This window comes from Acidobacteriota bacterium, from assembly GCA_028875725.1.
GTDB lineage: Bacteria > Acidobacteriota > Thermoanaerobaculia > Multivoradales > Multivoraceae > Multivorans.
On record JAPPCR010000023.1, the window covers coordinates 169256 to 226926 of the forward strand.

43 protein-coding genes and 1 pseudogene (2 of these 44 running past the window's edge) are annotated in these 57671 nt (G+C 68.2%); 28 read left to right on the plus strand and 16 right to left on the minus strand.

What is annotated here, in order from left to right:
• The 3 genes and pseudogenes from OXI49_16370 to OXI49_16380 all read left to right on the plus strand — a co-directional run.
• A pseudogene (locus tag OXI49_16370) lies at positions 1–783 on the plus strand (ABC transporter permease); it begins 1047 nt to the left of the window's first position.
• A 48-nt stretch (positions 784–831) separates the two neighbouring features.
• Positions 832–1371 carry an FtsX-like permease family protein gene (locus OXI49_16375; GenBank protein MDE2692079.1) on the plus strand — a complete coding sequence of 180 codons (540 nt, stop codon included), beginning with the start codon at positions 832–834 and terminating at the stop codon, positions 1369–1371.
• 14 nt (positions 1372–1385) lie between these two features.
• Positions 1386–4118 carry an ABC transporter permease gene (locus OXI49_16380; protein ID MDE2692080.1) on the plus strand — a complete coding sequence of 911 codons (2733 nt, stop codon included), beginning with the start codon at positions 1386–1388 and terminating at the stop codon, positions 4116–4118.
• A gap of 28 nt (positions 4119–4146) precedes the next feature.
• Here the strand turns inward: OXI49_16380 and OXI49_16385 are convergent, their stop codons facing one another.
• Positions 4147–5103, minus strand: a complete 957-nt coding sequence (locus tag OXI49_16385; protein MDE2692081.1) for a hypothetical protein — start codon at positions 5101–5103, stop codon at positions 4147–4149.
• A gap of 92 nt (positions 5104–5195) precedes the next feature.
• Positions 5196–6122 (minus strand): CHAD domain-containing protein, encoded by a 927-nt coding sequence (locus tag OXI49_16390; GenBank protein ID MDE2692082.1) that lies wholly within the window; start codon positions 6120–6122, stop codon positions 5196–5198.
• A gap of 22 nt (positions 6123–6144) precedes the next feature.
• Here OXI49_16390 and OXI49_16395 point away from each other — a divergent pair, with 22 nt between their 5' ends.
• Positions 6145–7494 carry a tryptophanase gene (locus tag OXI49_16395; protein MDE2692083.1) on the plus strand — a complete coding sequence of 450 codons (1350 nt, stop codon included), beginning with the start codon at positions 6145–6147 and terminating at the stop codon, positions 7492–7494.
• A 78-nt stretch (positions 7495–7572) separates the two neighbouring features.
• Here the strand turns inward: OXI49_16395 and OXI49_16400 are convergent, their stop codons facing one another.
• From OXI49_16400 to OXI49_16410, 3 genes are all read right to left on the minus strand, one after another.
• Positions 7573–9333: a Na+:solute symporter gene (locus OXI49_16400; protein MDE2692084.1), complete on the minus strand. Its 1761-nt coding sequence runs from the start codon at positions 9331–9333 to the stop codon at positions 7573–7575.
• Positions 9334–9562: 229 nt separating this feature from the next.
• Positions 9563–10513, minus strand: a complete 951-nt coding sequence (locus tag OXI49_16405; protein MDE2692085.1) for an NTP transferase domain-containing protein — start codon at positions 10511–10513, stop codon at positions 9563–9565.
• Positions 10510–11757: a mandelate racemase/muconate lactonizing enzyme family protein gene (locus OXI49_16410; GenBank protein ID MDE2692086.1), complete on the minus strand. Its 1248-nt coding sequence runs from the start codon at positions 11755–11757 to the stop codon at positions 10510–10512. The genes OXI49_16405 and OXI49_16410 overlap by 4 nt, the downstream gene beginning before the upstream one ends.
• A gap of 119 nt (positions 11758–11876) precedes the next feature.
• Between OXI49_16410 and OXI49_16415 the strand changes: the two genes are divergently transcribed.
• Together OXI49_16415 and OXI49_16420 are read left to right on the plus strand one after the other, a co-directional pair.
• Positions 11877–12134, plus strand: coding sequence for a hypothetical protein (locus tag OXI49_16415; protein MDE2692087.1), 258 nt, complete (start codon positions 11877–11879; stop codon positions 12132–12134).
• Positions 12131–12580, plus strand: coding sequence for a type II toxin-antitoxin system VapC family toxin (locus OXI49_16420; GenBank protein ID MDE2692088.1), 450 nt, complete (start codon positions 12131–12133; stop codon positions 12578–12580). Before OXI49_16415 ends, OXI49_16420 begins: the two co-directional genes overlap by 4 nt.
• Positions 12581–12595: 15 nt before the next feature.
• On the opposite strand, the gene OXI49_16425 is transcribed toward OXI49_16420, so the two are convergent.
• From OXI49_16425 to OXI49_16440, 4 genes are all read right to left on the minus strand, one after another.
• Entirely contained in the window at positions 12596–13975 is a 1380-nt protein-coding gene (locus OXI49_16425; protein ID MDE2692089.1) for a hypothetical protein, read from the minus strand.
• Between the two features lie 24 nt (positions 13976–13999).
• Entirely contained in the window at positions 14000–14389 is a 390-nt protein-coding gene (locus tag OXI49_16430; GenBank protein MDE2692090.1) for a hypothetical protein, read from the minus strand.
• Between the two features lie 151 nt (positions 14390–14540).
• Positions 14541–15071, minus strand: coding sequence for a cysteine dioxygenase family protein (locus OXI49_16435; protein ID MDE2692091.1), 531 nt, complete (start codon positions 15069–15071; stop codon positions 14541–14543).
• Positions 15072–15083: 12 nt separating this feature from the next.
• Complete coding sequence (locus OXI49_16440; protein ID MDE2692092.1) at positions 15084–17918, minus strand: TonB-dependent receptor; 2835 nt, start codon at positions 17916–17918, stop codon at positions 15084–15086.
• A 224-nt stretch (positions 17919–18142) separates the two neighbouring features.
• Here OXI49_16440 and OXI49_16445 point away from each other — a divergent pair, with 224 nt between their 5' ends.
• The 6 genes from OXI49_16445 (at position 18143) to OXI49_16470 (ending at position 24698) form a co-directional block, all read left to right on the plus strand.
• Positions 18143–19810, plus strand: coding sequence for a winged helix-turn-helix domain-containing protein (locus tag OXI49_16445; protein ID MDE2692093.1), 1668 nt, complete (start codon positions 18143–18145; stop codon positions 19808–19810).
• 149 nt (positions 19811–19959) lie between these two features.
• Complete coding sequence (locus OXI49_16450) at positions 19960–20736, plus strand: SDR family oxidoreductase (GenBank protein ID MDE2692094.1); 777 nt, start codon at positions 19960–19962, stop codon at positions 20734–20736.
• A gap of 31 nt (positions 20737–20767) precedes the next feature.
• Positions 20768–21814: a C-terminal binding protein gene (locus OXI49_16455; GenBank protein MDE2692095.1), complete on the plus strand. Its 1047-nt coding sequence runs from the start codon at positions 20768–20770 to the stop codon at positions 21812–21814.
• Positions 21815–21829: 15 nt separating this feature from the next.
• Complete coding sequence (locus OXI49_16460) at positions 21830–23020, plus strand: thioredoxin domain-containing protein (GenBank protein ID MDE2692096.1); 1191 nt, start codon at positions 21830–21832, stop codon at positions 23018–23020.
• A 16-nt stretch (positions 23021–23036) separates the two neighbouring features.
• The gene (locus tag OXI49_16465; GenBank protein ID MDE2692097.1) at positions 23037–23873 is read left to right on the plus strand and encodes a cyclase family protein; all 837 of its coding nucleotides are present in this window, start codon (positions 23037–23039) and stop codon (positions 23871–23873) included.
• A gap of 93 nt (positions 23874–23966) precedes the next feature.
• Positions 23967–24698 carry an alpha/beta hydrolase gene (locus OXI49_16470; GenBank protein ID MDE2692098.1) on the plus strand — a complete coding sequence of 244 codons (732 nt, stop codon included), beginning with the start codon at positions 23967–23969 and terminating at the stop codon, positions 24696–24698.
• Positions 24699–24702: 4 nt separating this feature from the next.
• On the opposite strand, the gene OXI49_16475 is transcribed toward OXI49_16470, so the two are convergent.
• A complete protein-coding gene (locus OXI49_16475) occupies positions 24703–25818 on the minus strand; it encodes a mandelate racemase (GenBank protein ID MDE2692099.1) in 1116 nt (371 codons plus the stop codon).
• 96 nt (positions 25819–25914) lie between these two features.
• Here OXI49_16475 and OXI49_16480 point away from each other — a divergent pair, with 96 nt between their 5' ends.
• Positions 25915–26115, plus strand: a complete 201-nt coding sequence (locus OXI49_16480; protein ID MDE2692100.1) for a hypothetical protein — start codon at positions 25915–25917, stop codon at positions 26113–26115.
• Here the strand turns inward: OXI49_16480 and OXI49_16485 are convergent.
• Entirely contained in the window at positions 26112–28043 is a 1932-nt protein-coding gene (locus OXI49_16485) for a DUF3604 domain-containing protein (GenBank protein ID MDE2692101.1), read from the minus strand. The genes OXI49_16480 and OXI49_16485 overlap by 4 nt on opposite strands.
• Positions 28044–28154: 111 nt before the next feature.
• Here OXI49_16485 and OXI49_16490 point away from each other — a divergent pair, with 111 nt between their 5' ends.
• The 14 genes from OXI49_16490 to OXI49_16555 all read left to right on the plus strand — a co-directional run bounded on the left by OXI49_16490 (position 28155) and on the right by OXI49_16555 (position 49573).
• Positions 28155–30998 carry a hypothetical protein gene (locus OXI49_16490; protein MDE2692102.1) on the plus strand — a complete coding sequence of 948 codons (2844 nt, stop codon included), beginning with the start codon at positions 28155–28157 and terminating at the stop codon, positions 30996–30998.
• 2 nt (positions 30999–31000) lie between these two features.
• Positions 31001–31756 (plus strand): hypothetical protein, encoded by a 756-nt coding sequence (locus tag OXI49_16495; GenBank protein MDE2692103.1) that lies wholly within the window; start codon positions 31001–31003, stop codon positions 31754–31756.
• Positions 31756–34827 (plus strand): FtsH protease activity modulator HflK, encoded by a 3072-nt coding sequence (gene hflK / locus OXI49_16500; GenBank protein MDE2692104.1) that lies wholly within the window; start codon positions 31756–31758, stop codon positions 34825–34827. The genes OXI49_16495 and hflK (OXI49_16500) overlap by 1 nt, the downstream gene beginning before the upstream one ends.
• A complete protein-coding gene (locus tag OXI49_16505; protein ID MDE2692105.1) occupies positions 34824–35804 on the plus strand; it encodes a protease modulator HflC in 981 nt (326 codons plus the stop codon). Before hflK (OXI49_16500) ends, OXI49_16505 begins: the two co-directional genes overlap by 4 nt.
• Positions 35801–36733 carry an FtsH protease activity modulator HflK gene (gene hflK, locus OXI49_16510; GenBank protein MDE2692106.1) on the plus strand — a complete coding sequence of 311 codons (933 nt, stop codon included), beginning with the start codon at positions 35801–35803 and terminating at the stop codon, positions 36731–36733. Before OXI49_16505 ends, hflK (OXI49_16510) begins: the two co-directional genes overlap by 4 nt.
• Before the next feature lie 2 nt (positions 36734–36735).
• Positions 36736–37209 carry a hypothetical protein gene (locus OXI49_16515; protein ID MDE2692107.1) on the plus strand — a complete coding sequence of 158 codons (474 nt, stop codon included), beginning with the start codon at positions 36736–36738 and terminating at the stop codon, positions 37207–37209.
• A gap of 18 nt (positions 37210–37227) precedes the next feature.
• Positions 37228–38421 carry a DUF1214 domain-containing protein gene (locus OXI49_16520; protein MDE2692108.1) on the plus strand — a complete coding sequence of 398 codons (1194 nt, stop codon included), beginning with the start codon at positions 37228–37230 and terminating at the stop codon, positions 38419–38421.
• A 2-nt stretch (positions 38422–38423) separates the two neighbouring features.
• Entirely contained in the window at positions 38424–39698 is a 1275-nt protein-coding gene (locus OXI49_16525) for a sulfotransferase (protein MDE2692109.1), read from the plus strand.
• 15 nt (positions 39699–39713) lie between these two features.
• The gene (locus OXI49_16530; protein ID MDE2692110.1) at positions 39714–40691 is read left to right on the plus strand and encodes an SDR family NAD(P)-dependent oxidoreductase; all 978 of its coding nucleotides are present in this window, start codon (positions 39714–39716) and stop codon (positions 40689–40691) included.
• Between the two features lie 5 nt (positions 40692–40696).
• Positions 40697–41695: an SDR family NAD(P)-dependent oxidoreductase gene (locus OXI49_16535; protein ID MDE2692111.1), complete on the plus strand. Its 999-nt coding sequence runs from the start codon at positions 40697–40699 to the stop codon at positions 41693–41695.
• An 18-nt stretch (positions 41696–41713) separates the two neighbouring features.
• Positions 41714–42163: an SRPBCC domain-containing protein gene (locus tag OXI49_16540; protein ID MDE2692112.1), complete on the plus strand. Its 450-nt coding sequence runs from the start codon at positions 41714–41716 to the stop codon at positions 42161–42163.
• A 72-nt stretch (positions 42164–42235) separates the two neighbouring features.
• Entirely contained in the window at positions 42236–44482 is a 2247-nt protein-coding gene (locus tag OXI49_16545) for a carboxypeptidase regulatory-like domain-containing protein (GenBank protein ID MDE2692113.1), read from the plus strand.
• A gap of 576 nt (positions 44483–45058) precedes the next feature.
• Positions 45059–47242, plus strand: coding sequence for an alkaline phosphatase D family protein (locus OXI49_16550; protein MDE2692114.1), 2184 nt, complete (start codon positions 45059–45061; stop codon positions 47240–47242).
• Between the two features lie 3 nt (positions 47243–47245).
• Positions 47246–49573, plus strand: a complete 2328-nt coding sequence (locus OXI49_16555) for a DUF5916 domain-containing protein (protein MDE2692115.1) — start codon at positions 47246–47248, stop codon at positions 49571–49573.
• A 44-nt stretch (positions 49574–49617) separates the two neighbouring features.
• Here OXI49_16555 and OXI49_16560 read toward each other — a convergent pair whose 3' ends face one another.
• On the minus strand, positions 49618–51090 hold the full coding sequence (locus OXI49_16560) for a VCBS repeat-containing protein (protein MDE2692116.1): 1473 nt from the start codon (positions 51088–51090) through the stop codon (positions 49618–49620).
• Between the two features lie 214 nt (positions 51091–51304).
• Here OXI49_16560 and OXI49_16565 point away from each other — a divergent pair, with 214 nt between their 5' ends.
• Complete coding sequence (locus tag OXI49_16565) at positions 51305–51919, plus strand: TetR/AcrR family transcriptional regulator (protein MDE2692117.1); 615 nt, start codon at positions 51305–51307, stop codon at positions 51917–51919.
• A gap of 25 nt (positions 51920–51944) precedes the next feature.
• Here OXI49_16565 and OXI49_16570 read toward each other — a convergent pair whose 3' ends face one another.
• From OXI49_16570 to OXI49_16585, 4 genes are all read right to left on the minus strand, one after another.
• Complete coding sequence (locus OXI49_16570; protein ID MDE2692118.1) at positions 51945–53546, minus strand: VCBS repeat-containing protein; 1602 nt, start codon at positions 53544–53546, stop codon at positions 51945–51947.
• 32 nt (positions 53547–53578) lie between these two features.
• Positions 53579–55108: a VCBS repeat-containing protein gene (locus OXI49_16575; protein MDE2692119.1), complete on the minus strand. Its 1530-nt coding sequence runs from the start codon at positions 55106–55108 to the stop codon at positions 53579–53581.
• Positions 55109–55348: 240 nt separating this feature from the next.
• Positions 55349–56131: a winged helix-turn-helix domain-containing protein gene (locus tag OXI49_16580; protein ID MDE2692120.1), complete on the minus strand. Its 783-nt coding sequence runs from the start codon at positions 56129–56131 to the stop codon at positions 55349–55351.
• A 109-nt stretch (positions 56132–56240) separates the two neighbouring features.
• Positions 56241–57671, minus strand: partial view of a PQQ-binding-like beta-propeller repeat protein gene (locus OXI49_16585; GenBank protein MDE2692121.1) — the 3' portion only. The gene runs 366 nt beyond the window's last position; the window shows 1431 of its 1797 coding nt (coding positions 367–1797); its start codon lies beyond the right edge, outside the window; its stop codon occupies positions 56241–56243.

Sequence of the window (57671 nt, forward strand, 5' to 3'; positions counted from 1 at the left end):
ACGCTGCTACCAGGACATCAGGGGACCGTGGACGCACTGAACCTCACGGCTGTCGGCTTCACGGGGTTCGCCGTGCTTGCCGTTGGCCTCTGCGCGGCCATTGCGCCCGCCGTGTCCGCGGTGCGGAGCCGGCAGATCGAGAGGCTCGACAGCTCGCGAGGCGCCAGCGCACTCGGTACCCCGGTTCGCACCGGCCTGATCGTCGTTCAGGCCGCGCTGTCGCTGGTGCTGCTCAGCGGAACCGCCGTCTTCTACCGCTCGTTCGAGGCGGCGCGTCAGGTGGACGTCGGCTACGCGAAGGAGAACCTGGTCACGGTCGACTTGGCGGGTTTTCGGCGCACCGGGCCGCTCGATGAGGCCGCGATCGACGCGCTGGAGTCCCGCCTCCGGTCACTACCGGACGTCCTCGATGTCGCCCAGGGAACGAATTCACCAATGTGGGGCCAGGCCGCGATGCCGGGACCGCGGGTCGAAGGGCTGGATCGCCTACCATTCAACGAAGGTCCCTACGTAGGCCTCACAACGTCCAACTTCTTCCGCGTCGCGGGCCTGGCGATTGTGGAAGGTCGCGGTTTTACCGAGTGGGATCGCGCCGACACCCAGAAGGTCGCGGTCGTCGACACGACGTTCGCCCACGGCGTCTGGCCCGGCAGGAGCGCCGTGGGCCAGTGCCTCTTCTTCGGAGAAACGTCCGCGGACTGCACCACGGTCGTCGGCGTCGTGGAATCCGCCCTCGACAGGGGACTGTTGGACGCCGATCGCACCGCCGTCTACTACCTGCCCATCTCCCAGGCTTCGTCAAACCCTATTCAGGCAGGCTTCGTGAACAACATGCGCACGCTGGTCGTGCGGACTCGCGGGAACCCCGGGCGCGCGGTGCAGCCAACGCTCCTCGCCCTGGCGGACTCGTTCCCCGACCTCCCGCGCGACAACGTGCGAAGCCTCCAGACTGTCTTCTCGCCGCGGATCCGTGCATGGACCATCGGTACGGGGCTGTTCGGCGCCTCCGCCGCCCTGGCGGTGCTACTCGCCGCCATCGGGCTTTATGCGCTCATCGCGTTCGGCGTACGTCAACGCGAGCTCGAGTTCGGCATCCGTCGCGCGCTGGGGGCCAAGGCGTCCGACCTCCTGCGCATGGTGCTGGCGCGCGGTTTCTCCCTGGCGGCGACAGGTGTAGTGGCCGGTACGCTCGCCGCGCTCTGGGCCGGTCGCTTCGTCGAACCCCTGCTCTTCGACGGCCGGACTCCCCGCGACCCGCTGGCGTTCACCGCCGCTGCGCTCGTGCTCCTGGTAATCGCCGTGATGGCCTCGCTCCTGCCAGCCCGCCGGGCCTCTCGCGCCGACCCACGTCAGGCGCTCGAGGCTGAGTAGCACCGCAACGCCGGATGCTGAAGCAGTTCCTGTTTCGCCTGCGCTCGATCCGGGACCGTCGGCGGCGAGACGCCGAACTCGAAGAGGAGATCCGCTTCCATCTCGCCGAGGAAACGGAAGAACAGGTGGAGAGCGGCTTGCCGCTCGAGCGGGCCCGCGCGGAGGCACGGCGCGCCTTCGGCAACGTCCTGCTGACTCGCGAACTGACCCGCGAAGCCTGGGGGTGGGCACCGGCGGAGCGCTTTCTCTGGGATGTCGGTGCCGCGTTCCGGATGATACGGCGCAACAGCGGCTACACCTGCGCGGTCGTCCTCACTCTGGCACTCGGCATCGGGCTGAACGCTCCGATGTACGAGATGCTGTCGCGCCTGTTCCTCCAGCCGCCACCCCACATCGAGGAGCCGGACCGCGTTCATCGCCTCTGGGTCAGCGAACGCATCGATCCAGGCGATCGCGGCGGTTTCACGGGACGAACCTGGGTAGTCGATGCGATGCAATGGCTCGACTTCGACGCCCTGAGCGCCGCCGACAGCCCCCTCATCGACGGCGTCGCGGGCCACAGGGTCTCGTTCAGGACGATCGGACGCGGTCAACGCGCCGAGTACCTCACGGTCTCGTGGGTCACGGGAGAGTTCTTCGACTTCCTGGGCGTGGCTCCAACGGCGGGAAGGCTGATCGCCGATACGGACAACGACCTGGCGGCGCAGCCCGTCGCCGTGATCAGCGACGGCTACCGGCGGCAGCGGTTCGGAAGCGCGGTAGAAGCGCTCGGCGCAACGCTCAGCTTTGAGGACGTCACCTACCTCGTCGTCGGCGTGCTGCCCCCCGGCTTCTCCGGGCCCCGCTCCAACGCAGTCGATGTGTGGCTGCCTCTCGAACACGCGGCAACGGCCAGCCGGGGGAACAGTTGGAGACGGTACGGAAGCACGTTCTACCTCACGCCATTTGTGCGGCTGGCGCCCGGCGCGACAGAGGAGGCCGCGGGCGCCGCGGTGACGGCCGCCGTCCGGGCGGCGCGTGCCGGCTCGCGGTTCTCGGATTCCGTGGACCGGGAGGCGACCGTGGCTCTCGGCCCGATTCTGCGAACCCGCGGCCCCGTCACGCTGCGGCGCCACATGCGCCTGCCGCTGATCGCGGGCGGGATCACCTTCGTCGTGCTCCTCATTGCGGCCGTCAACATGTCGAACCTGCTGATGCTGCGGGTCGCTGCCAGGCGACGCGAGTTGGCGGTGCGTTACGCGCTCGGCCTGGGCAAATGGGGAATCGGACGTCTCCTGGTGACGGAGAGCCTGGCTCTCGCCGCCCTCTCCGGCGTTGTCGCCCTGGCCGTTGCCGCAGCCACCGGCGACGCCCTTCGCCGCACGCTCCTGCCGAGTCACCAGTGGGCCGACAATCCGCTGGGCGCCACGGCAGTCGGCTTCACCGCGATCGCCGTCCTCGGGGTCGGCCTGGCGGCAGCCGTGGCACCCGCCGTGTACGCGGCGCGCAGCCGGGGAATCGAGAGGCTCGACAGTTCCCGGGGCGCCAGCGCGCTCGGAACGCCCGTCCGCACCGGCCTGATCGTGGTCCAGGCCGCGCTGTCTGTGGTCCTTCTCAGCGGAACGGCCGTGTTCTTCCAGTCATTCGAAGCGGCGCGCCAGGTGGACGTCGGCTACGCGAAGGAGCACCTGCTCACGGTGACTCTGGGGAGCTTCCACGGCGACACCCGACTGGATGGCCTGGACGGTGCACCGCTCGACGAGAGCGCAATCCGTGCCATGGAAGCCCGCGTACGGGACGTACCGGAGGTGTTGGATGTCGCGCAGGGAACGAGTTCACCCATGTCGGGAAGCGGTGCGGCGTACGCGGACCTGCGCATCGAGGGGCTCGAGCGCCTGCCGTTTCGCGGTCCCCATGTGAATCTCACGACGGCCAACTTCTTCCAGGTCGCCGGCCTGGAGGTTCGCGAAGGTCGCGGCTTCACACTGTGGGACCGCGAAGGGACGCAGAAGGTCGCGGTCGTCAACACGTCGTTCGCCCAGCAGGCCTGGCCCGGCCGGAACGCCGTCGGCCGTTGCCTGTTCGTCAGCGGCGCCGCCGACTGCACAACGGTGGTCGGCGTGGTGGAACCCGCTGTGAACTGGACTCTGCCCGACACGGACCCGTTCTACTACCTGCCCATCTCCCAGGCGTCATCCGACCCGGCCCTGGCGGGATGGGCGAGCCTCCAGCGTTCGCTGATCGTCCGCACCGCCGGAAACCCCGGGCGCGTCGAGGCGCCCGTGCTCGGCGCCATGGCCGAGCTGTTTCCCGAACTGCCGGGACACCACGTCCGGAACCTCTCCACACAGTTCGCATCACGGATTCGCACGTGGAGAACCGGAACGCGCCTGTTTGCCGCCTCCGCCATGCTCGCCGTGTTGCTCGCAGCCATCGGGCTCTATGCGGTCATCGCCTTCGGCGTACGGCAGCGGGAGCACGAGTTCGGCATCCGTCGCGCCCTGGGCGCCAGGGCGTCCAACCTCCTGCGCATGGTGCTGGCACGCGGCTTCGCCCTGGCGGCGGCCGGCGTCGCGGCCGGTACGATCGCCGCGCTCTGGGCGGGTCGCTTCGTCGAGCCCCTGCTCTTCGATGGCCGGACTCCCCGCGACCCGCTCGCGTTCGGGGTGGCGGCCCTAGTGCTACTGGCGGTGGCCGTGAGCGCGTCGTTTCTTCCGGCCCGCCGGGCGGCCCGCGCTGATCCTCGTCAGGCGCTGGAGGCCGAGTAGCCGCCCGCACCCCTCAGGACGCACCGAGTTACGGCAGGTCGGCCACCCACATTCTCGCCTGGGCGCCACGGCCCGTCGCCGAGCCGCCGGCGGCATAGAGCTTGCCGCCGATGATCGCGGCGGCGGGGGACGAGAGCGGCACCGGCAGCTTGCCGAGGAGTTCCCACTCGGCTCCGGGCTCGAGCACCAGGATGTCCGGGTCGATCGACTTCGTGCCGCCGGCCGGCGTCGTGTGGCCACCGACCATGACGATGCGGCCCTCGTGGACGAAGGTACCGGCCTCGCCGTGGGAGTGGCCCTTCGGCAGGTCGGGGCCGCGGCTCCAGGAATCGGTGGCCGCGTCGTAGATGTCAACCCGAGGCTGGTCGAGCTGCTGACTGTCGTGGTTGTACTGGCCGCCGATCGCGTAGATGCGGTTGCCAATCGAAACGGCCGAGAACTGGTTGCGCGGATCGGGCATCGGCGCCGAGTTCCGCCAGTTCCCAGCGCCTGACGCCCAGTCGTCCAGATCGAGAACCCAGTGGTCGGCGGCGTCGGTGTCCCGATCCGCCTTCAGGCCGCCGAAGTAGTGCAGCTTGCGGCCAACGAGCGCCAAACCGCCGCCGGCCCGCGGTTCGGGAAGCAGCGGCGCGGCAGTGTAGCGGTCCAGATCCAGGTCGTAGCTCCACACCTCGGCGATCGCGTGGCCCTTGTAGCCGTCCTTGAAACCGCCGGCGAACCAGACGGTGCGGCCATCGAGCACCGCGTTCAGGTGCGAGACGGCGCTCGGCATGTCCTGCATCCGCGTCCAGCTTCCGTCCGCCGGGTCGAAGACGTCGACCCGCTTGCTCGACCGGACCGGTCCCTCGTAGCCGGCGAACACGTAGAACTTGCCGTCGATGACTGTCGTCGCGGCTTCCCACTTGCCGGCTGGCATGTCGGGGAGTTCCCGCCAGGCGAGTTCCTGCGCCTGGAGGTTCGCGGGGCCCGCCGCGAGGGCCGACACCGTCAGAACGACGACAGACGCGGCTGGTCCGAACCTCGGACATCGGCGACCCTTCTGCATGGTGAACTGCGGCACTGTATCGCCCGGGCCGACTAGCCGCGGAGTTGACGCGCCAAAGCGGCGGCTTCGTCGAGGAGCGTTCGCATGCCGCCGCCTTCCAGCCAGTCGACTCTGAACAGCCGGTAGCTGGCTTCCGCCCTGAGGCCGTTGAGCCGACACAACTCCAGCACTCCGGGCTTCTCCGCCGTCGACTCTCCATCGGTCGACTCTTGAACCTCGTCGCGCCAGACGCGCAGCAGATCGCCGAGAACGTTGGCGTCGTTCAGGGTGCCGAGCACATCCTGCAGGCGCTTGCAGCGATCAACCAGGGAAGCCGCAACTTCGCTTTCCGCGCGTACCGGTTCCACCAGATAGCGGAGGCGCTTGCCGGTGATGCGCACCCGGTGCGGGCCCCGCTTCCGGTCATCGCCCAGGCCGGCGATGCAGGCGTCCAGCCTGCCGGCGATCCAGTCGAGCCGCTTGGCCAGCGCCTCACCGTACGGCGCGCAAACGCCTGCCGCCGGCACGCTGTCGGCCACGCGAGACTCGAAGCCGCCGGCCCACTCGGTGAACTCGTTGCACACTGCCCGGTTCTCGTCGCCGGATTGCGCTCGCAATGCCGAACGAAGTCGCGCCTCGACCAACTCGTAGCCCGGCCGGTGCTCCGGCTCCAACTCGTCGACCTGTTCCTCCAGCCACTCGAGCGTCACCTCGGCATCGCGGCTGGAGCCGGTCCGCTTCTGGAACCCGGTGAGCGTCCGCCGGTCCCGCTTCTTCACCACACCACGCAGCGGTCCTTTCCAGGCGCTCAGGGTGCTCCGCAGCCGCCGGATCGACACCCTGAAGTCGTGGAGGCCCTCGGCGTCCTCCGGGTCGAGGCAGCGCGGCGCGGCCTCGCGCGCTTGGGAGAGAAGGTCGAGGACGATCAGGCGTACAGCCTCCTCCGCGTTCCGCCGCAGGAGATCGGCCGGAAGAGGCATTCCGTCAGTATAGGAAGGCGCCATGAAGACGATCATCGAGCCCTTCCGCATCAAGGCGGTCGAACCGATCCGCCTCGCCAGTCCCGAGCGACGGGAAGAGGTGCTCCAGGGCGCGGGCTTCAACCTATTCAAGATCGCGGCGGAGCACGTACTGATCGATCTCCTGACGGACAGCGGCACTGGCGCCATGAGCGCGCAGCAGTGGGCCGCGGTCATGCGTGCGGACGAGAGCTACGCCGGCTCGACCAGCTTCCTGCGGCTGCGCGAGACGGTCGAAGAGATCATGGGGTTCGAGCGGATGCTGCCGACCCACCAGGGGAGGGCCAGCGAGCGAATCCTCTTCGACCTGATCGGCGGCGAGGGCAGGATCGTGCCGAACAACGCCCACTTCGACACGACCCGGGCGAACATCGAACACAGCGGCGCCCAGGCGGTCGACCTCGGCATTCCCGAGGCGACCGATCCAACGAACCGTCACCCGTTCAAGGGCAATCTCGATCTGGATCGGCTGGAGTCGCTGCTCGCCGCCGAGAGTTCGCGCGTACCCGTCGTCATGTGCACGGTGACGAGCAACACGAGCGGCGGTCAGCCCGTGAGCCTGGAGAACCTCCGCGCGACGCGGGACCTGTGCCGCCAGTACGGCGTGCCCCTGTTCCTGGACGCCTGCCGGTTCGCGGAGAACGCCTGGTTCATCAAGCAGCGGGAAGCGGGACAGCAGGACCGTTCCGCGCGCGACATCGCGCGCGAGATGTTCGACCTCGCCGACGGCGCCACGATCAGCGCCAAGAAGGACGGGATCGTCAACATCGGGGGCCTCCTGCTCCTGCGCGACGAAGAGCTGTTCCGCCGCGCCAGCGACCTGACGATTCTCACCGAGGGCTACGTCACCTACGGGGGGCTCGCCGGCCGCGATCTCGAGGCGATGGCGCAGGGCTTCCGGGAAGTGCTCGACGAGGACTACCTCCGCTACCGGATCCGCAGCACGACGTACGTCGGCGAGAAGCTGCTGGAGGCCGGCATCCAGATCGTCGAGCCGCCGGGAGGCCACGCGATCTACATCGACGCCTGCCGGTTCTGCCGGCACCTGTCCCGCGAGCAGCTCCCCGGGCAGGCGCTCGTGGTCGCCCTCTACCGGCATACCGGCATCCGCACCTGCGAGGTGGGGACCGTCATGTTCGGCGCCCGGCAGCAGCCGGCGCTCGACCTGGTCCGGCTGGCCGTGCCGCGGCGCGTCTACACGCAGTCCCACATGGACTACGTGGTCGAGGCGCTGGTGGAACTGTACGCGAAGCGGGAGCGGATTCGAGGGCTGCGGATCGTGGACGCGCCGGCAGCGCTGCCGCATTTCAGTGCGCGCTTCGAGGAGATGTAGCTCTTCGTGCTCGCCGCTTCGCGGCATCGCGGTTGGTGCCGGCGAGGACGCCGGCGCACCCAGTGTGGGAAGGCGCAATCAACCGGTCGTGCGGGGTAACAGACGGAACAGTCCGTAACCCGCCAGCAGGGCCGCGCCGCCGAAGGCAGCCGCCTCCAACCCACGTCCGTAGAGAGCCACTCCAGTACCGAACAGGGCCGCATACACGGCGGCGCAGCCGAGCATCCAGGCAAGCAGCGCCGCGGTGGCACTGCCGGGCGTATCCACCCCTGTCTCGACGGCCCGCCGCCAGCCGCGCGGGAACGGGCGGACGCAGTCGTAGAAGGACTGGAGAACCGCCGTCTCCGTCGGCCGGGTGGCCATCGTGACGCCGAACCAGACGGCAGTGGTGAGACCGACACCAAGCAGGAGTTGAGCCGCAGCCGAAGGCAGCGTCAGACCGACCGCCTCATGGACGAACTGGAACCACACGGCGACCGCAAACGAGATGACCATCGCCGAGATCTCGGACCACGCGTTGATCCGCCACCAGAACCAGCGCAGCAGGAAGATCAGGCCCGTACCTGCGCCGATCTGGAGCAGGATCTGGAACGCCTGCATCGCGTTCTCGAGCCACAGTGCGACCACCGCCGCCAGCGCAACCAGAGCGATCGTCGACAGCCGGGCGACGAGAACGTAGTGCGCTTCGTTTCGGCCCGGTCGGACGAAGCGCCGATACACGTCGTCAACGATGTACGAGGCGCCCCAGTTGAGGTGCGTCGAGATCGTCGACATCAGGGCCGCCGCCAGCGAAGCCACGACCAGGCCGAGCAGGCCGTGCGGCAGGAACACGAGCATCGCCGGGTAGGCCAGATCGTGCCGGATGATCGACGGATCGAGATGCGGGAAGGCCTCGGCGATCGAGTCCAGCGTCGGGTAGACGACCAGCGAGGCCAGCGCGACCAGGATCCACGGCCACGGCCGCAGCGCGTAGTGGGCGATGTTGAACCAGAGGGTGGCGCCCATGGAGTCCCGCTCGCTCCTGGCCGCGAGCATGCGCTGGGCCGCGTAGCCGCCGCCGCCCGGTTCGGCGCCCGGATACCAGGTCGACCACCACTGGACGGCGACCGGAATCAGGAAGACGGTGGCGGCCGTCTCCCAGTCCGCGAAGTCGGGCAGCAGGGCGAGGCGGGCGGCGATGTCGGGGTTCGAGACGAGGCCGGAGAGACCACCGACGGCCGGGTGCGCCAGCGCGTACCAGGCCGCGGCGACAGAGCCGACCATCGCGATGACGAACAGCATGAGGTCGGTCACGACAACGCCCCACAGGCCGGAGGTGGCCGAGTAGGCCGCCGTCACGGCTGCCGCCACGAGCACCGTCGTGTACTTGTCGGCCCCGAGCAGTACGCCGCCGATCTTGATGCCGGCGAGCAGCACCGCCGCCATGATCATCACGTTGAAGAACACGCCGAGGTACAGAGCCCGGAAGCCGCGCAGGAACACCGCCGCCCGCCCCGAATACCGGAGCTCGTAGAAGCCGATGTCGGTGAAGACACCCGAGCGCCGCCAGAGCTTCGCGTAGAAGAACGTCGTGCACATGCCGGTGATCAGGAACGCCCACCACATCCAGTTGCCGGAAACGCCGCCGTTACGCACCAGGTCGGTCACCAGGTTCGGCGTGTCGGTCGAGAAGGTCGTTGCGACCATCGACGTCCCGAGCAGCCACCACGGCAGATTGCGCCCGGCCAGGAAGAACTGCCCGGTGCCGGCGCCGGCGCGCCGGGCGAAGACGAGTCCAACGGCCAGCGCGAGCGCGCCGTAGGCGGCGAGGACGGTCCAGTCGAGGCTGTTCAGGCGCATGGCGGCGACGGCGGCGGCGGGCACACCCGCCTGTCGCGGGTCGGGGGAGAGGGTCCCAGGGGCCGCTCGCACTTTCCTGGTGGATGAGGAGTGGGTGCTCGCTGCGGTCGGCTGCGCTCCGGTTGGGCGTCGTTGGATGGGAGGTCGTCGGGAGTCGCTTGCCGACAGCCCCCTGGGACCCTCTCCCCCGACCCGCGACAGGCTGGAGGGCGTTGGCGACCGGGACCTCTCACGCCGGTCTTCGGGAAGCGCGACCGGCGAACCACTCGCGGAGCTCTGCCGGGTAGTCGCCTGCTTCGACGCATTGCTGCAGCGTGGAGGCGACAGGGGGCAGGTCGCCGGGATAGGTCAGTCCAGCAGTGTTCTGCGTCATCGGCACGAGCCTGACGCGTGCGGAGCCTTGACCGATCAGGTGTCCGACCGTCTCGCTGAGCAGGAACTCGTCTTGCAGCGGATCGTCGAGGCCGGCATGGAAATCGGTGAATGCCGCTTCGAGGAGTCCGAAGATCGAGGGCTGGAAGGCCCAGAGGTTCATCGAGCACGGACAGCCGGGGGCCAGCGATCGAGCTTCGCCGTCGCCGTCGCGACCGACGAGACCGGAGTCGGTCTCTCGCACGTCGTAGATTTCGTCGATCCCTTTGAGGGTCGAGTCCGGGCCTGCCGTGAGGATGCCCCGGTTGACGCCGCTGGTCCGGGAAACGCCGGTGCGGTGGAGTTCGTAGGCGCCGAGGAAGTGCGAATCGTCTCCCTCGACCAGACCGGCGGCCGATCGCCGCCCAAACGACTCAATAGCTCTTGGACCGTAGAAGTCGTCCGCGTTGACGACCAGGAACGGCTCCTCGATCTTCTTCCGCAGCGCGAACACGGCGTGGCCGGTGCCCCATGGCTTGGCTCTCCCGGCCGGCGGCGCCGCGCCGTCCGGCAGGTCGTCCAGGCTCTGGATCACCGAGTCGACGGGAACCGCGCCGCCCGACCGCTCGGCCGCCCGGCTCATGAGCTGGTCGTTCCAGTCCGCCGACGTGACGAACACGACTTTCCCGCAGCCGGCGCGGATCGCGTCGCAGATCGCGTACTCGAACAGCACTTCGCCGGCCGGACCGACCGGTTCGAGCGTCTTCGGGCGCCCGAACCTCGCCGAACGGCCGGCAGCGAGAATCGCCAGGGTCAGACCACCGCTCAAGCGGCTCGATGCCTCTCGACCACCGCCATGTCGAGCTCCACGCCCAGCCCGGGCCCGGTCGGCGGTTCGATGAACCCGTTCTCGAACCTGATCGGCTCGACGAAGATGTCGCTGTGCAGGTCGTTCGTGTTGAACTCCTGGATCAGGAAGTTGGGAGAGCAGGTGTCGAGCTGTATTGCCGCCGACGCGGCGACCGGGCCGCAGTACATGTGCGGCGCGATCATCGCGTAGCGGGTCTCGGCCATGCCGGCGATCTTCTTCGCCACCAGGAGGCCGCCGCACTGGCCGACATCGAGCTGGATGATCTGTGCCGCCTGCTTCTCCAGCACTTCCGCGAACTCGAACATGTTGACCAGCCGCTCGCCGGTGGCGATCGGAATGCTCGTGTGGGCCGCCACGCGGGCCATCTCGTCGACGTTCTCGGGCGGCACCGGCTCCTCGAAGAAGAACGGATCGAACTCCTCCAGGATGTCCGCGACCCGTAGCGCGACCGCCGTCGAGAACTGGCCGTGGGTGCCGATGCCGATCTCCAGCTCGTCGCCGACCGCGTCCCGCATGGCGCGGAAGATCGTCGCCACATGGCGGATCGTCTTCAGCGAGTAGTCCCGAGGCGGACCGGTGATCGGCGAGAACGGGTCGAGCTTGCAGCAGGTGATGCCGCGGTCGACCAGTTCCTGCGCCCGCTCGCCGGCCAGGGACGGGTTGTCCCAGATGCCGGAGCTGTTCAGGTACGCGTAGGCGCGCAGCTTGTCGTGGTACCTGCCGCCGAGGAGGTTGTAGACCGGCTGGTTCGTCGCCTTGCCGATCAGGTCCCAGCAGGCCATCTCGATCGCGGAGAACGCCGGCACGCCGTACAGCCCGGGATGGCTGTAGTCGTGGAGCGTCGTCTTCATCCGCTGCCAAATCTTCTCGACGTCGAACGGGCTCTGGCCCACGACGAAGCGGTCGAAGAGGTCGTTCAGCAGCTCGATCTGCGGCTTCAGGTTCGTGGCCCCGCCAGAGACACGCTCGCCCAGACCGACCAGGCCTTCGTCCGTCCTGAGCCGGATGAACAGCCACTTCCGGTGCCCGATCGGCGGGTCGATGTTGTCGATCGGGATCGTCTCGAGTTCGGTGATCTTCATCTTCGACGCCTCGGAGTGTTGAGCTACCGTCGCGGTCGCCTGCCGCGCCGCAGTCAGGCCGCCGGTCAGGCCGGCCGCCGCGATTCCCGCGCTGGAAAGGAAGCCGCGTCTCGTGATCATTGCAGGCGGTCTGACTCTACGCGCAGGGCCGTCCTGCCTGTGCCGGCAGCACCCGGCCAGCTCGACTGAGCTTCCGCACCGACTCACTGACAGCACTCCGTGCTAGCATCCGCCTCGCGATGGGTTCCGTCATCACCGTCCGCGACATCGATCCAGGGGACAAGGCCTGGCTGAGACGGGAAGCCCGCCATGTCGGCCTCTCGATGGAAGAGTACGTTCGCCGCCTCATCCATGAAAAGCGCGAGAAGACGGAACAGCGCCTCAAGCCTTCCGAGGTGTTCAGGAGGCACTTCGGTCCGGAACGCGGGGTCGAGTTGCCGCCCCGCCGGCGATATCGACACAAGCCGGTCAGCTTCGCGGACGACGGCGAGGCGTGAGCCCTCCCATCGCGTGGCTTCTCGACACGAACGTCGTGTCGGAGATGATGCGCCCGCACCCTGACCCGCGCGTATCCGAGTTCCTCGACAGCATCGCCGCAGAGGGAATGGGTCTCTCGCCCATCACCATCTGGGAGATCCTCGACGGCATCGGCCGTCTCGATTCCGGTAAGCGGCGCGAGAACCTTGCCTCCCGCTTTCAGAGCGTCCTCGAGGAGTGCTTCGACCAGCGGATACTCAGTTGGACCGTCGACGACGCCAGAGCGTGCGCGCGGATCATGGAAGAGAAGCGTCGAAGGGGCGAACCGCTCGACGACCACATACCGGACGCCTTTCTGGTCGCAGCGGCCGCGACTCGCGGCCTTGCCATCGTCACGAGGAACACGAGAGAGTTCCGCAACACGGGCGTGGAAGTCGTCGATCCGTGGGCGGACCGAGCCTGTTAACGGCGGGTCGGGGCTCTACGTCTCGACCTTGCTCATCAGCCCCGCGTCGGTCACCGGGAAGTGGCAGAGCGTTTCGTCGCAGGCCTGGTAGTCGACCAGGAGCGTCGCCACGGCGCCACGGCCTTCGAGCGGCACCTCGACGCGGAAGTCGCCGTGCATCCGGCCCTGGCCGTCCACCTTGGGCAGCACCGGGTCACCGGCGACCTGGAGGCCGAAGCCGGCCGGAGCGCGAACGCCGAACTTGAACTCCGCGTCGGAACCGGGGGCGTAGATCCAGAAGCCCGGTTCGAGCCTGAAGTCGAGGACGGCCAATGTGGTGTCGCCGTCGGTCGTCGTCGACATGGTCACTTCGACCGCCGGACTCACGGTGACGGAGAGGTTCTCCAGCTCGCCTCCGTCCACCGCGAACCGGGACGAGCTGAGCAGGTCCGGCCCTCCCGGGCCCTGGGCGGCCCGGAAGCGGTAGCCGCCCCAGTCGGAGGCGAACAGCGAGGACCCGGTCTCGTCGAGCCAGCCCTGCCAGTCGTCGGCGGAGTCATGGCTCAGGCCGGTGTAGCGGCTGAGCAAGCGCTGCGCGCGCTCGGGCTCGACGCCCTCGCGCAGGTCGGCGACGGCGCGTACCAGCAGGGCCGGGTCCTTGTTCGCGATCCCCAGCGCCCTGGCGTCCTCGTCGATCCGGAAGCGTCCGTCGAGCCGAAAGTAGACCTTGCCGCCGTACTCGCTGCCGATGCGGGCGCCGTCCCAGTAGAGGTACGGCTCGTTCTCCGCGTACCAGGCCTGCCGCTCTTCGCGGTCGCCGCGCGCCGCCTCCGGAACCGCGTCGCCGAAGCTGAACGCGAGGCCGCGTTCCTGGGCCTCCTTCACCTTCTCCGGCGTGTCGTAGTACTCCTTCATCTCCTCGGTTTCGTAGTTGTCGAGGAGCGCGAGACTGGTCGCCAGCCCCTCCCGCGGACGGGCCTCACGAGTCGTCAGGATCGGATGGTCCTTGAAGCCGTGGATGTAGTGGACCGCGTTGATCAGCAGCCGCTGGCCGGTCTCGGTCATCTCGTCAGGGGTGCCGTAGAACCCCCACTGCAGCAGCCGCCCCTGGCGGCCGATGGAGAAGTAGTCCGGGCCCTTCAGGTGCATGCCGCCGGCGATCCATTCCGTGTCGGGTGAATCGAGGAAGCCGTCGCCGGTCGTCACCACGCCGGCTTCGCTCTTGTCCGGCCGCTCGCCGACCGGCAGGTTCAGGGTGTCCCATTCCTTCTTGAGGACCTTGACCGTGGTCATCGTGTCCGGAACGTCCTCCATCAACTCGTAGTACTTGTACTTGGGCGGGGTAGGCACCTCCTCGAGCGCCAGCTCGATCGGCAGAGGTCCCTGGAAGATCGGATGGGTCGGGGACTGTGGCACGACAGCCCTGGAGAACAGGCATAGTCACCCGTATCGCCAGCCGAGCAGCAGGTTCAGGTCGTCCGAGATGCGCGCGCCCTGGCCGCCGATCAGGACGGTGGGCATGGATAGGGTCTCCAGCGTGACTCCCTCCGCTCCCGCGATCGTCTTGATCCGCTCCTCCGACCGGTCGATCGTCTGGCCATCGACGATCAGGACATCCGCGTCGCTGAGGTCGGCCTTCGCCAGATCGTTGCGGGGGATGCTACGCACGTCGAAGTGCTCCGCGAGCATCGCGTGGTAGGCGTCCGCGTGGGCCGTGCCGGCGTCGCCGGCGTAGACGATGCGGAGTTGCGGCGCCGGCTCGGCGCTGCACGCCAACGTGAGCAGCATTGCGGTTGTCGCCAAGAGGCCAACCAGTCTTCCTCGTCTCATGGGTACATCCTCATCGCGTTTGAACGAGCAACAGTCTAGACGCTGTAGCGGTCCGGAAGCCGGCGCTTCGCGCCGGATGCGGGTCAGAAGACCCCGCGCACCCAGCGCGGTCGGCGGCCAGTTCCATGCAAGCCAGGACTCCGACGTAGTCCTAGCAGCAACCGGGCCGCCGCTGATCGGAAGCGGTCGGCGTGTCCAGCGAGTACACGTTGAACCGCCTGAGCGGCGGCGAGTAGATGTGGAGCGTGATCAGGTCCTCGCCGGCCGGCTGCGTGTTCGCGACCTGGTGGCAGTCGTCCTCCTCCGAAGCGCAGACGCGGCCGGCCCCGTGCTCACGGCGCGCGTAGGGGCAGATGAGCCCGGACGCCGTCGGTTCGAACGCGGTCTCGGTCGCAACGCCCTCGACGACGCGGAAGGCGCAGCTCGAGCCGCGGTGGTCGTGAATCGGGGTCCGCTGGCCGCTCGACCAGCACAGGCAGACCACCTCGTACCAGTCCGACTCGGCGATCCGGTTCCGCCGGTAGCCGTCCGCGCCGAAGCGGCAGGCGGCGCCGAGGTCGGCCCGCGTCACCGGGATGTCGCCCAGCAGACCGCTCAGAACCTCCAGGTCGGCGGGGCCGTCGAGCGACCCCAGGTAATCCAGCAACGGACCGAGGCGGCCCGCGGACGACCCCGAGTTCACGTCAACGCCCTCCTACATCGACCACCTGATCCCGAACTGCGCCGAGCGCTGCGCTCCGCGCGTCCGGATCCGGGGCCAGTCGTCGCGCGTTACGGTGCCGGGCTCACCGAGACGGCCACGATTGTTGTAGCTGCGCAGACCGTCCATCTCGATCGCGTTCGTCCGGTCGGTGGCGTTGAAGACGTCGAGGAAGACGAGAAGGCCGTGCCGTTCCCCGACGGTGAAGTTCCTGGCGAGGCGCACGTCGGCCGAGAAGTAGTCCGGCGCGTTTCTGCTGTTGAAGCCCTCGAAGAGAATCGTCGGATAGGCGGGAAAGCCCCCGGGTGAGCGGACGAACTCGCTGTCCCGGACGGTGTAGGGAGTGCCGGACCGGTAGTCCAGGAATCCCGACAGTTGGAAGCCCCAGGGCAGGTTCCCTACGGCTGAGAGCTTGTAGCTGTGCTCCACCTCGGTGTTGAGCGGACCATTGAACAGCGCGGGCGGGTCGTCCAGACCCTCATAGCGCGCCGCCCGGTTGAGGGTGGAGTTACCCGAGATCAGGTCGAAGAACGAACTGCCGACCGCGTCCTGGTTGGTGTAGCTCACGTGCACCAGGGAGCCGTTGGCAAAGCGGCGCTTGAACTCGATCTCGACATCGAGAACCTCGCTGTAGCCCGTGTTGGTGTAGAGGCGGATCGGTCCCCTGGTGGGATCGGGCCGCGCTCCGTCGAGCTCGAACGACTGCCTGTTCAGGAAGTCCGTAAAGAAGAGGCCGTCGCTGTCGGAGCCGATGACGTGGATGCTCAACGTATTGCGCTCACCGAGCTGGCGCTCGTAGCCCACGGTCCACTTGACGATCTCGGGCAGATAGAGGTTCGGATCGACGATCCTCTCGGAAGTTGCGGTTATGCCCGTCGGGTCCATTTCACCGGTCGCGGGATCGATCGGCACGCCAAAGAGAAGCGCGGGCCGCAGAGCCCCCGTGTGGCCGATCAGGTTCGTTCGATCGTGGTAGATGCCGGCGCCGAAACGGAACACGGAACGGCCGTTCCCCTGAACATCGACGGCAGCGCCGAGCCGCGCCTCGAGCGTTTGATCGTCGACCAGGTTGTTCCGGTCGTAGCGTCCGCCCAGATTGAACGTCCAGCGCTCGTTCACGAACCAGTCGTCCTGGACGAAGAGATGGGTGTTCGTGACCGAGGCGTCGATGTCGGTCGCGAACTGGTAGACGCCACTGGCCGGAGGGGTAGAGAAGTCGGGAGCGAACCCGTGGCCCCAGTTGCGCCACGCGGGCTGCTCGGTACGCTGACCGAAGCGCTCCACGCCGACCCCGGCACGCAGGGAGTGATCGCCCTGGAGCCAGGACAGGCGTTCCTTCCACTGGAAGCTCTCGAGCGTGTTGTCGACTGCGGGGCCGATGGCGCCTCGAAGGTTGAAGACCAGATCGCCCTCGTCGAAGTAGAGCCGAAGTTGCCGCAACGGATCCGAGGATGTCTCCATGCTCCGGTCGGACCCAATCTGTCCCACCACGGATTCCAGCGTCATGTCCGACCCCACCGTGGCGACATGGCGCACGGAAATGCCCAGGGAGTCGTTGGCATGATCCTGCTGCTCAACGTCTTCCAACCGAGCGCGGAACAGCGAGTGCGAAACGTCAGCCCGCTCGCTGACCCAGTTCCCCGACACAGTCAGGTCGTTCGAGTCCGAGAACTGGTGGGTCAGTTTGCCGGTCAGGCGGTCGCGGTTGGTGACGTTGGCGCTCAGCCCCAGCTCGGGCGGGACGGCCCGAATGTAGACATGGCTCTGGTTGTAGTTGTAGCCCATCTCCAGATCGTCGTATTCGTAGCTGGTGAAGAAGTGGGTCGTGCCCCGGTTGACGGGGCCGCCAAGGGTCAGCGAGGCCTGTCTCCGCGTGAAGTCCTGGCCCTCCAACTGCTCCGCGTCGTCCGCGGTCGCCCCGGTGAACCCCGGTTCCACCAGCCCGTCGTGCGCTTGCTGAATCGTCGCCGAAGCGTTGTACCGGTCGGCGCCGGAGCGGGTGATGATGTTGATCACGCCTCCGGACGCGTTGCCGTACTCGGCCGAGAACATCGAGGTCGACACCTGGACCTCCTGGATGGCGTCCAGGTTGTAGGTCTGCAGCGCCGTTCCCGTCGAGAAGCTCGATCCCATCTGGCCGGCGCCGGCGGAAGCCCGGGGCCCGGCCCGGGTCTCGGACGTGGCCAGATCGTCGTAGTTCAGGTCGCTCAGGTCGTTGTTCGCCACGCCGTCGATCAGGAACTGGTTCTGATTCATGCGCGCCCCGTGCACACTGAAGCTGTTGTTCGGCGCACTGTTCTCGAGGGCGGCGGTCGCCAGCCCTCCGTGGACCCCTGGGAGGATCTTCAGCACGTCCAGGAAGCTCCGGTTCGGGAGCGGCAGGCTCTGGATCTCCTCGAAGGAGATGTACTTGTTGACCCGGGAATCGACCGACTCGATCGACGGCCGCTCGGAGACGACGGTGATCTCCTCGCTCACTTCCTCGGTCGCTACGAGTTCGAAGTTCACGCGCTGAATGCTGCCGACCCGCACCGCCAGCGACGCAGGGGCGCCGGCATAGCCCGTGGCCTCCACCGAAACCTGGTAGGTCGCGGGGCGCACGTTGGTCGCGTTGTAGAACCCGTCGGCGTCGGTGGTGAGGACGAGCGGATCCTCGATCTCCTGCGACTGCAGGATGACCGTTGCTCCGGAGACGGCAGCCCCCTCGCTGTCCGTCACGTGGCCGAGCACCTGGCCGGTGGGACCCTGGCCCGCGGCCGGCACGGCTACCAGCAGCAAGACGGCCGGCACCACGGTCCAGCCCACCGTCCGCGCGTGTCGACTTCTCATCTGGTTGAACATGTCGCCTGCTCCCTTCCGGTTCCCGGCCTTCGCGATCTGGACGCTGCCCGTGCCGGAGGTCGTTCGACCCCCGGCTCCCGGGCACACTTCAAACGGCATGAACAGGCTACGGGGAGGCTACGCCCGCTAGCTTGATCCAAACCTCAGCGGAAGTTGATCGCACTTGAAGCGGTAAGCAACCGGAGCGTGAGCCCGTCCGCTAGGATCCATCGGTGATCTTTTACTTCGGCCCCTTTGTGCTGAAGCCCGAGCAGTACGGCCTCGAGGTGGCCGGACAGCCGCACCAGCTTCAGCCGAAGGTGTTCGAATTGTTGGCCTTCCTGGTCGCCAACAGGGACCGGGTGGTGTCCAAGGAAGAGCTGTTGCGGAACATCTGGCACGGCGCCTACGTGTCGGAAGCGGCGATCAGCCGTGCGGTCAGCGAGGTGCGCAAGGTACTCCGCACCGGCGGCGGCAGCGCCGACTGGATCACCACCGTCTACGGGCGCGGGTTCCGCTTCGTCGGCCCGGTCATCGAGGACCTGGCCGCGCCGGACGGCGCCTCCGCGGTTCCGGATTCACCGCCGGAGGAAAAGCGGAGGATCTCGATCGCCGTCCTGCCGTTCGCCGACCGCAGCCCGCAGCGCGATCAGGCTCATCTCTGCGAGGGGATGGCCGAGGAGATCCTTCACCGGCTCGCGCACGTCGTCGGCCTCCGGGTGGCGGCCCGCGGCGTGTCCTTCCAGTACGACGCGCTGGCCGACCCCCGCGAGGTCGGACGGCAGATCGGCGCCGACCTGGTGCTGGAGGGTACGGTCCGCAAGGAGGGCGACGAACTGCGCATCGGCGTCGAAGTGACCGATGCACGGACCGGACTTCAGGTCTGGTCGGAGCAGTGGCAGCGGCACTCGCAGCAGGTCTTCGCGTTGCAGGACCAGACGGCGACCCTCATCGCGGAAACCCTCGAACTTCGCCTCGCCCCGGACGCGCCGCGGCATGAGGCGAGGCGCACCGCATCGAGCCAGGCCTACGACCTCTACCTGCGCGGCCGCAGTCTTTACCACCAGGCGCGCAAGAGGACGTACTACGAGGCGCGGCGGCTGTTCGCGGAGGCAATCCAGCTCGACCCCGAGTACGCCCTGGCCCACGCGGCGTCCGCCCACTGCTCCGCGTATCTCTACCTGTTCCACGAGCCGAGTACCGAGAACCTGCGGCTCGCCGGCGAATCGAGTTCCCGGGCTCTGGAGCTGGCGCCGGAAGTCGCGGAGGCGCACTCGGCTAGGGCGATGACCCTCAGCACGAACGGCCGGCTGGAGGAGGCCGAAGTCCACTTCCGGCGCGCCCTGGAACTCGATCCGCTGAGCTTCGAGGCGAACCACAACTTCGCCCGTCACCGTTTCTCCCAGGGCCAGATGGAGGAGGCGGTGGCGTTCTTCTTCCGGGCCATCGAGGCCGATCCGACAGCCTACGCCCCCTGTTCGATCTGCGCCTCGGCTCTCTCGACGCTGGGCCGGAAGACCGAAGCGACGCGACTCCAGGAACTCACGATGACCAGAGTGCGAAGGCGTCTGCTGCGCTACCCCGACGACCAGCGCGCGATCTACATGGGCGCGGTCGCTCTTGCCCGTGACGGCCAGGCCGACGAGGCCCTCGAGTGGGCCGCGCGGGCGGAGGCCCTGGACCCCCAGGATGCCGTGGCGCTCTACAACCTCGCCTGCGTCGCGTGCGTGTGCGGCGATGCGGAAAGCGGACTGCGGTACCTGAAATCGGCAGTCGCGCATGGCTATCCGCACCTGAGCTGGATCGAGAACGATGCCGACCTGGCGGCGCTGCGGGCGGATTCGCGGTTCGAGGAGGTTGTGGCGCCGTTGCGGGGGGCGGCGGCGCGGGCTGCGGGTTGAGGTCGCCGCTTCGCGGCGGCGCCTTCTGGCCGCCTACGGCGGCAGCGGGTCAGAAGACCCGCGCACCCAGTGGGCAGAGCTTGCGCGAGCCGGCTTGGGGCAGGCACACTCACGGTTTCACTCGAACAGCTCGAAGGACGGAACGGATGCTGGAACTTGGTCTTGACGGCAAGGTGGCGATCGTCACCGGCGACAGCGATGGGATGGGGTTGGCCACGGCTCGTCGACTCGTGAGCGAGGGGGCCCACGTCGCGATCTGCGCGCGCCGGGCAGAGAACCTGGAGCGAGCGGCGAGCCAGTTGCGTGCGGCGGGCGGCGGCGCAGTCCTCGCGCAGCCGGCAGACGTCACGTCCGGTAACGACGTCGACCGTTTCATCGAGGCCGTGACGGCAGAGTTCGGCGGCGTCGACATTCTGATCAACAACGCCGGCGCGTCGGCCGCCCAGGGCCTCGAAGCCCTCGGCGACGACGCCTGGATGGCCGACATCGAGCTCAAGGTGATGGGCGCGGTGCGGTTCTGCCGGGGCGTGGTGCCGTCGATGCGGGAGCGCGGCGGCGGTGCGATCGTCAACGCGACGATCGGCGGCGGCAAGGCGGCGCCGGCGAGGGCGCTGCCGACCAGCGTCACCCGCGCCGCCGGCATCAACCTGACGAAGTCGCTGGCCAACGAACTGGCCGCCGACAACATACGCGTCAACACGATCTGCATCGGCCTGATCAAGAGCGAGCAGTGGGTGCGCCGGGCGGAGGGCCAGGGCGTCGACGTCGAGTCGGTCTACGAGGCGATGGGCAAGCGGGTCCCTCTGGGGCGCGTCGGCGAAGCGGAGGAGTACGCGGACCTGATCGCGTTCCTGGTCTCGGAACGCGGCGCTTACATCACCGGAACGGCGATCAACCTGGATGGCGGGCTTTGCCCCGTGGTCTAACCTGCCGCAAGAGCCGGACAAGGAGCGGAACGTGAAAGTAGCCATGCAGCGGAACCCCTTCAACCGCCGAGACCTGATCGAGGAGCAGGGCTTCGAGGTCGTGGAGGGTGTCTGCCGGAGCGAGGATGACCTCGCCGACCTGCTGTCCGACGCCGACGGCGCCCTGATCGGCGTCATGCCGCTGACCTCGCGCTCCGTGCTCGAGCGCTGTCCGAAGCTCAAGGTGGTCAGCCGGCTGGGGGTGGGCGTCGACTCGATCGACCTCGACGCCGCCACCGAGCTCGGCATCCTGGCGACCAACGTGCCCGGATCGAACACGACCGAGGTGGCCGACCACGCGATGGCGCTGATGCTCGCGCTGACCCGGTGTGTGGTCGACGCCGCCGGCACGACCCGCGAGGGCCGCTGGGGCCATCGGGAATCGATGATCGGGCTCCTCACCCGCGCTCGGCGGATCGCCGGCCACACCGTCGGCATCATCGGCTTCGGCAACATCGGCCGCGCTTTCGCCACCCGGATTCGTGGCTTCGGCCCAGGTCGGATCATCGCCGCCGACCCGTACGTCGACCAGGTCGCCGCCGACCTCTACGGCGTCCGGATCGTGCCGCTCGAGGAGCTCCTCGCCGAGGCCGACTACGTGACGATCCACTGTTCGATGACCGAGGAGACGCACCACCTGATCAACAGCGACACGCTGGCGCTGATGAAGCCGACGGCGTTGCTCGTCAACGCGGCGCGCGGCAAGATCATCGACGGTGCGGCCCTGGCCGAAGCCCTCGCCGAAGGGCGGATCGAGGCCGCCGCGCTCGACGTCACCGAGAAGGAACCGATCGACCCGGACGATCCGCTGCTGAAGCTGCCCAACTGCATCGTGACCCCGCACATCGCTGGCTTCTCGCCGGTGTTCCTGGGCGAGTGCCCGATCCGCCAGGCCGAGAACGTGATCCGGGTGCTCACCGGCCAGATGCCCCACGGCATCGCGAACCCCGAGGCGATCAAGACGATCGCGGTGATGAGGGCCAGCGACCCGGGGCGCTGGAGGGGAGTGCCGGACTTCTCGACCGCGCTAGCGTTGTAGCCAGGAGGTGCCGCAATGAAAGGCCGCTTCTACCTTGGTGTCCTGCTCGCAGGCGCCCTGGCGGCGTGCACCGCCGGCGGCGACGCGACCGGAGCCGCCGACCCCGGTGCTCAGGTCGTCTTGCTGAACAGCGACAACTTCGAGCAGGAGGTCTACCAGGCCGACGTGCCCGTTCTGGTGGACTTCACCGCCACCTGGTGCGTCCCGTGCAAGGTGGTCGACCCGATCGTCGAAAGCCTGGCGCCGGAGATGGCGGGACGGGCGAAGATCGGCAAGCTGGACATCGACGAGTCGCCCGACATCTACCGGGGGTTGCGGGTCAACGGTGTGCCGCACGTCCTCTTCTTCCGGAACGGCGAAGAGCAGGACCGGATCGCGGGCGTCCAGAGCCGGGAGACCTACGTCGACTACCTGGAGGCAATGATCGCGGGCGAATCGGCGTTCGACGCTTCGCTCTCATTCCTCGACAACGACGCGTTCCGCCGCCACTTCGTCGTTTCGCGGCCGGTGGAGCACCTGGAGAGGGCGCTCCCCGAACGGCCGGACCTGCTTGTGGAACCATTCGAGAACGGCCAGACGCCCCTGTCGCTGATCCTGATCTCGCCCAGCGTCCGGCAGAACGCCCAGATCGACCTCGCGCTGGCACACGATCCCGTGATCTCCACGGCCGACCTTGCCGGCCTCGGCCGCTGCGATGAACTGAAGGTCGCCCTTGCCGACGACCCCAAGGCGGCCAGCCGGCCGGACCCGGACGGCGCCTCACCGCTCTGGGTGGCTCTGATGCGCTCGCACCGGCTCGCAGACAGAAGCTGCCTCCGCACCCTCCTGGATGCTGGCGCCGACCCTTCCGGGGCACAGGACGGTCGCTTCCAGCTCGCCCGTCCGGTCATCCTGCGGGAGGACATCGAGCTGTTGCGGGAGTTCCTCGAGCGAGGCCTGGATCCCGAGTCCACGGACGACGAGGGCTACAACATGCTCCACTGGGCAAGCCTCTACGGCATGGTCGACGGCGCCCGCCTGCTGCTGGAGCGCGGGATCGACCCCGGCGCGGAGACCCTGCAGGGCCAGACCGCGCTCGACATCGTCCTTGACCGCCGCCAGCGAAGAATGGAAGCCCTTGAGGAGGTCGAGTCCGAGGAGCACCGAACCCAACTGGCCGAGACGCTCACGAAGATCGACGAGATGATCGAGCTGCTGGAGGGCTAGCCACGAGGAGAACGCCATGACCAGGAGAAGAACTCAGATCGCTTCCTTTCTCTCCCTTCTCGCCGGCGGAGTTCTTCTCGCTGCCTGCGCAGCGCCGCCTCCCGAGGAGGCGGCAAGTCCCGTCGGCGTGGAAGACGTCACCGACTGGCAGATGATCGACCTCAGCCACGCATACGGAGGCAACACCCTCTACTGGCCCACCGACACCAAGGGCTTCGCTCTCGAAACGCTCGCCGAGGGCATGACGGAGGCCGGCTACTTCTACGCCGCCAAGGAGTTCGCGACCGCCGAGCACGGCGGCACGCATCTCGACGCCCCCGTCCACTTCGCCGAAGGCGGCGACGACGTCGCCTCGATCCCGCTCGACCGGCTGATCCTGCCCGGCATCGTCGTCGACGTCAGCGAATCGGCCGCGGCCGATCCGGACTACCTCGTGACCGCGGCCGACGTCCTCGCCTGGGAGGACCGGCACGGCCCGGTGCCTGCCGGGTCGGCCGTGCTCGTCCGCACGGGCTGGGCGGCCCGCTGGCCCGACGCACTCGCCTACCTCGGCGACGACACACCCGGCGACGCCAGCAACCTTCACTTTCCCGGCATCGGCGAGGACGCGGCCCTGCTGATCGAGGAACGCAACATCGGTCTTCTCGGCATCGACACGGCCAGCATCGACTACGGCCAGTCGACCGACTTCATCGTCCACCAGATCGGTGGCGCCGCCGGCATCCCCAACCTGGAGAACGTCGGCGACCTGTCGGAAGTACCGGAGACCGGCTTCCTGCTCGCCGCGCTGCCCATGAAGATCGAGGGCGGCACCGGTGCGCCGGTGCGGATCGTGGCTTTGGTCCCGCGGTAGTAGAGTGCGCGTCGCACTTGCAACACAACCGGAGGAACCGGCACGCCGGGATCCACGATGCGCGCAGCCGCGTCACACCACGAGGAGAAACTCATGCGGTACACCACTTCCCTTCTTGCGGCGGCAGCGCTCCTGGCGCTGGCGGCCATGCCGGCGGCGGCCGGGTCGATGGACGTCGATCTCAAGGCATCCGACGGCACGATGCTCAAGGCGACCTACATGTCGCCCGGCAAGCCCGGCCCGGCGATGCTGCTGATCCACCAGTGCAACATGGACCGGACCTCCTGGAAGGGCATCGCGTCGCAACTCGTCGACGCGGGCGTGCATGTGCTGACGATGGACCTGCGCGGCTTCGGCGAGAGCGGCGGCGCCGGCATCCGTGAGGCCGGCGGGTTCCCGCCGTTCCTGCAGACGGCGTCCGGCGACGTCGACATGGCGTTCGACTACCTGAGCAAGCAGGAAGGCGTTGACACGTCCCGGATGGGCGCCGGCGGCGCCAGTTGCGGCGCGATGCTGACGGCCGACCTCGCCGCGCGCCGGCCGGTCAAGGCGCTGATGCTGCTGTCCGGGCCGCCGAGCGAGGCGGCCGTGGCGAACATGGCGGCCAAGTCCGACCTCGCGGTCTTCGCTGCCGCGGCGACCGGCGACACGATCACGGCCGGCGTCGACAAGCAGCTCAAGGGCGCCGTCAAAGGCTCGAAGCACCCGAACTCAACTGCGAAGATCTACGACGGGCCGGAGCACGGGTTGCCGATGTTCGCGAAGAACGCGGACCTCGAGCCGGCGTTGATCTCCTGGCTGAAGATGGAGTTGAAGGGCAAGTAGCGAGCTAGCGCAACTCGGCGATCTTGTTCCGCTCGATCAGGTCGAAGTCGATCTCGACACCGAGGCCAGGCCCCATCGGGGCGTGGACGTAGCCCTTGGCGTCGACCTCGATGTCCTCTACCAGTCCGTACTTCTGAGCCCCTGCGGGCAGCAGGACCTCGAACCACTCGCAGTTGCGGATCGCCGCGCTGATGTGAAGGTGCGCAACGTTGTTCAGCGAGTTGCCGCCGTGGTGGATCTCGAAGTTCATCCCGAACCCCTCAGCCAGGTGGGCCGCCTTCAGGCAGCCGGTGATCCCGCCCTTGAGCGCGACGTCGCCGCGCAGGTAGTCCGTGGCCTGGTTGTAGATCCACGGCGCGAAGGAGTCGTACCAGGCGCCCGGAAACTCTGTCGCCAGGATCGGGATGCGGAGCTGCTGGCGTAGCTTCGTGTAGTTGTAGATGTCCTGGTCGCCGAGCGGGTCCTCGTACCACTCGAAGTCGAGTTCCTCGATCAGCTTGCCGACCCGCAGCGCCGACGGATAGTCGTAGCCCCAGGTCGAGTCGAGCATCAGTGGGAAGCCGTCGCCTACCGCCTCACGCACCGAGCGGCAAATCTCCATGTCGTCGCGCCAGACGCGGAAGGGGTGGATCTTGTAGCCCTGCCAGCCATTGCCCTGGTACGAGAGCGCCTGCTCGACGTAGGCCTCGACGCTCGGCTGCTGCTCGGAGCTGGCGTAGGCGGGCAGCTTTTCCCGGTACGTGCCGAGCAGCCGGTGGATCGGCTCCCCCGCCGCCTTGCCGGCGAGGTCCCAGAGCGCGACGTCGACGGCGCCGACGACCCAGGGCTGCACCACAAGCCGACGCTCGAGCATCGCCTGGTAGAGCTGCTCGCGAGCCAGCGGGTCGCGGCCCATCACGACCGGCTTCAGCATTCGCAGCAGCGGCTGGGCCGCGATGCTCGCTCCCATGCCGAGGAAGGAGTGGCCCTCGATCCCCTCGTCCGTACGGATCGTCACCAGAGCGAGCTCGCCGACCTGGTTCGGCTTGCCGGTCGGGTCGAACGGACCTCGCCCCAGGTAAGAATGGGGCGGGATGTCATTCCAGGCGAAGAGGGTGATGCTGAGATCGTCGATCTTCATCGGTGGGGGCTCTCCCTTGAGGTTCCGGCGGTCACCGCCGGTCGGCCAAGCTAGCAGCCTCGATAGGCTCCGCTAAGTCGCTCAGGGCAGATCACCGTGGAAACCCGCACCAAGGCACGCCCCACAGCCAGGGCTCTGCGCGCCGTGCTGATCGGCATCCTCGCCGGAGCCGGGTTCAACGCCATGCTCGGTGAGAGAGGCGCGGACACGCCGGCGCTTGCCCTGCTCAGCGGCGCCCTGGCGCTCGTCGTCTATCTCGTGCAGGCGCGCTGGCGAGCACGAAGAGCGCATTTCTAAGGCGTGTACCAGATCGGCGACGACCAGGCGCGTTCCTGGATCGTCGCCGGGAAGTCCTGCCGCGGCGTCGTGCCGGCTCGCAGCGCATCCCAGGACGACCAGCGGCAGGTCGGGTTCTCGAGCACCCGCGCGTAGTAGAAGGCGCGCTGGTTCGAATCGAAGTCCGGGTCGGTCCACACGGTCTTCAGTTCGGCGGCGCCGACGCCGGTGCTGGCCGAGCAGTCGCTGAGGTCGACGGTGGCGCCGTTGTCCGGGCAGCGATTCGTGGCCGGGTCGACCTCGAGACCGTCGGAGCAGGCGACGTCGTAGACCATCTCCTCGGTCTCGCCGCCCGATTCCCAGCCTTTCACGATCTGGACGCGCTGGAGCGGCGCGGCCATCGTGTCCCGCATGGCCCACACGAGGAAGCTCGGCGCCTCGTCGCCGTCGTCGCCGGCGAGATCGCCGCCCATCGGCACGCCCGTCTCGTAGGCGGAGGCGACCAACTCCGGGTCGTCGACGTCGAGGCCGGCAAGGCCGGCGCCGCCGAAGAAGCGCACCCTCATCCTCGTCCCGCTGGTGCCGAAGGTCTCCTTGCGGCGCATCGCGTCGAAGATCGCCTCGCGCGTGTTCCCGTCGGCCCAGACGCCGGCGAGGCCGGAGGCGCCGCTCGTGATCGCCGTCGTGAAGGGGTAGATGCGGCCGGTGCCGTCGTCGACCGCTTCCGCAGCGGCGGTGGGGTTCTGCAGGTCGGCGCCGGCCCCGGGCTCGCTCGGCACCGAGCCGCGCTGCTCGGGCGTCACCTGCATGAACCCCGAGGCGGCCCAGTAGCTCTCCTCGTCGAAGGAACCGGCGGCGACGTGGGTGTCGGACGAGCCGATGATGCCGAGCTTGTACGGGTTCGACACGCCGCTCGCCTCGATCGTCAGGCCCCGGCGGAAGGCATCGCGCACGTAGCTGCCCGGCGGTTCGCTCAGGACGCTGGTCGAGACGCGGTACGGCATGATCTCGAAGCCCGCCCACTCGTCGTTCGGCGACAGCGCCGGATGAGTCTCCGAAGTCCCCTTGGTCTGGGTGATCTCGACAAGCGGCTCGTTGCGCCTGCGGAGATCCGAGTAGGCCTGGTCGATCGCGCCGCCCTCGAAGTACTCGTACTCGAACATCCGCCCGCCGGAGCCGTTCGAATTGTGCGGAATCGCGATCGCCTCGTAGCCCTGGTCGCGCCAGGCGTCCATCCGGGCCCAGAGGTCCTCCGGGTTGTAGGAGTCGAGCCGCGAGAACGGGATGTCCGGCGCCTCGTCGCCGCGGAAGACGACGTTGCGGTGCAGGTTCTCGTAGATGCCGCCGGCGCCCGCCGAGGTGTACTCGTAGGCGATGAACGTCGTGAAGACGCCGGGCTCGTAGTGGCGGTTCGCGGACCCGACGATCTCGCCCCAGGCGGAACGGACGACGTTCTTGTCGAGCTGCGCGCGGTTGCTCGGGTCGGCGTCCTTCATGAACCGCACGTAGGGCTGCAGGGCGGCGAAGATGCCGCGCCGCTCCTGGATGGTCTCGGCGTTGCGGACAGTCTCGGCGGCCGGGTGGTTGTATGCCGCCTGGTCCGGGTCCTGCATCGCCGGCAGCATGCCGAGGTAGTTCGCGTGGTCGGAGACGCCCTGGAAGTCGAGCGGCCGGTCGAGCTTCAGTTCGAACCCGGCCGGATGCTCGATCGGGTTCCCCTTGGCGAACTCGTAGGCCTCGTCCGGGCCGGCGCGGGTGCCGAACACGAAGGCGTCGTAAGAGTAGGTCGTGTGGACGTGCAGGTCGCCGAAGAAGGCCTGGCGGTCCGCGGGGTTGCCGCTTCCACCGGCGGAGGCCCCGGCCGGGTTTGCGGGAGCGTCGGCCGAGTCCTCGGCGGCGCACGCGATGGCCAGAAGCACGATCAGGGACAAGACGGCGACTCGCTGCACGGCGGACCTCCCTTCGGACGGTGAGTGAAAGTCAGTGTAGCGGCCGCGGCCGCGCTGCGACGCTAGGATGAACCGCCAACCACCTTTCTGTTCGCCTCGCCTGGAGGAGCCATGGCTCGACAACTTGTCCTGCGCGCCCCCGCTCTCGGCTGTCTCGCCGCCTTCCTCCTGACCGGCTCGCTCGGTGCACAGGCCATACCGCCGCTGACCGGCGACGACGTCGTCTCCGTCCGCGTGCGGTTCGGGATCACGGACACGGAGGCACAGTCCTGGGACGGCTCGGTCGAAGTGACCGGCGGCGATTTACTGACTCTGCGGAACTGGAGCGTGCACCCGTCGGAGTCGGTCGACGGCGCGAGCTGGACGATGGCGACCAGGCCGGGGATGAACTACCCCCGCCGGGTCTACCAGTGGGAGGACCCTAAGGGCACGGTGACCTACCTCCACCACCCCGGCGTCGTCGTCGACGTGACGGCCCGCTCGGGGACGCGGCTCGCCTTCTCCACTCCCCACGGCGACTTCGACCTGCGGCCGTCCGACCTCCGGGTCGGCGAGGAACTCTCCTTCCTCGACGGCGCCGTGCTGGCCGACAGGGTGGCGCCGGCGGAGCCGCTGTCCTCGCCCGAGGTCGAGAACGATTTCGCGACGATGACGAGAGGTGAGGACGGTGAGGTCTGGGCCGCCTGGACCGCTTACCGCGACGGCGGCGTCTCGATCGTGGCAAGGCGCTTCGACGGCTCGGCCTGGCAGCCGGCCATCCAGGTCACAGACGAGCCGGGCGACCGCCTGATGCCGAAACTCGGGCGCGACGGCCGGGGCCGCCCCTGGGTCGTCTGGTCGGAGCAGGTGGACGGCAACTTCGACCTCTACGGCCGCTACCTGCAGGACGCCGCCGACGGATCGTGGTCGGCAACCGAACGCCTGACCTACGCACCTCAGGCCGACATCGAGCACGAGTTGGCCAGCGACGCGGACGGCAACCTGTGGCTGGTCTGGCAGGGCTTCCGCGACGGCCGCTCCGACATCTTCGCCCGCCGCCACGACGGCTCCCGCTGGTCGGCCGAAGGCCCCGTCTCGACCTCCGCGGCCAACGACTGGACGCCCGCCGTCGCGGCCTGCGGCGATGGTCGCGTCTACGTCGCCTGGGACACTTACGACCAGGGCAACTACGACATCCAGTTGCGGAGCTTCGCCGGCACCGGCTGGAGCGACGTGAGCCCGGTCGCCGACACGCCCAAGTTCGAGGCCCATGTGTCGATCGCCTGCGACTCCCGGAACCGGCTCTGGGCCGCCTGGAACGAGAGCGGCTTCCAGTGGGGCAAGGACTCGGGCTTCGAGATCTACAAGGAAGCGACGCGCCTCTACGAGTGGCGCACTCTCGCGGTAGCGGTGTTGGACGGCGTCCGCTGGCGGGTGCCCGAAGCCGACGTGAACGAGCTGCTCGAACGCGAACTGCCCGAGTACATCCCGGGTTTCAACGACCTGCCCATGCTCCAGGCCGACGCCGACGGCCGGATGTGGCTGTTCTTCCGCCACCGCACGATCCGGGCGCGCGACACACCGGACTTCACGCCGGCTCATCGGGCCGCCTGGCAGATCTTCGGCACGGCCTACGTCGGCGACCAATGGACCCGGCCACTTCACCTGCCCTTCAGCCGCGGCCGCCAGGACGTGCGCTGGGAACTGGCCTCGGACGGCCGGGGCAACCTGTTCGCGGCCTGGCCGACGGACAACCGGAACTCGGAGGAGTACCTCTTCGAGCACTCCTCGATCAACGCGGCGAAGCTACCCGCACTGACCGGCGACGCCACGCCGCCGCGACTCGTCGACCCTGAGACGCGCGCGTACACGACGTACCCGGTGCATCCCAACGAGGCCGAAGACGTCGCGCGCATCCGGGCCTACACGATCGAGTCGGAGGGCCGCACCTACCGCATCTACCGGGGCGACACCCACCGCCACACCGAGTTCTCGCACGACGGCCTGAACGACGGCTCGCTGATGGAGGCCTACCGCTACGCCCTCGACGCCGCCGAACTCGACTTCCTCGGCGTCAGCGAGCACAACAACCGGGGCGGCCAGGACATCGAGTACGTCAACTGGCTTCATCCCCAGATCGCCAACATCTTCCGGCTGCCCGGGAGCTTCGTGCCCGTCTACACCTACGAGCGCAGCATCAGCTACCCGGGCGGCCACCGGAACATCCTCTCCGCGAAGCGCGGCATCCCGACCCTGCCGATCACCGAGGCGGAATCGCGGAGCGAGGACGGAGCGGCGCGACTGTTCGCGTATCTCCGGGAGCACGACGCGATCTCGATCCCCCATACCTCCGCGACGGGCATGGGCACCGACTGGCGCGACAACGACCCCGAGGTCGAGCCGCTGGTTGAAATCTACCAGGGCGACCGCACCTCGGCCGAGTACGAAGGGGCTCCCCGAGCGGCCACCCGCGAGAAGCCGATCGGCCAGCAGGGCGGCTTCCAGCCCGCCGGTTTCGTCTGGAACGCCTGGGCCAAGGGCTACAAGCTCGGCGTGCAGGCCGCGTCGGACCACATCTCGACCCACATCTCCTACGCCGCCACGATCGCCGAGGACTTCTCCGCCGAGGGCCTGCTCGACGCGATGAGGAAGCGCCACTCCTACGCCGCGACGGACAACATCATCCTCGACTACCGGATGCGCGCGAACGGCCGGGAGTACCTGCAGGGCGACATCGCGGAGGTGTCAGGCCGCTTCGAACTGCTCGTCAAGGTGATCGGCACCGCCCGCATCGAGCAGGTCGACATCATCCGCGACCAGACCTTCCTCTACAACCGCCAGAACCTCGAACAGGAAGTCGAACTGACCTTCGTCGACAGCGACGTCGAGCCCGGCGAGCACTACTACTATGTGCGGGTGATCCAGAAGAACAAGGAGATCGCCTGGTCGTCGCCGATCTGGGTGACGGTCGAATAGGAATGGACGCAGTCTGGGTCCTGGTCTCGGCCGCGGTCGGCATCGGCTTCGTCCACACGCTGATCGGCATCGACCACACGCTGCCGTTCGTCGTCCTCGGCAAGGCGCGCGGATGGTCGCTGCGCCGGACGCTGTGGATCACCGGGCTGTGCGGAGGTGGGCACGTGGCCTCGTCGGTTCTGCTCGGCGGCGCCGGCATCGGGCTGGCCATCTTCGCGACCGGTCTGGATCTCCAGGAGGGGCACCACTGGATGGAGGGCCGCGTCGGCGTCTCCGAATCGATCGAGGCGGTTCGCGGCGACCTGGCGGCCTGGGCCCTGGTGGCGTTCGGCCTGACCTATGCCGGCTGGTCACTGGCGCGCAGGCGGCGGCGGCAGCGCCACGTCCACGCCCATGCCGGCGGGCTCGTCCATGCCCATGAACATCCCGAGGCGGCCGCCCACGACCACCCGAAGGTTCCGGCTGCAGGGGTGGCCGGCCTCACCGCCTGGAGCCTGTTCGTCATCTTCGTGCTCGGCCCCTGCGAGCCGTTGATCCCGATCCTCATGGTGCCGGCGTTCCAGGTCGGCCTTTGGGCCGTGATCCCGGTGACCGTTGCCTTCGGTGTGACAACGATCGCGACGATGGCGGCGGTCGTCGCCCTCGCCTACCGGGGCCTCGAGTTCGCACGGCTCCCCCGCCTCACGGCGCATGCGCACACGCTGAGCGGCCTCGCGATCGCGAGTTCGGGTCTCGCCATGATGTTGTTTGCCATCTAGTGGGCTCGCGCTTCCACGACGACGGTCACGGCCACTCGCACAGCCACGGGCTGCTGCAGCGGATCGGCTACGTCGCGCTCTGCGCCGCGGTCGGCGTCCTGTTGCTGCTCTACCTGCTTGGCGTCGTGCGGACCGTCGCCGGCATCGACCTGGCGCTCATCCTCACCCTGGTCGCCGGCTATCCGCTCATCCGCCACGCGATCCTGGATCTGCTCCAGGGGCACTTCTCGTCCCACCTGACGATCGCCATCGCGGCGGGTGCGGCGGTCTGGATCGGCGAGTACTTCGCCGCCGCCGAGGTCATGTTCATCATGCTGATCGGTGAGGGGATCGAGCACTGGACGGTCGACCGCGCTAAGGGCGCGATCGCCGGCTTCGTCGCCAGCCAGCCGGAGCAGGCGCGGGTGCTGCGCGAGGGCGGGGAGGAGCTCGTCGCGCTGGAACAGGTCGAGATCGGCGACGTGGTGCGGGTGCTCGCGGGCGAGCGCGTGCCGGTGGACGGGATGATCGAGCGCGGCGAGTCGTCCGTCGACCAGAGCAGCGTCACGGGCGAACCGCTGCCGGCCCAGCTCGGCGTCGGCGACACGGTGTGGAGCGGCAGCCTGAACGAGTACGGCGTCCTCGACATCCGCTCCGAGCGCACCGGCAGCGACACGACGGTCGCCCGCATCGCCAGCCTGATCGAGGACGCGCAGAGCCGCCGAGCGCGGGTCGTCCGCACGGCGGACAGGCTGGCCCGCTTCTTCCTGCCCGCGGTCCTGGTGGCCGCCGGCGGCATCTACCTGTTCACCGGCGAGATGATGCGCACGGTGGCGGCCCTGATCGTCGCCTGCCCCTGCGCCCTGGTGCTGGCGACGCCGGCCGCCATGGCCTCCGCGATCGCCCGGCTGGCGCGCGAGGGAGCACTGGTCAAGGGTGGCGACGTGATCGAGTCGCTGTCGCGCATCGATGCCTGCGTGCTGGACAAGACGGGCACGCTGACCTGCGGCCGGCCCGCGCTGACCGCGGTCGCGCCCGTTGTCGGCATGGCCGAGGATCGGCTGCTCCGACTCGCGGCGAGCGCCGAACTGACGTCCGAGCACCTGCTCGGCCGCGCGCTGGTCACCGAAGCCCGCGAGCGGCAGCTCCACCTCTCGGAGCCCGGGGACTTCAGGCTCCATCCTGGCCGGGGCGTGACGGCCACAGTCGACGGGCACGAGATCGCCGTCGGCAACCAGGCGCTGCTGGCGGAGGTCATCGGCGAAGACCAGATCGGCGCCATGGCCGAGAGCGTCGTGCCGACGCCGGGAAGCGGCGAGACGAGGCTCGCCGTCGCCGTGGACGGCGCGCTGGCCGGCGCGCTGGCCCTGGCCGATCCGCTCCGGGATGAAGCGACCGAAGCAGTCGCCGACCTGCGCCAGACCGGGCTCGACCCGATCGTCATGCTGACCGGCGACGCCGCGGGAACGGCCCGCACGATCGGCCGCCGGGCCGGCATCGACCAGGTCCAGGCGGAACTGTTGCCCGAGGACAAGGTACGCAGGCTCGGCGAGCTCTCCCGCGGCGACCGCAACGTCCTGATGGTCGGCGACGGAATCAACGACGCGCCGTCGCTCGCCGCCGCGTCTGTCGGCGTCGCGATCGGCCACGGTGCCGCCGACCTCTCGGCCGAAGCGGCCCAGGTCGTCCTGCTGCCCGACCGGCTCGACTACCTGGCGCCCCTGGTCCGCTACTCGCGGCGCGTCGTCGCCCGGATCCGCAGCAGCATCCTGATCTTCGCTTTCGGTATCAACTTCGTCGCTGTCGGCTTCGCCGCCTTCGGCTGGCTGCCTCCGGCTGCGGCTGCGATCGTCCACCAGGCCGCCTCGCTGCTCGTCATCCTGAACTGCGTCCGGCTGCTCTACGAAGGCCGGGCGGTGGCAGCCCGCGAAGACCGGGGCTTTGGTCGCTTCCGCATTCTGGCCGGTCCGGTCGACGGGCTGGCCGCCGGCTGGAAGGCCTTCAACGCAGGCCGCCGCGCGACGGTTCATCGCATCGAACACGCGCTCGAAGGCAGTCCGGCGCGGATCCGGTCGGCGGCGCCCCGGCTGCTGCGCGCGGCGCCGTTCGCGCTCGCCGCGGTCTGGGCCGCGAGCGGCCTGCGCATGATCGATCCCCAGGAAGTCGGACTCGTGCAGCGCTTCGGCCAACACGTCGGCGGTGAACTCGGTCCGGGCCTGCACTTGCGCTGGCCGTGGCCGGTCGATCGGGTGACCAGGGTCGAACCGGACCGCCTGCGGATGGCTGCGGTCGGCTCGCCGCGAGGAGCCGTTGCGGGCGAGGCCGGCGCCGCGGCGAGCTACGAGTGGAACGTGCGTCACGCCGGCTTCGACGACACGCCGCCGCTCGAACGCCTGATGCTGACCGGCGACGAGAACCTGGTCGAGGTCGCTGCCCGGATCCACTACCGGGTCGCCGACGCCGCCGCTTTCGCCTTCGTCACGGTCGATCCCGCGCTGCTGGTCGAGACGAGCGCCGAGCGGTCGCTCCGCACCGTGCTCGCCGGCCACTCCCTCGACGACGTGCTGACTGGCAAGCGCGACGGCATCGAGAAGGCTTGGCATTCGCATCTCGCGGCGCTGCTCGAGAGCCTCGGCGCGGGCGTCGAGGTCGTGAGCGCGACGGTACAGGACGCCCACCCGCCGCTCGATGTCGTCGACGCCTTCCGCGACGCGGCGAGCGCGCTCGAGGAGCGCGAGACCCTGATCGACGAGGCCGAGGGCTACGCGCTCGAGCGCCTGCCGATTGCCCGCGGCGAGGCTCGCCGCCAACTCCTCGAAGCCGAGGCCTACCAGAACCGCCGCGTCGAGGCCGGCCGCGGCGAGAGCGAACGCTTCGAACTGCGGGCCGGAGCGTACCGGCGCGCGAACGACCTGCACCGCTTCCGGCTCCAGCTTCAGACGATCGAAGGCTCGCTCGCCGGCAAACCGAAACTGATCACCGACGCGACCGGCGGTCGCAAGCGCTTTGTCTTCGTCGACGAAACGCCGGACCGCCTTCTCGATGTCTTCGTTCCTCCACCGGGTCCGTCCCAGAACGAGGTAGAGCAATGACCCAACACGACCATCACCAACACGACGACCATCACGGTCACCACCACCACCGACACGGCGACGCGCACCGCCACGACGGCGGCGACGGACACGAGCACTCGCCGCGCCGTGCCACGTCCTGGTGGCGGGCCGGTCTGGCCGTGCTGGCGATCGTCGCGCTGGCCCGGACCGTCTTCGTTGTGCCGGAGACAGAGAGCGCGATCGTCACCCGCTTCGGCAAGCCGGTCCGCACGATCGAGGATCCGGGCCTCAAGCTGAAGTGGCCCATCGACCGGCGGCTTCGCTTCGACAACCGGGTGCTCCTCTACGATCCGGCGCCGGCCGAGTTCCTGACCCAGGACAAGAAGAACCTCGTCGTCGACACGGCGGTCGTCTGGCGGATCGCCGACCCGGCGCGCTTCCTGGAGACGATCGGCGACATCTCCGGCGCCGAGATGCGGCTGCACGACGTGGTCTGGGCCGGCCTCGCGGCCGCGCTCGGCCGCACCGAGCTCTCGCAGCTCGTGTCCACGAAGCCGAAGCATCTGCGCATCGAGGAGGTCTCGGCGGAGGTCCGCGAGTCCGCGGTCGCCGTCTCCCTGCCTCAGCTCGGTGTCGAGATTCTCGAAGTCCAGCTCACCCGCCTGAGCTTTCCGGAGCAGAACCTGGAGTCCGTCTTCGCCCGCATGCGAGCGGAGCGCGAGCGGATCGCCAAGGAGTACCGGGCCCAGGGCGAGGAACAGGCGATGATCATCCGCGCCGAGGCCGACCGGGACCGGGAGTTGATCCTCGCGGACGCCTACCGTGACGCCCAGATCCTCCGCGGCCAGGGCGACGCCGAGGCGGCCGGCATCTACGGCGACGCCTACCGGCAGGACCCCTCCCTCTACCGCTTCCTGCGGACCCTGGAGTCCTACGAGTCGATTCTCGACGACCAGACGACCGTCATCCTGTCGGCGGACTCGGAGCTCTTCTCACTGCTGGGCGGCTCCGAATGAGCCGTCGCGCCATCCCGGCCGCGGCGCTGACCCTGGCGCTGATGTGGGCGGCCTGGGGGGTCTACTTCGTCGCGCCCGACGAGGAGGCCGTGGTCCGCGTTCTCGGCCGGGCGAGCGCGACGCCGGCCGGGCCAGGCGTGCACTGGAACTGGCCGCGGCCGGTCGGCCGGGTGGACAAGCTGAAGGTGCGGGAAGCCAAGCGGTTGACGCTCGGATTCGCGGCGGCCGACCGCGTGCTCGGCGGCGACGCGACACCGGCCGAGGCGCGCTGGTTGACCGGCGACCGCAACGTCGTCCACGTGCGGCTCGTGGTCCTCTACGCGATCCACGATCCGCTCGCCTACTCGCTGCGCTTCGCGAACGTCGAGTCGCTGCTCGAGGCGAGTGGCCGCAGCGCCCTGCTCCAGGTCGTCGCCGGCATGGGCGTCGACGAGTTGCTGACCACCGGCAAGGTGGCGGTGCAGCAGAGCGTCCAGGCCGCTTCGCAGGAACTGTTCGATCGGTTCGGGACCGGCGTCACCGTCCTGTCCGCGAGCCTTGAGGGAGTCAGTCCGCCGAGTCTCGTCCGGGAAGCGTTCAACGATGTCGCCAGCGCGCGCGAGGATCGCGACCGTCTGATCCGCGAGGCGGAGAGCTACCGCAACGAGGTCGTCCCGGTGGCGCGCGGCGAGGCCCGCGCGCTCGTCGCCGGGGCCGAGAGCTTCCGCACCGGCGAGGTCGAACGCGCGACCGGTGAAGCCGACCGCTTCCACTCGATCGCGAATGCCGACCAGGGGGCGCGCGCCGAGATCCGCACGCGCACCTATCTCGAGACGATGGAGCGGGTTCTTCCCCGCATGCGGAAGACGATCCTCGAGCCCGGCCAGAGCACGATCGACATCGACTTCCTCCGCCGCGAGCTGACGCCCGGGTCGAACCGCCAGCCGTGAGAGTGAGCCGCAGCCTCGGCGCGACGGCGCTGACCGTCGCCGTGCTCACGGCGGGCCTGATCGTGGCGCTACGCGACCAGCTGCCGGAGCGCGGAACGGATGCCGGCGATCCGAGCGACGTTTTCTGGGAGATGGTTGACGCGAGCCGCGAGGGCGCGGTCGACGCCTATCTCGATCTCTTCGCGGGGGAGCTGCGCGTGCAACTTGCGACGGTGCGCGACGAGATGGGTCATACCGCCTTCGAGCAGTACCTCCGCAGTCGAATCGCCGGCCTCAAGGGGGTGGCCGTGACCGGCAAGGAAGACCTGGGCGAGGTCGTGCGCCTCGAGGTCGAGTACGTGCGCGCGGCGAGCTACGAGACGCAGTCCCTGGACGTTCGAAGAACCCGGGGACGCTGGCGCATCGTCGCGCTCGGCCCGACGCACGAGCGCGAGCCGCCGGTTCCCTACGGCACGCCCGTCGGCCCCGCCGAGTGACAGCGGAAGGAAGGAACGATGAGGAAGCTCGCCATCGCCCTGCTTGCGTTCTTTCGCCGGACCACGCTGGCGATGCGCAAACTCCGCGGGCAGTCCGAGGACGACGTCGCCTCGCAGCGAGTCGTCACCGGCCGCTCCTGGGACGAGTTCTGCGACACGCTGAAGGCCGCCGGCGCGTCGCTGAACTTCCCGGGGACACCCCGTGACTCCTTCAACCAGGCCGAGGGCTACCGCTACCTGAGCCGTCTGGCCCGGGCAGGGCTGATGGCCTTCGTCGAGCACGCCGACCCGCGGGCGCCGGTGCTTCACCGGGTCGCCAACGAGACGGTCAAGCTCGGTTCCGACAATCCGGACAACCACTACCTGACGGCCGCGCTGTCGGGCGCCTGCGAGTACCGGATCACCGGACGTCGCAACACGGTCGCCTACCTCGGCTTCGGCACCCAGGCCGGCCACTACGGCCAGGGCGGCGGCCTGCCGCCGACCGGCTACGTCGAGGCGGCGGAGCTCGAGATGGACGGTGAAGGCCGCTTCGAACTCGTTCTCAGTTGCGAAGAGCAGGAAGGCAACTGGTTGCCGATGAAGCCCGACACGGGAATGCTCATCGTGCGCCAGACCTTCCTCGACCGGCGCACCGAGGTCCCGGCCGAACTGCACATCGAACGGATCAACTGCGCCCCGGAGGAGAAGAGACCCTCGCCGCTGACCCCGAGCCAGATCGACGAGGGGCTGCGCTCGGCCAGCACGCTGGTCGCCGGAGCCTCGCTGCTCTTCGCGAAGTGGGCACGCGACTTCCAGAAGCACTCGAACAAACTGCCCCGCTTCGACCAGGAGACCTCGAACCAGGCCGGAGGCGACCCGAACATCGCCTACTACCACTCGCACTGGCACCTTGCCGAGGACGAGGCGCTGGTCATCGAGGCCATGCCGCCGGAGTGCGAGCACTGGAACTTCCAGCTCAACAACTACTGGTTGGAGTCGCTGGACTACCGCTACCACACGATCCACACGAACAAGCACCTGGCGGAGTACGAGCCGGACGGTTCGGTGCGCCTGATTGTGGCCCACGAAGATCCCGGGCTCCCGAACTGGCTCGACACCGCCGGCCACACCTCCGGGACCATGTCCTTCCGGTGGATCCGGGCCGAAGAGCACCCCGAACCCGCGACCCGGGTCGTCAAACTGGCCGAACTGTCGGCGCTTCGCCGCTGACGATGCCGAAGCGGGTTGCCGAGACACCGACGGACTACGAACGGCCCTACCGGCCGCTCCCGGTCGCGCTCCTGAACGCCGCCGGCCGAGCGGCAAGCCGCGTCGGGATCGACAGGCAGCTCGACGTCGACTCGATGGTCGCGAAGGCCCGGAGGAGAACCGGCCTGTCCAGCTTCGGCGACGAGTGGTTCATGGAACCCCTGTCCGTCCTCGTCTGCTCGATCAACGAGGAGGCCGACCTCACGCTTCTGGGCCGGCTGATCCAGCGGCGGCGGATCGAGGGAGCGCTGGCGACGCGCCTGCGGGTCGAGGAACTCCTCCGCCGGCGTCCGGAGATCCGCGATATCGACCTCGGCCGGATCGTCGTGATCGCCGGCCTGCAGCGCACCGGCACCACCACGCTGCACCGGCTGATCGCTTCGCACCCCGAGATGCGCGCCGTCGCGGCCTGGGAGGGACTGAACCCGCTGCCCCTGCCGCGTGAGGAGCCGGGCGATCCCCACGCTCGAGTTCGAAAGGCCCTCATTGCGGAGCGGGCAATCGCGTACCTGGCGCCCGCCTTCTTCGCCGTCCACCCCGCCGAACACGACGCTCCCGAGGAGGACGTGCTGCTGCTCGACGTTTCCTTCATGAGCCAGTCGGCGGAGGCGACCATGCACGTGCCCACCTATTCTCGCTGGCTGGAGGGCCAGGACCATACGCGCACGTACGAGGAGTTCCGCACCCTGCTTCAGGTCCTGCACTGGCAGCACCCGCGTCTCAACTGGGTGCTCAAGACGCCGCATCACATGGAGTACCTGGACGTCGTTCTCGAGGTCTTCCCGACCGCCACGATCGTGCAGACGCACCGCGATCCGCTGAAGACGGTTCCCTCCTTCTGCAGCATGGTCGCCCATGGCCGCGGCCTCTTCAGCGACCGGGTCGACCCGCGCGAGATCGGCTCGCACTGGCTGGCCAAGACGCGCCGCCTGGTCGAGTTGACGGCGCGCACCCGGGCGGCGGCGGACCCCCGCCGCTTCGTCGACGTGTCCTACTACGACCTCGTCGAGGATCCGATGGCGGAGGTGCGGAAGGTCTACGCGCGGGCCGGCATCCCCTTCGGGCCGGACGCCAAACAGACGGCCGAGCGGACGGTGAGTCGCAACGTGCAGCACCGGTACGGGCGCCACGTCTACGATGCGGGTAGCTTCGGCCTGACCCGGGAGACAATCGAGAACAGCATGGCGGCCTACCGGCAGCGGCACGGCATTCCCACCGAGCAGACAGAGACCGCGTAGAGGAGACACCGAGACGTGAAAAGGCTCTTCAAGGTCCTGCGCAAGGCGGTCCGGGACCGTGCCGCCGAACCCGCCGAGATCGAGCCTCTTGCCGGTTCCGTGCGGATCGACGGCAAGACGTGCCTGGTCACGGGGTCGAACAGCGGTCTCGGCAAGGCCGTCGCCGTCGACCTGGCGAGGCGCGGCGGCCACGTCCTGATGGCCTGCCGAAGCGGCCACCCCGAGGCGGGCGAAGAGGTCCGGGCCGCCTCCGGTTCCGACCGGGTCGAGATGCTGCGGGTCGATCTCTCCGACATGCGTTCCATCCACCAGCTCTGCGACGAACTACATGACCGGGAGACGACGATCGACATCGCCGTCCTCAACGCCGGCGTCGTTCCGCGCCGCGCGCGCCGGACGCCGCAGGGCTTCGAACTCATGTTCGCCGTCCACTTTCTGGCCAACCGCGTCCTCGTCGATCGCTGGCTGAAGGACGGCACGGTGCGTCCGGCGGCCAGGATCGAGGACGCGCCCCGCATCGTTCTCGTCTCCTCCGACGCCCACCGCTCGGCCGAACCGATCGACTTCGACCGCTTCGGCGCGTTCGTGGACTACGGCGTCCGGGACGGCATCAAGCACTACGGAGCGAGCAAGCTCGTCGTCTGCACCTATGCGACCGAACTCTCGCGACGCCTGAACCGCGAAGGCGAGGGGCACGTCGCCGTGCACTCGCTCTGCCCCGGCCCCGTCAACACGGCCATCGCCCGGGAAACGCCGTGGTTCCTGAAACCTCTTGTGGTCCCGATGATGAAGCTCTTCTTCCTGACGCCGGAGAAGGCCGCCAGGCCCGTGAGCTACCTGTGCTGCGCCGACGACGCCGGTAAGCGGACCGGTATCTACCTGCACATGCTGCATGAGAAACGCCCGTCCGGGCACGCCACGGACCCGGCCAACGGTGTCAGCTTGTGGGAGGCCAGCGAGGCGCTGTTCGAGACGCAGGCGCCGCCAAACTAGCTCCAATGGCCTACCGACCCGGATCCGGCCTCTCGAAGGCCTTCCACCACATGTGGGAGCTCTGCTCGCGCAAGCCGATGGCCGAGCGAGTCGACATGTCGGGCAGAAGGGTGATCGTCACCGGCGCGACGCCCGGATCGATCGGCTACCAGGTCGCGAGGACATTGGCCGCCTGGGGAGCCGACGTCGCGGTGACTTGCCCCCGCAACAGCGCCGCCGCCAGGGAGGCCCTGCTGCGGGACGTGCCGGACGCAGGGCAGCGACCGAACGCCATCGAGGCCCGCCGGCTCGATCTCACCGACTCCCGAAGCGTCGCGGACTTCGCTGCCTGGTACCGGGAGATATCCGGAGGCCGCCTGGACGTGCTGATCAACAACGCCGGCATCCTTCGCGACGTGCTCTGGCGCTGGCGCGAGCAGAGGCTCTCCGCCGACGGCTTCGAGATCCACTGGCGAACGAATTACCTCGGGACGTTCCACCTGACCCGCCTGCTGCTGCCGATGCTGCTCGAGTCGGGTCGGCGAAGCGGCGATGCGCGGGTGATCAACGTCTCCTCGCACCAGCACGACAAGGGCAGCAACGACCGTCTCTTCGCTCCCCCGGAGAGGTTGGACTCCTGGACCGCCTACGGCCAGTCCAAGCTGGCCCTGATTCACCACGCCTTCGAGTTGCATTGCCGCTACGCGGCGGACGGCAACCTCCGGGCCGCCGCCCTGCATCCGGGGTCGGCCTACTCGAACATGACCTTCGGTTGGCAGGACGAACCCCGGTGGCTCAGGCGGACGAAGCGCCTGGCTACGCCGTTGGCGCCGCTGATCCTCCTGACGCCGGAGCAGGCCGCGCAGACGACGATCCACTGCGCCACGGACCCTCACCTGGAAGGCGGCCACTACCATGAACGCTGCACGAAGGCCGAGCCCATCCCCGACGCCCGGGACGAAGCGGCATCACGACGCCTCTGGGAAGAAACGGACCGCTGGTTCCGGTCGCTCGGCCAGCAGTAGCGACGCAGGAGGCCTCAGATGTTCAAGCACGCCATCGATTCGGAACCGGTAGACATCGACGCTCCCATCGAGGTGGCCTGGGACCTCCTCGTCGATCTCGACCGCTACCACGAATGGAATCCCTTCGCCCGGACCTACACGAAGACCGATGTGCGCGTGGGCTCCACCATCCACTTCGACGTCAAGCTGGACCGCTACAACCGGAAACAGACCGAGCGCATCGCGATCGTCGAACCGCCGACCCGCCTGGCCTGGACCACGAACGTCGCCCTCGGGCTCGTCAAGGCGCTGCGCGTCCAGCGACTCGAGAAGCGAAGCGAGACGAGCTGCACCTACTTCAACACCGACACCCTCGAAGGACCGCTGGCGCCGGTTGCCCGCCTCCTGTTCGGCGGCGCCATGCACCGCGGCTTCGCCAGCGTCGGCCGGGCGTTGAAGCAGACGGCGGAGGAACGGCACAGCCGCTAGGGCCACGCCGAGACCGACATCGCGGCGATCAGCCGCTCTGGCTACTGGACCCGGAGGCGCTAAGGTGTTCCCATGACCACCTCCAGGCTGATCCAGTGCGTTGTCGCCCCCGGCGTTCTTCTGGCCGTTGCCTGCACGCCGACCGAAACCGTCCCCACAGCCCAGTTTCCCGGACCCGACGGCTACATCGGCGGCGTCGTCCAGGGCGCCGAGGGCCCTGAAGCCGGCGTCTGGGTGATCGCCGAGACGGAAGACCTGCCGACGAAGTTCGTGAAGATCGTCGTCACCGACGACGACGGCCGGTTCATGCTGCCGGAACTGCCCGACGCTAGCTACGCCGTGTGGGTACGGGGGTACGGGCTCGTCGACTCCGAGCCGCTCGAGATGAGGCCCACCGTTGACCCGGTCACGCTCCAGGCAACCACCGCAGCGACTCCAGAAGAAGCCGCGAGGGTCTATCCCGGCGACTACTGGCTGTCCCTGATGGCGCCCCCGGACCAGAGCCTCTTCCCCGGCACCGGCGACGACGGCAACGGCATGGGGACCCGCATGCTGTCCCAGGCCCACTGGCTCGACTCGCTGAAGTCGGACTGCAACTTCTGCCACCAGCTCGGGAGCCGCCAGACCCGCACCGTCGACCATGTGTTCGAGGCCAAGCCGGAGCTCACCACCCACAAGGAAGCCTGGGAGTGGCGGCTGGGCACCGGAGTGCGCGGTAACCAGATGTACAACGTGCTCCGGATTCAGGGCATGGACGCGTCTCTCGACGTGTACGCCGACTGGACGGAGCGCATCGCGGCGGGAGAGTTGCCGCCGGCGCCTTTTTTTTTTAATGATACGGCGACCACCGAGATCTACACTCTCTCCGTCGTCGGCAAGACCTTCATGCACGATCTCGTGTCGACCGACAAGAACAACCCCGGCGTCAACGCCGGCGGCCCCATCTACGCCGCGAGTTCGGGGCACGGCCAGCTCGTGGTCCTGGACCCCGTCCAGAACGTGAGCTACGCGCGGAACATCCCCACCCGGGAACCGCGAAGCGAGGTTCCGTCACGCTTCCCGCCGCCGATGCGGCCGTCCTTCTTCTGGGGCGACGAGCACATCTGGGGCAATCCTCCCTACAACCCGTCCGACCCGCACAACCCGATGATCGACAGCAAGGGCCGCGTCTGGCTGACCTCCAAGATCCGCGGCGCGCGCCGCCCGCCGGCCTGGTGCAGCGACCCGGAGAACAGGTACGCCGCCTGGTGGACGCCGCGGTCCGGCGGCCGTCACGCCTCCTTCTTCGACCCGGTGACGCAGAGGTTCACGCTGATCGAGACCTGCTTCTCGACTCACCACCTGCAGTTCGACAACGACGCCAACGAGACCGTGTACTTCAACGGCGGCGGCGCCGGCTTCTCCTGGGTCGACACGTTGGTCTTCGACGAGACCGGCGACGAGCAGCAGGCCGTCGGCTGGTGCCCCCTGGTCGTCGACACGAACGGCGACGGCGCGATCACGAAGCCCTGGAACGTCGCGGTCGCCTCGGCGGGCGGTTACACCTACCGCGTCGATGCCGTCAGGGCCCAGGAAGAACAGGCCGCGGCTGGCGAGGTCGAGACGACGCCGGAGCCCGACCCGCGCTACGACACGCAACTCTCCTACGGCCTCTACTCGGTCATTCCGAGCCCGGTCGACGACTCGTTGTGGGGTGCCTCCCAGACCTATCCCGGCTACATCATCCGCCTGATGCGCGGCGAGGATCCGCCGACGAGTTGCCGGTCGCAGATCTTCCGCGTCCCGGAACCAGGCTTCGACCCGCGCGGGATCGATATCGCCAGCGACGGCGTGGTGTGGACGGCCCTGGCCGGCAGCAGCCACCTCGCGAGCCTGGACGTCCGCAAGTGCGCGCCCCGCGACGAGCCGGACAGCGCGGACGGCAGTCAGTGCCCCGAAGGCTGGACGCTGTACCGGACCGAAGGCCCCACGATGAAGGGCTCGGACGTGCCGGCGGACTTCCACTACTACAACTGGGTCGATCAGCACGACATCGGAGGCTTTGGCGAGAACACACCGATCGCCACCGGATCTAACTCGGACAGCCTGCTGGTCCTCGACCCCCACACCGGCGAGTGGACCACGCTGCGGGTCCCCTACCCCCTCGGCTTCTTCTCCCGCGGCCTCGACGGTCGCATCGACGACCCCGGCGCGGGCTGGAAGGGCCGCGCCCTCTGGGCCAACTACGGCACGAACTACATCTGGCACACCGAGGGCGGCAAGGGCACCCGCGGCAAGTTCGTGAAGTTCCAGATCCGGCCGGATCCGCTGGCGCGCTAGCGCGGCTGGCGCGGCTGGCGGCAGCGTCGGTGGCGTCGATGTCACCCGCCCGCGTTGGGTCCGAGGGGGGAGGGTCCCAGCGGCCGTGCCATCCGTGCGCCCGAAGAAACGGGCGCACGGACTGGTTCACGGGTGGCGCGAATCGCGCCACCCGGGTCCGCGCTTTCTTGGATGAGGGGAAGCTGGCGCTCACTTCACTCCGCTCGCTTCGGTTCGACCTGGGTTTCCGAAGCGATCTCGGGAGGCGCTCGCTTCGAGCCCGCTGGGACCCTCCCCCCTCGGACCCGGTGCGGGCTGGACGGCGTCGAGCTGCCTTCGGACTCGGCCCAAGCCGCAACTCGGCGTTTCCAGAGTTGATGGGCCAGTGCGATACTGCGGCGGATGCGGCCACGAAAAGGTCAAAAGGAAGCGACCTCTCGGACTGGGCATCGCTTCAGCAGGCGCGGGTTACTCGCACTTCTGGCAGCGGTGGTGTCCCTTCCCAGAAGGACCGGACGTGCCGCGGCGGCTCAGCAAGAGGAGGACGGGAGCAACTCAGGCACCCGGGTCGATCGGTGGCATCGGACCAATGACCGGGTGTGGCTCGGGGAATCGTTCTGGGCCAATCCGATGGAGGACTGGCGGGTCGAGGACGGAACGGCGGAGGTGCAGACGGGCGGCGGTGACCGGAACATTCACCTGATCACGCATCGATTGACGGGCAGCGAAGGGTGGTTTCGGATGTCGGTCCGTTGCCGGCGGGTGGAAGGGGGCGAACGGGACGGTGGCGTGGGGTTCCGGATCGGTGTTCGCAACCGGATCGACGATCATCGGAGCAACTGCTTTGCTCGTGGTGTGGGCGTCGACGCCGGGCTGGTCGACAGTCGGCTGGTGCTTGGAGGAGCGAACGAGGAGGCGGTCGACGGCGACGCAGCCGCAGCTGAAGGGATCGTCCTGGTTCTTGAAGGCAGAGCCGAGGGCCGAGACTGTGAGCTCAGCCTGAGGGCTCGGACAGCCTCCGGAGCCGAGTTGGGAAGCCTCACTCACACCGTGCCCGCCGCGGACATCACCGGCAACGTCGCGATCGTCAGCAACTTCGACCGGGAGATCCCGAAGGGCGAGGGCGCCCGTTACCGGTTCAGCGAGTGGACGGTGGACGGGGATGCCTTCGAGGTCAACGAGGACCGCCGTTTCGGGCCGATCCTGTGGTCGATGTACTCGCTTAGCGACTCCCGCGGCGACGAGGGGTTCGTCGTCAAGCTGACGGCGCTGCTGCCGCCGCTGGGCGCCGACGACGACCGGCGAGTCCAGCTGCTCACGGAGCAGGACGGGGAATGGCGGTTCCACGGCTCTGCCGAGCTCGACCCGGACGCCTGGACGGCGACGTTCCGCCTGTCCAACTGGAACGAGGGTGTGTCGGCCCCGTTCCGGGTCGTCTACCGGGAGCAGCACACGGACGGCGGCGAGACGGAGCACGAGTGGCGGGGCACGATCCGGGCAAACCCCGCCGGCCGGCCGCTGCGGCTGGTGGGCCTCACCTGCCAGAACGACTACTCGTTCCCCTACGCTCCGGTCGCGGACCACGTCCTGGCTCGCGACCCCGACCTGCTCTTCTTCTCCGGCGACCAGCTATACGAGAACCACGGCGGCTACGGCCTGATCCGGGAGCCCGCGGAGCCCGCGATCCTCAACTATCTGCGCAAGTACTACGAATTCGGCTGGGCGTTCAGGGAAACGATGCGGGGCCGACCGACGTTATGTATTCCGGATGACCATGACGTGTTCCAGGGAAACATCTGGGGGGAGGGCGGCAAGGCGATGGACACCGGCCGGGGCACTTCCTCGCTCGGCGGCTACCGGGAGCCGGCGCGGATGGTCAACGTCGTTCACCGCACGAACGCGTCGCACCACCCGGACCCGTTCGACCCGGCGCCGGTCGAGCAGGACATCAGCGTCTACTACGGCGACATGGTCTACGGCGGCGTGGGGTTCGCGATCCTCGCCGATCGGCAGTTCAAGAGCGGACCGGAGCACGTGGACACCGGGTCCGGCCGGGCCGACCACGTGCTCGACGACAGCGTCGACACGTCGAGCCTCGACGAACCCGGCCTCGCCCTGCTCGGCGAGCGGCAGGAAGCGTTCCTGGAGCGCTGGGCAGGCGACATGCGCGGGCACAAGATGAAAGTGCTGCTCAGCCAGACGGTGTTCGCCGGCGTCGCCACGCATCACGGTGGCTACGACGACTACCTGATCGCGGATCTCGACTGCGGCGGCTGGCCGCAGACACCGCGCAACCGCCTTGTCCGCATCCTTCGGAAGGCGAAGTGCCTCCACGTCTGCGGCGACCAGCACCTGCCGTCCCTCGTCCAGTACGGCGCCGATGCGCAGCGCGACGGCTGCTGGGCCTTCTGCACGCCGGCGATCAGCGCCGGCTACCCACGCTGGTGGCGGCCCGACGAAGTCGGAACGCCTCACCGCAACCGGCCCCGCCACGGACTTGCGCACACCGGCGAGTTCAGCGATCCCTTTGGCAACCACGTCTACGTCTACGCGGTCGGGAATCCGGAGGTCGGCACCGCGTCCGACCCGTACGAGCGGGCCCACCAGAAGAGCAGCGGCTTCGGCCTGGTCACGGTCGACACGGAGGCGAAGACCTACCGGATCGAGGCATTCCGCTTTCTGAGCACGGCCGACAGCGCGGACGGCGAGAACGCCCAGTTCCCCGGCTGGCCGGTCACCCTGCACCAGGACGAGAACGCAGGCGAGAACCGGATCGGCTGAGGCATGCGATTACTCTCGCGCGGCACGGCGCGCATGCGCCTTGCGATCTGCCTGCTCGCCATCGGCCTCCTTGCGGCTCAAGCCGTCGAAGCACGCCAGGATTCCGAACCCGCGCCCGGCTCGCCCGCGTCGCTGACGGAGCCGCTGAACCTTCCCCCCTCCTTCGACGGCCCAGCTCCTCCCGTGCCGCCGGCCGTGATGAACCGGGACGACTCGGGCAAGACCACGGTCCGGGCCGTTCGCCTCGCCACTCCGCTTCGGATCGACGGCCGGCTCGACGAGGCTCTCTACAACGCCGTGCCGCCGATTTCGGACTTCCTTCAGGTCGAACCGCGGCCGGGGGAGCCGGCCACCGACAGGACGGATGTCTGGATCACGTTCGACGAAACCACGGTCTTCGTGTCGCTCCGCTGCTGGCAGGACCCCGACCGGATCGCGGCCAACGACATGAGACGCGACTCGTACAGCGAGGACGACTACTTCGATATCGCTCTCGACACGTTCCACGACGGTCGCAACGCCGTCGTCTTCACCGTCTACGCCTCGGGCGGCCGCTTCGACGCCCAGATCACCGACGAGCGCCAGATGAACGTCGACTGGAATCCGGTCTGGGATCTCAGAACGGGCAGGTTCGAGGGCGGTTGGACGGCCGAAGCCGCGATCCCGTTCAGGTCACTCAGGTATCGGCCCGGCCGCGCGCAGATCTGGGGCGTCAACCTGCAGCGCTACACGCAGTGGAAGAACGAGAGCTCGACCCTGAACCGCATCCCGGTGGCGCTCGGCTCGATGGGCATCATGCAGATGTCGCTGGCCGGACCCCTGGTTGGGCTGGAAGCCCCGCCGGCCTCGAGGAACCTGGAGTTCAAGCCCTATCTGGTGGCCGACATGGTGAGCGACCGCCTGGCGAACCCGGAGATCTCGAACGACGTAAGCGCCGAGGCCGGCATCGACATCAAGTACGGAGTCAGCCAGAACCTCACGGCCGACTTCACGTACAACACCGACTTCGCCCAGGTCGAGGCCGACCAGCAGCAGGTCGATCTGACGCGCTTCAGCCTCTTCTTCCCCGAGAAGCGGGACTTCTTCCTCGAGAACCAGGGGACCTTCGGCTTTGGCGGAGCCCGGGCCGGCGGATTCGGGGGGCCAGACGACACGCCGTCCCTGTTCTACAGCCGCCGCATCGGCCTCCAGGACGGGCGCGCGATCCCGATCGAAGGCGGCGCCCGTCTGACCGGACGGACGGGTCGCTACACGCTCGGGCTGCTGAACATTCAGGCGGACGACGAACCGTTGTCGGGCGCCATGGCGACGAACTTCGGCGTCATGCGGCTCAAGCGGGACATCCTGCGCCGCAGCAGCGTCGGCGTCATCTACACGCGCCGATCCATCGACCAGAGCGGCGCCGGGCGCAACGAAGCCTATGGCGTCGACGGAACGTTCGCCTTCTTCGACAACCTCACGTTCAACACCTACTGGGCCGAAACGAGCACACTGGGGCTCACCGACGACGAGGCCAGCTATCGCCTGCAGATGGACTACAACGGCGACCGCTACGGAGTCCAGCTCGAGCGGCTGCGGGTTGGCGGCAACTTCAACCCGGGCATCGGCTTCGTCCGCCGCCACGACATGCGCCGTTCCTTCGGCGAGTTCCGGTTCAGCCCGCGCCCGGCCGACAGCAAGCTGGTCCGCAAGTACTCCTGGACCGGGTCGATGGCCTACATCGAGAACGGCGCCGGCCTGGTCGAGACGCGCGAGGCCGAGGCCGAGTTCGGCATCGAGTTCCACAGCGGGGACGAGATCGAACTGACGTATGTGCGGAGCTACGAGTTCCTCCCGCATCCGTTCCCCATCGCCTCGGACATCACGCTCGGTGTCGGCGGCTACGACTTCGACTACGTGCAGGCCCAACTGCAACTGGGCCAGCAGCGGCGGATCTCGGGCGGGTTCTTCCTCGAGTACGGCGACTTCTACAGCGGCCGGAAGACGTCCTTCGGCTGGGGCTGGGGGCGCCTGAGTCTGAGCTCGCAGTTCCTGCTCGAACCCGGCATCTCGTTCAACCGCGTGGAGTTGCCGCAGGGCGACTTCGACGTGGAGCTCGTCGACGTGCGCGCGATCTACACGGTGAACCCGCGCATGTTCGTGAGCGCGCTGTTTCAGTACGACTCCGAAAGCCGGGGACTCGCCGCGAACGTGCGGCTCCGCTGGGAGTACACGCCCGGCAGCGAGCTCTTCGTCGTCTACAACGAACAGCGCGACACGCTGACGTCGGGCTTCCCCGGGCTCAACGACAGCGCGCTGATCGTGAAGGTCACGCGGCTGTTCCAGTTGTAACCACAGGACACCAGGAGCCGGCCAGCGGGCCGGCGCACCCGGTCCTAGCGGGACATCAGCACGACCAGCCGATGAGGCTCCGTCGTCGACGTGTGGTGCATCAGGACATCCTGCTTGCCGTCCTGGTTCAGGTCGGTCAACCAGGTGTACTCCTCGTCTTCGGGCACCGGGATCGCGAACCGCTGAGGCTTCTTGGCGAGCAACCCCGGCCCCGGCACGCCGAGATGGACGTGCAGCATCTTCCGGTTCCTCGCAATCAGGACGTCGGAGCGCCCGTCGCCGTTCACGTCTCCCATCCGGACCGCCGGCCAGAACGCCTTCTCGCCGCTCTTCCTGGGGGTTCTGGGCCTGATCTGGCGTACCGCGTTCGGACGTTCGCTGTAGCGGCCGTCCTCCATGCGGAACATCTCGAGATCGAACGATCCGGCACCGGTCAGAATCGACATGACGAGCACCCTGATCGCCGAGAAGACCGTCGGCTCGAAGGCCGTCACGACCACATCGACCTGGCCGTCCCGATCGAAATCGTGCCGGTCGATTCCGGAGATGATGCCCTCGGACTCGACCACCGCGCCCGGTTCCGGTGAGAACTCCACGCTTCCACTTGGGCCGGGAGCGCCGAAGTACGCCTCGTAGGAGGAGTGCATCTTCCACAAGCTAGCGCCCTTCAGTTCGAACACCACCAGGTCGGTGACACCGTCTCCGTCCATGTCGGTCAGCGAGTGCAGCACTCTGCCCCTGCTCTCGCCCTCGGGCATGTGATCGCGACGCCGGCTGCGTATCCCCGCCGGTGCGGCGAGCGAAGCGATCTGGTCGGAGTCGAACGCGATCCCGGTCGTGAACGTGCGGGCCTCGGGGGAGAAGAGTTCGTCTTCGGTCTGGAGATGCACCTCGAAGTGGCCGTCGTTCCAGAACACGAGGTCGCTTCGGCCATCCAGGTCGTAGTCCATCTCGTGGATGCGACCGCCCTCGTCCCAGGGCGTGTAGCGGTATCCGTCGGCCCCGTAGACGCGGTTCAGCCCGGCAGCGGGGCCAATCGTCAGCGGCTCCGAGAATCCACCGCCGCTGGTCTGAACGAAGACGTGAAAGCCCTGACCGTGGGGCACCACGAGATCGTCGCGGCCGTCCGCGTTCAGGTCGCGCGTGATGTCCACATGGAGCACTTCCGGACGTGGCGACGTCCTGAAGTCCGAGGTCACAGCGGCGAGTTCGTGTTCCGTCCCGGACGCCGGGTCGAACCAGGTCAGCCGGCCGCCGCCGTAGGCAATCAGGCGGTCTCGACCGTCGATGTTCGCGACGTCCACGAACGACACGTCGCGGCGCAGGGTGGCCTCGACCGCCGGCGACCAGTCGCCGTCCAGGAAGCTGAAGATGCGCAGCCGGCGGTCGCCGTCGCCGTCGATGTGCAGAGCGGCCAGGTTTGCAACCGGGCCCCCCAGGAGGAACCCGGTCAACACGGTCAGGCGTTCGGCGGCGCCGACGACGACCTCGTGACGCTCCGGGACGAACGCCGGCACCGGCTCCGAAGCCGCGTGCCCAAGGGCAGGCATCACGCATCCAGAAAGGCAGATCCTCAAAGCCAGCCACGAGATCCGGCTCGATCGATAGTGCTTGCCGCCTCCGCTATTCGGTCTCTTCTTCACGATGCTCTCCTTCCCTGGAGAATGTTGACTGAGTCAACATACACCGCTCTGTTGACAATGTCAACATCCGTCTTGGCCATAATCGGCCATGGCCGAGCGAGTACACGCCTACCATCACGGAGATCTCCGAACCGCCCTCGTCGAAGAAGCCGCCGCCATGATCTCGGAGGGTGGCGCCGCCAGCGTAACGATGAGGGCGATAGGCAGCCGCCTCGGTGTATCGCGGGGAGCGCCCTACCGCCACTTCCCCGACAAGACGGCCCTCCTGGTCGCGGTCGCGGTCGCGGGGTTCAAGCGTCTCAACCGGCGCCTGGGGTCGGGCGACGCAGAAGCCTCTTCATCCAGCGTCGAGCGACTCCGGCGCATGGGCGAGCAGTACGTGCGCTTCGCCCTGGAGCATCCGGCGCACTATCGCCTGATGTACGGCAAGGAGGCCCTTGAGCGCCAGGATCAACCGGAACTGCGAAAGGCGGCCGGAGCTCTGCTCGAGAACCTGGTCGATGTGATCCGGGTCCACCAGCAGAGCGGCGAGATCGAGACAGCGGATCCGCGAGCACAAGCCTACGTCGCATGGAGCGCGGTCCACGGTCTGGCGTCGCTCTTGATCGAAAGGCAGATCGACCCCAACGTCGACGTGGACGACCTGATCCGGCAAACCACCCAGACGATCCTGGACGGGATGCGAGGTCGCAGCCCGGACTAGCTATGGCCAGAGTCCGCCGGCGGGCTCAACGGGCGATCAGCATCGTCACCCGATGGGGCTCCGTCGTCGACGCGTGATGCATGAGCAGATCCTGCTTGCCGTCCCTGTTGAGGTCCACGAGCCAGGTGTACTCCTCGTCGTTGGGGATGGCGACCGCAACCCTCTGAGGCTGCCGGGCGAACAGTTCGGGTCCCGGCACACCGGCGAAGACGAGCAGTTTCCGATGGGTTTCCTCTATCAGCAGGTCCGAGCGGCCGTCGCCGGTCACATCCCCGATCAGCAGGGTCGTGTTGAACGCGCGCAGGTGACGCTTCTGCGTCTTCCGTTCCTCGTGCGTGGCTCCTCGAAGCACGACGTCCAGCGGCACCCACCCGAGCTCCCTGACGCTGGGGTGGCCATCCAGTTGCATTCTGCGGATGGCGTTGGGTTCGTCGGAATGGAGGCCCTCCTTCATGGGATAGAACTCGAGATCCAGCCAGACGTCATCGCCCATGAACCCCTTGAGCCTCTTCCAGAGACTGCTCTCGAGGTACGCGACCTCGATCGTCGTGAACATCAGGTCGAGGTCGCCGTCGCCATCGAAGTCGCGCCGGTTCATCCCGAGCTGAATCCTGCCGTCCGACTGGAAGGTGAAGTCGACGTTCCGCGCGAACCGGGTTCCGCCGTCGGGTGCCCGCGCGCCGAGATACACCTCGCAGGTTGAACGCTTGCGCGAGATGCTCGCGCCTTCCAGCGAGAAAACCACGAGATCCCCGACACCGTCGCCGTTCAGGTCGGCTATCGAGTGAAGCACCCTCCCCGTCATGTCTCCGGTGGCGAGGGAGGAGAGTCCGTCGGAGTCGAATGTGACATCGGTCGTGAAGGTCTCGGCCTGGGAGAACAACCCGTCTTCATCCTGGAGATGAACCTCGAAGTGGTCCTCGTTCCAGAACACCAGGTCGCGGCGTCCGTCCAGGTCGTAGTCCATCTCGTGGACACGGCTTTCATCCCAGGGGTTGTACCGGTAGCCATCGGCCCCGTAGATCCTGCTCAAGTCAGCGGACCGGCCGATTGCCACCGGATCCGCGAACTCGCCGGCGCTCGTCTGGATGAACACGCTGAAGCCATCGACGCCCGGCACGACCAGGTCGTCTCGGCCGTCGCCATTCACGTCCCGACTGACGTCGACATGGGGGATCTCGCCGCTGCGAGGCGGGTTGAAGCTGGCAGTGACCGCGACCAGCGGGCGCTCAGTCGCCGATTCGGGATCGAACCAGTTCAGGCGTCCGGGATCGTAGGTGAGCAGCAGGTCACGTCCGCCGATGCTGGCCACGTCAACGAATCGCACGTCGCGACCGAGTGCCGCCTCGGTATGCGGCGCCCAGGCGCTGTCTCCGAACTCGTAGATACGCAGACGGCGTTCGTCACCGTCGTCGATGTCCACGACCGCAAGCTCCGCGCTTGAGCTCCCGAGTAGGAACCCCGTCAAGACGGTCTGACGTTTCGCGGAGCCGGTGACGACCTCGTACTGCGTGAAAGCGAACTCCGCGGCCAGCCCGGAAGTGGACTGCGCGGCGGCGGGACCCATGCTTCCCGACAGGAGTACTCCAAGCAACAGAATGGGCCACAGGCCTCGTCGACCCTGCATCGCGCGGGCGCTAGCCGAAGTGCCGACTTCCTTCACTTGGCCACCAGTATCGCCACCCGATGCGGCTCGGTAGTGAACGTGTGATGCATGAGGACGTCCTGCTTGCCGTCCCTGTTGAGGTCCACCAACCAGGTGTACTCCTCGTTCGGCATGGCGATCGCGACTTCCTCAGGCCTTCCGGCGAACAGCTCGGATCCCGGCACGCCAAGAAAGACGTTCAGACCCTTCCGGCCCTTTTGCACGAGCAGATCCAGGCGGCTGTCGCCGTTCACATCCCCGACCAGAACCGAGGGATGGAAGATGCCCTTCTCTCCAGAAACGCCGGGGGCGCGGCCTCTGATCTTGCGGACGGCGCTCGGCTTGCCCGAGTAGACGCCACCTTCCATGCGGTAGAAGTCGAGACGCATCGGCACGGAACGGGTCAGCATCCCTGCGCCAATCATGCGGACCGTCTTGAAGACGCCGAACCTCATCGTTCTGAACATCACGTCGACCTGACCATCGTTGTCGAAGTCGTACGGCCCGATCTCGTATGGAAGGCCGTCCGAGAGAGTCGCGGCGCCGGCAGCGGGCGCGAACACCGTGCCGCCCCCGGGTGTCGGCGCGCCCCGGTGGACCTCGTACGTGAAGCGCACGTTCCACATGCTCCTGATGTCCAGCGAGAAGACCACGAGGTCGGCGACGCCGTCGCCGTTCAGGTCGGTCAACGAGTGCAGCACTCTCCCCGTCGGGGCTCCGGTCAGGCTGTCGTCGATACGCCTGTGGCGAACCTCCTGGGGAGCGGCGAGCGAGGCAGGGTCGTCCGAGTCGAACGCGACCTCGGTCGTGAACGTCGTGCTGGCCTCGGCGGCGAACAGACCCCGCCGGTCCTGGAGATGCACCGCGAAGTGGTCCTGGTTCCAGAACACCAGGTCGCGGCGTCCGTCCAGGTCGTAGTCCATCTCGTGGACGCGGCCACCGTCGTCCCACGGCCGGAACCTGTAGCCGTCGCCGCGGTAGACCCGGTCCGGCCCGGTCGGGGGGCCGATGGTCACCGGATCCGCGAACGTACCGCCGCTCCCCTGGACGAGCACATGGAAGGCGTGGTTCTGCGGCACGACGAGCTCGTCGCGGCCGTCGCCGTTCAGGTCGCGCGTGATGTCGACATGGACAACCTCACCCCTCCGCGGCGATTTGAAGTCGGACTCCACCGCAGCGAGTTCCCGCTCCGTCTCTGACTCGGGATCAAACCACGTCAGCCGGCCGGCGCCGTAGATCACCAGCCGGTCCCGGCCGTCGATGGCGGCCACGTCAACGAAGGAAGTTCCGGGCCGCAGCGTGGTTTCGACTTCCGGCACCCATTCACCGGCCCTGAACGTCAGGATCCGCAGGCGCCGGTCATCGTTCCTATCGCTGTCCACGACCGCGAGGTCCGCCAACGAGCTTCCCAGAAGGAAGCCCGTCAAGACGGTCTGGGGCTCGCGGGCGCCGGTGACCACGTCGTACCGCTCGAAGGCAAACCGCTCCGCCGGCTGGGCGCCGGGAAGCGTGGCGGCAGGTCCGACGCATCCGTACAGGCACACCCTGAGCGTGAGTATGGCGAATCGGCCTCGCCGATGGTGCCTAACTCCGCCCCGCGTCGATCGCTCTCTCATGGCTCTTCGTCCCTCCAGCCAGAAGTTGACTTCGTCAACATACACAGCCCTGTTGACATTGTCAACAAGCTCTCGGAGAGGGCGGCACGCTCCACTGCGGCGCCTCGGTTTCCCCGCTGTCTCCCCTGGACAAGACGGGGACTCCCACGACGAGGACCGGCTAGGGGATCAGCCCCACTCCGCCCTCCACACCTCCTGGTTGTCCGTCGTGAGCCGCCTCGCCCGGCGGGCATTGGGAGTCCGGAGTTCGACATTCACCCGACGCGCGATCGCCCGGGCGATGTCCTCCTGAATCCGAATCTCGGAGATCGTGCCGAGAACCCGGTCGTAGTGGCGAGACCAGAGATGGATGCCGTCGGCGACCCGGATGAGCTGAACCGAGATCCGCACCCGGTCGCCGGACCTTCGCGCGCTGCCCTCCAGGATCGCCGCCACGCCCAGCTTCCGACCGAACCGCGGTGCGCTCAGGCGGGACAGCCCTCGGTCAAACGAGGAGGTCCGGGACACGACCCGCAGGCCATCGACCCGCACCAGCGCCTCCACCACCTCCTCGACCAACCCCTCACAGAAAAAATCCTGTTCCGGATCGGGCGTCATGTTGGCGAAGGGCCGCACCGCGATCGATCCCCCGACCGGCGTCCTGACCGGAGCCGTGAAGCGGTAGCCGCGGCCGGGCACCGTGACGACGTACTGCGTCTCCCCATCCTGGCCCAGGATCTTCCGCAGCACGGACAGGTTGTGCGTGAGGTTGCTCTCGGCGACGTTGGTGTCGGGCCACACCATCGCCATCAACTCGTCCTTGTGGACCAGACGGTCGCGGTTCTCGACGAGCACCTTCAGCGTCTGAAAGATCTTCGGCCGCACTGGCACGATTCGCCCGCGGCGGAGCAACCGGCGCTCCGCGGCATCGAGAAGAAACGGCCCGAAGGCGTAGGTGGGACGCTCTGCCACCAGGTACCTCCGTCAAGGACCGGACGCCGGCCTCACGCGACACGCTCAGCCGCGCCGGGATTGATTCGGATTCCTGGATCCTAGCAGCCCCTACAACCTTGTTGGAGGTTTAGTCCTGGCGACCCTCCGGCAGTGCGAACACGAACAGACTCCCGCCCCGGGCGCGCGCGGCGCCTTCCGGCGTGTGGCGGAGACTTCCCGGCCCGGTCGAAATGGCCACGTACTGGCGGCCGTCGACGGCGTAGGAGATCGGGTAGCCCATCGCCGGGGCGCCGACGTTGACCTCCCATAGAACCTCGCCGGTCTCGTGGTCGAAGGCGCGGAAGCGCCCGCTCGAATCGCCGCCGAAGATCAGGCCCCCGCCCGTCGCGACGACCGAGTAGGTTGCGCCTTCCGTCTCGAACAGCCACTTCGTTTCACCCGTCACGGCGGAGATCGCGTACACCGTGCCGAGGTACTCCTCGCCGGGCGCCTGGATGTGGTCCGCAGCCAGGTTGTAGATCGCGACCTGCTGTTCGAACGCCTGCGCCCGCGGGCTGTTCGTGTCGCCCGTCACCAGCATCCGCGCGCACATGTTCCGCAGCGGGTAGTACATGGTCCGGGTCAGCGGGCTGTAGGAACCGGCTTCCCAGTCCTTACCACCGATCCAGGTCGGGCACACGAGCATCTCCTGATCCAGCTCCGTGAAGATGATCTCGGTGTTCTCGACCGCCCGCCCCGTCGTTTCGTCGATGTCGACGACAACGTTCTGCGGCACGGTCGGCCGCGCCCACAGGAACTCGCCGGTTTCGCGGTCCAGCGTGTAGACGAAGCCGGTCTTGCCGGGGATCCCCGTCATCACCTTGCGTGTCTCGCCGGGTTCGAGGCCCTCCCGGATCCAGCGCACCGCCTCGGGATCGGGCGACACCGGAAGGTCGACGAGGATGCGTTCGAAGGGATGGTCCAGGTCCCAGTGGTCGTTCAGGTGCTGGAAGTACCAGCGGATCTCGCCGGTGTCCGCCTCCAGCGCCAACGTCGAGTTGTGGTACAGGTGCGTCAGCTCGGTGCCGCCAAGCATGAACTTGGGCGCCGGCGAAGTGACTGCGGTGCCGAAGTAGATGAGCTCGAGCTCCGGGTCGTAACTCGGCACCATCCAGGTGCCGACGTGGTGCCGCTTCTCGAACGGCACGTCGCCCCAGGTTTCGTCCCCGGGCTCGCCCGGCGCAGGCATCGTGCGTGTCCGCCAGAGTTCCTCCCCGGTCAGGGCATCGAGCGCGATCATGATGCAGGACTCCGGCCCGCCCCATGGACGGCAACTCCGCCCCGAGACGACGCGGCCGTCCGCGACGATCGGACCCGAGCTGTGAGTCGCGGGGTTCACCTTGTAGTCGAGGATCTGCGTCTCCCAGACCAGCTCGCCGGTTTCGGCATCCAGCGCGAAGGCGTGATTGTCGTCGCTGTTGTTCAGGATCAGCCGGTCGTAGATCGCGATGTTCCGGTTGTTCTTCGCGTTGAAGCCGACCTGCGCGTAGAGCCCCTCGGGCTGCTCGCGCGTGTAGCG

What these genes read in the sequence shown, in the direction of transcription:
- OXI49_16440 (MDE2692092.1), bottom strand. Translation starts at nt 17,918, where the DNA reads ATGAGAAGTCGACACGCGCGGACGGTGGGCTGGACCGTGGTGCCGGCC.
- OXI49_16505 (MDE2692105.1), top strand. Translation starts at nt 34,824, where the DNA reads ATGACCCAACACGACCATCACCAACACGACGACCATCACGGTCACCAC.
- OXI49_16400 (MDE2692084.1), bottom strand. Translation starts at nt 9,333, where the DNA reads ATGCGCCTGAACAGCCTCGACTGGACCGTCCTCGCCGCCTACGGCGCG.
- OXI49_16460 (MDE2692096.1), top strand. Translation starts at nt 21,830, where the DNA reads ATGAAAGGCCGCTTCTACCTTGGTGTCCTGCTCGCAGGCGCCCTGGCG.
- OXI49_16375 (MDE2692079.1), top strand. Translation starts at nt 832, where the DNA reads ATGCGCACGCTGGTCGTGCGGACTCGCGGGAACCCCGGGCGCGCGGTG.
- OXI49_16380 (MDE2692080.1), top strand. Translation starts at nt 1,386, where the DNA reads ATGCTGAAGCAGTTCCTGTTTCGCCTGCGCTCGATCCGGGACCGTCGG.
- OXI49_16475 (MDE2692099.1), bottom strand. Translation starts at nt 25,818, where the DNA reads ATGAAGATCGACGATCTCAGCATCACCCTCTTCGCCTGGAATGACATC.
- OXI49_16390 (MDE2692082.1), bottom strand. Translation starts at nt 6,122, where the DNA reads ATGCCTCTTCCGGCCGATCTCCTGCGGCGGAACGCGGAGGAGGCTGTA.
- OXI49_16545 (MDE2692113.1), top strand. Translation starts at nt 42,236, where the DNA reads ATGACCACCTCCAGGCTGATCCAGTGCGTTGTCGCCCCCGGCGTTCTT.
- OXI49_16395 (MDE2692083.1), top strand. Translation starts at nt 6,145, where the DNA reads ATGAAGACGATCATCGAGCCCTTCCGCATCAAGGCGGTCGAACCGATC.
- OXI49_16470 (MDE2692098.1), top strand. Translation starts at nt 23,967, where the DNA reads ATGCGGTACACCACTTCCCTTCTTGCGGCGGCAGCGCTCCTGGCGCTG.
- OXI49_16555 (MDE2692115.1), top strand. Translation starts at nt 47,246, where the DNA reads ATGCGATTACTCTCGCGCGGCACGGCGCGCATGCGCCTTGCGATCTGC.
- OXI49_16525 (MDE2692109.1), top strand. Translation starts at nt 38,424, where the DNA reads ATGCCGAAGCGGGTTGCCGAGACACCGACGGACTACGAACGGCCCTAC.
- OXI49_16520 (MDE2692108.1), top strand. Translation starts at nt 37,228, where the DNA reads ATGAGGAAGCTCGCCATCGCCCTGCTTGCGTTCTTTCGCCGGACCACG.
- OXI49_16535 (MDE2692111.1), top strand. Translation starts at nt 40,697, where the DNA reads ATGGCCTACCGACCCGGATCCGGCCTCTCGAAGGCCTTCCACCACATG.
- OXI49_16415 (MDE2692087.1), top strand. Translation starts at nt 11,877, where the DNA reads ATGGGTTCCGTCATCACCGTCCGCGACATCGATCCAGGGGACAAGGCC.
- hflK (MDE2692106.1), top strand. Translation starts at nt 35,801, where the DNA reads ATGAGCCGTCGCGCCATCCCGGCCGCGGCGCTGACCCTGGCGCTGATG.
- OXI49_16465 (MDE2692097.1), top strand. Translation starts at nt 23,037, where the DNA reads ATGACCAGGAGAAGAACTCAGATCGCTTCCTTTCTCTCCCTTCTCGCC.
- OXI49_16540 (MDE2692112.1), top strand. Translation starts at nt 41,714, where the DNA reads ATGTTCAAGCACGCCATCGATTCGGAACCGGTAGACATCGACGCTCCC.
- OXI49_16410 (MDE2692086.1), bottom strand. Translation starts at nt 11,757, where the DNA reads ATGATCACGAGACGCGGCTTCCTTTCCAGCGCGGGAATCGCGGCGGCC.
- OXI49_16565 (MDE2692117.1), top strand. Translation starts at nt 51,305, where the DNA reads ATGGCCGAGCGAGTACACGCCTACCATCACGGAGATCTCCGAACCGCC.
- OXI49_16490 (MDE2692102.1), top strand. Translation starts at nt 28,155, where the DNA reads ATGGCTCGACAACTTGTCCTGCGCGCCCCCGCTCTCGGCTGTCTCGCC.
- OXI49_16495 (MDE2692103.1), top strand. Translation starts at nt 31,001, where the DNA reads ATGGACGCAGTCTGGGTCCTGGTCTCGGCCGCGGTCGGCATCGGCTTC.
- OXI49_16430 (MDE2692090.1), bottom strand. Translation starts at nt 14,389, where the DNA reads ATGAGACGAGGAAGACTGGTTGGCCTCTTGGCGACAACCGCAATGCTG.
- OXI49_16570 (MDE2692118.1), bottom strand. Translation starts at nt 53,546, where the DNA reads ATGCAGGGTCGACGAGGCCTGTGGCCCATTCTGTTGCTTGGAGTACTC.